Genomic DNA, 53,576 nt, shown 5'->3' with positions numbered 1-53,576 from the left:
GCGCTGGACGATGCCGGCGTGAGAGGCGAGATTCGCTGCCGGCATTTGTACCACGATCGTGAGGAAGTGACCGTCCACGTCAGGCTGCTGGATTGAGTCGTCGGCGTTTCGCAGGCGGCGGCGCCGTCAGTATGAGGGCTCGTAGGCGCGGATGACCTCGTCCTCGGTCAGCAGTGGCCAAATGCGCTGCATGACACGGTTACGCTCCTCGCTGCGGTACCATTCCTTCCAGGCGCGCATGTCGCGCCACTTGGTGATCATCAGGCGGCGGTCGCTGTGCCCCAGTTCGACGAGGGTTTCGCCGCCGACGAAGCCTCTGGCGCCCAACGACCAGCGCATTGCTTCACGTGCGGCTTGCTCGTATTCCTCTTCCAGGCCGGGCATGATACGACGTTCGATAATGATCTTGATCATCAGAGCTGCTCCCTACACCGAGGTTTTCGATGGTTGATACCGCCGACACCCCACCCGACTTCCAGGTCGAACTGGATACGACCGGACTCTACTGTCCGGAGCCGATCATGCTGATGCATAACAAGGTCAGGGACATGGCATCCGGCGATGTGCTCAAGGTGGTGGCAACCGATCCGGCCACTACCCGCGATGTCCCCAAATTCTGCCACTTCCTTGGCCACGAACTGGTGCAACAGCAGGAGTCGGGCGGTCTTTTCCTATACTTTATCCGCTTGGCTTGAGGCCTCCCAGTTCTCGCCCGGATGGCGAGCGGCGTGGCGTCATCGCTGCTCCATCGGTTCGTGGGGGATCACCATGAGCGCCAGGGCCTCCAGGGTGGTGGGATCCTGCTCACGAATGCGATTGGCGATGCGCCGCTGGAAGAAGTAGACCAGTCGATGGCGGCTGCGGCCGGGATAAAGGCAGTCGTCGCCCGGCAGAATGGGCGTGGATTCGACCCGCGATTCGTCGGCGAGCAGAGCCTCGATGTTGCCGTCGCTGTAGAGCCGCCAGCCGAACACCTGCTTCAGTTGCCAGGGCCCTTGGGTGTCGTCGATGCACAGGGCATGAGTGCCCAGCGTATCGGGCAACTGCTGAATCAGCGTGACCTCGCGGGTTTCTTCGTAGTCGAAGTAGGCGGCGGCGTGTTCGAGCTCCAATGCCTTGTGGGGTGGCGCCGACTCCAGCAGCTCCTCGGTCTCCGGGTCACGGTAGCCGACGAATCGGCCCTGCTCCGGATCGTCCAGTCGATGGCACGGCGTCAATGCCTCCATCCAGGGTACCAGCCCGACGACGTCCCCATCCTCGCGTAGCCCCCAGGCCATGATCGGCATGCCATAGTAGGCGTCGGGATCGGAGGCCAGCTGGTAGACCATTTCCAGGCCGTCGAGCTCGGGAGCGAGCCGAATCAGGCGCTGCTTGGCCTTGTGCCGCTGGCGCATCGTTTCCAGGTCGATGACCTGGGCAGGGCGGGATGACAGTGAAATGCCCATGATCTCCCTCCAGGTTCTGCGTGGTCACGGCGTGTGACGCGGCTCGCGGCGGATCCCGGCCTGTCGCTTCCACCAATAGCACAGAGGCGAGGCACAAGTTAAGTCTCCAAGTGCGATTTTCACGAGCAGCGCTCGGCCAACCGCTGCCAGTGTCGGCCGTGGGCAGCGAGCGCCGAACGATAGGCGGGCAGCGGCGCCACGGGATTGTCGAGCGAGAGCCAGCGATGACGGTATTCGGCAACGGCGTCGGGAGGGGAGACGTGGCTTGCCATAAGAGCATCGACCGCAGTCAACCAGCGCTCGGCCAGCATCTCCAGGCGTGACAGCCACTGCCGTGCAGGGCGGTCCTGAAAGCGGCTTTTCAAGCTCGGACCCGGCTCGTCGAGAGAGGCGCATGCATCGCTGTCGTCGAGCCGGTGGACGAGCAGCGCGTTGGCTTCGCTCAGGCGCTGCTCGGCAAGGAGCAGCGCCCTCAGCAGCTCGGCGGTGAGAGGCCGTGCGCGAAGCGCCTTGAGGTGGCCCTCCAGCGTCGAGGACTCCGGCGTCCAGTCGGGCTCGAACTGATTGAGAGTGGCGCGACGCAGCCAGCGTAGCGCTTCCAACTGAGCGTCCAGGGGATCGGTATCGCTCGGTTCCAGGGCGGAACTCGCTCGGGAGAAGTTGCCGGTCCACTCTTCGGAATCGAACAGGCTGTTCCAGCTCACCAGCGGCAGCTGTCGGGTCTTGCGGCGGGTGATGCGCTCCAGTCGTGCCCGGTCGTCTTCGGCCAGCCGTTCGGCCACCTCGCTGTCCCGGCAGGCGTCGAGGCGGCGCCATAGCTTCAGCTCGTAGATCCAGCGCTGGCTGGGTGGCGCTACGCGGCCGAGCTGATTGTTGCGCGCGGCGACCAGATTGGTGATGTGGCATTCGCGCAGGGCATAGACGTCTAGCAGACCCTCGCGCGTTTCGGACACCTCGAACAGCCGCGCCTGGCGTTCGGGGAACGCGCCGATGTTGCCCGGCGGCTCGGGCTCAGGGGCCGGCAGATCGAGCGCTTCGGCCAACTGGCGTTGATAGTCGCGAAGCATGGCGTCGCCCTCGCCGCTCCCGCCACAGCCCGCCAACCCCAGGAGGATGACGAGCGCAACGGCGCCCAGGCGGCGCCACCTAACCGTAAGGGACAGCGTGGCTACCATTCGCCACTCCTTTAGCGACCCGCCGCAGGCGTTCGCCGAGCAGCAGGGCGGCGGCGGTCAGGCCGGCGATCAGGCCCACCCAGTAGCCATGCACGCCCATGGGCTCGACGAGGCCGAACAGGCCGTATTCGCCGAGCCCGTGGCCGCCCCCCAGGCCGACGAGCCAGTAGGCGATCAAGGTGATCACCATGACGACTCGCGTGTCCTTGTAGCCGCGCAGCGCGCCGGCCAGGTTGACCTGAAGCGAATCCGAGACCTGAAAGATCATGGCCAGTACGACCAGCGAGAGAGTCAGGCGTTGCACGGCCACGTCATGGGTGTAGAGGGCGATGATCGGCTCGGCGGTCAGCCACAGCAGGGTGCTGTTGAGCACCGCCACCAGCAGGCACAGCGCGATCCCGTTCCACGCCACCAGCCGGGCATGGTCAAGTCGCCGTTGGCCGAGCGTGTTGCCGACCCTGACGGTGAGCGCCATGCTCAGTGACAGCGGCAGCATGAAGAGAATCGAGGTGTAGTTCAGTGCCACTTGATGGGCGGCCACGGTGATTTCTCCGAGGCTGGCGATGAACAGGGCGATCAGCGTGAACAGCGTCACCTCGACGAAGATGGCCACCCCGATGGGCACCCCGACGTAGAGCAGTTCGCCGATCATCCGGCCTTGCGGGGGCGTGGGCGTGTGCCACAGGCCGACATCGCCATAGGCCGGCGAGCGATGGGTGTAGACCGCCATGGCCAGGCCCATGACCCAGAAGGAGAGCGCGGTGGCCAGGCCGCAGCCCAGCGCGCCGAGCGCCGGCAGCGCCTGGAGCCAGCCCGGCAGCCAATCGCCGAACAGGCCGGTGAGGCCTTCGCCGCCATAGATCAGCACGAAGTTGCTGGGAACGTTCACGGCCAGCCCCACCAGGCTGATCCACAGCGATGGCCGGGTGTGGTTCATGCCATCCGAGAAAGCGCGCAAGGCCTGGAACAGGGCGACGCCCGGCATCCCCAGCGCCACGGCGGCCAGGTAAGCCGCCGCGCGCTCGGCGACCGGGGCGGGAACGGCCATCAGGCGAAAGATCGGCATCACCGCCAACCACAGCAGCAAGGCCGCGATGACGCCCAGCGCCAGTGCCACCCATAGCGCCTGGTGCACGTTGGGCCGGATGCGCGGCGTGCGGCCGCCGCCGAGCAGTTGGGCGACGATGGGGGTGAGCCCCATCAAGGTGCCGGTCATGAACAGCATCAGCGGCATCCACAGGCTCGAGCCCACCGAGACGGCCGCCAGGTCGGTGGCGCTCAGGCGCCCCGTCATCATCACGTCGACGACGCTCATGCCCGCCTGCGCCAGCTGGGCGCCGCAGATGGGCAGGGCGAGGCGGATCAACGGCCGCGTTTCCGTGCGGCTGGCAGAGAGTAGATCGACGATGAATGTTGCCAAGAGAGTGGCTCCTTGCCGGCAATACGACCGGGACATGCGACGAATTCCCGAAGAAGTCACTAGCTTAGCAACTGCCGAAGCGCCTTGCTTGATGACCGCACGGTGCCGTCACGGTAGGCTGTTCGGCATCCCGCCCACTCTTGCCGTCGGAGGCCGACACCGTGGTCGAACCACTCCCCCAGGAGAATCGCTTTCTGGAAGCCCTGAGCAACGACGCCTGGCCGCAACCGCCGCACCAGTGGGCGCTCGAGTCGGTCGGTCTCGACCCCGAGGGGCTGATCGAGCTGTTCGACTCGCAGCTGGCGAGCCGACATCTGGATCTGCATGCACGACGCCTCCAGGCAAGGGGCGAAGCCTTCTACACCATCGGCAGTGCCGGGCACGAGGGCAACGCGGCCATCGCTGCCGCCTTGCGGCCTACCGATCCCGCCTTCCTGCACTACCGCGATGCCGCCTTCATGATCCAGCGCAGCCGCCAGGTGCCCGACCAGACCCCGCTTTGGGATCTACTGCTGAGCTTCGTCGCCTCGGCGGAAGATCCCATTTCGGGCGGACGCCACAAGGTGCTGGGATCGAAAGCACTGGCCATACCGCCGCAAACCAGCACTATTGCCTCGCATTTGCCCAAGGCGATGGGAGCGGCCTACGGCCTGGGCCTCGCCCGGCGTCTCGGCGTCGCGGGCGAGACGCCTGACGACAGCGTGGTGCTGTGCAGCTTCGGCGATGCCTCCTTCAACCACTCCACCGCCCAGGGGGCGCTCAACGCGGCCGGCTGGGCGGCATACCAGAACGTGCCCATGCCGCTGATACTGGTGTGCGAGGACAACGGCATCGGCATTTCCACACCCACGCCCGATGGGTGGATCGAAGCGAACATGCAAGGCCGCCCTGGCTTCCTCTATCTGGCCTGCGATGGCTGTGATCTGATCGATACCTGGCAGACCGCCCGCCAGGCGGTGCGACTGGCGCGCTCGCGCCGGCAGCCGGTGTTCCTCCACATGCGCTGCGTGCGGCTCTTCGGTCATGCCGGGTCCGATGCCCAGCAGGCCTATCTGAGCTCGACGCAGATCGAGGCTAGCGAAGCCCGCGATCCGCTGCTGATCAGCGCCGGTCTGTTGCGCCGCCACGGCGTGCTCGACCGTGAGCAGATCGCCACGCGCTATCATGCCATGAGCCAGCGCATCGCCGAGCTGGGCGAGCGGGCCATTCGTCGGCCTCGGCTGGAAACCGCCGAGCAGGTGATGGCGAGCATCGTGCCGCCGCGGCGGCCTAGCCGCGCTCGCGACTGGCAGGGCGAAATGGAGGCGGCCCCGGTGCCCATGGCCAAAGGCCTCAATCAGGCGCTGCAGCGCCTGATGCAATGCCACCCGGAACTGGTGATGGCGGGCCAGGACATCGGCCGCAAGGGTGGCGTCTACGGGGTGACCCAGAAGTTGCAGGCGCGCTTCGGCGCGCACCGGGTGATCGACTCGCTACTGGACGAACAGAGCATCCTGGGGCTCGGCATCGGCCTGGCCCACCACGGCCTGGTGCCGATCCTCGAGATCCAGTTCCTCGCCTACCTGCACAACGCCGAGGATCAACTGCGTGGCGAGGCGGCCACGCTCAGCTTCTTCTCCAATGGCCAGTATGCCAATCCCATGGTGGTGCGCATCGCCGGGCTCGGCTACCAGAAGGGGTTCGGCGGCCACTTCCACAACGACAACGCCATTGGCGTGCTGCGCGACATTCCAGGGCTGTTGGTGGCCTGCCCATCGAACGCCGCGGATGCCGTGGGCCTGCTACAGGAAGCCGTGCGCCTGGCCGACGAGGAGCAGCGGGTGGTGGTGATGCTCGAGCCGATCGCCCTCTACCATCAGCGCGATCTGCTCGCCGAGGGCGATCAGGGCTGGTGCTTCGCCGATCCGGGGCCGCAGCATCGTCTGCCGGTGGGGGCGCTCGGCCAGTGGGGCGAGGGGGACGAGCTGGCCATCGTCACCTACGGCAACGGCGTCTACCTGTCGCGCCAGGCGGCAGCCCAGCTGGCCGACGAAGGCATCGAATTGCGCATCATCGACCTGCGCTGGCTCACCGCCATCGATCACGATGCCGTGCATCGCGCCGTGGTCGGGTGCGAGCGCATCCTAGTGGTGGACGAATGTCGTCGCAGCGGGTCGTTGAGCGAGGAGGTGATCACGGCGCTGGTCGAGCGTGGGGTGGCCGGCGAACGGCTGGCCCGGCTCACCGCCGAGGACAGTTTCATTCCCTTGGGGCGGGCCGCCACGCTGACGTTGCCCTCGGTGGCGGGAATCGTCGCACGGGTACGCCAGTGGGTGAAGGGCGAGCGATCTCAGGGCTGATCCATGGCCAGCCGCTGGTGGAGGTGCAGCATCACTTCCACCTCGTGCTCGGGGCGCAGCGGTTCCAGGCCCAGCTCGCCGAACAGCTCGCCGCGGGCACGGGTCCATTCGCCGCTGGGCAAGTCCGGGTAGAGGCTGTCGGCCGGTGCCAGTTCGACGAAGGGGTCGATGCCATAGGTATCGAAGAGACGTGACAGGGCGGCTTCGTCGTCGTTCAAGCCGGCCGTGAACAGGGTGGCATTGAAGTGATCGCTTTCCAGCTCGCGGATCACGTCCAGCGGACTCACGCCGAGGCTGGCAAGCTCTTCCAGACTGTAGCCGTTCAGGGCGTTCATCTCCTCGTCCAGCCAGTCTTCGTCGGGCTGAATGAGGGTATGCTTGATGCGCCCATCGGGCAGCACCCAGGCGATGGCCAACGGAAGTTCTCCGTCGTCTCCGGTCTCGACGGCGATGAATCCGGGAATCTCGGCCATGTCACTCTTCCTCCTGGGCGGGGTGGCGGATCCTGTCGGGCACGACGTTGCCGGTCAATCGAAAGAAAGCCCGTGCCGTGGCAGTGGTCGCCTGGGCCAGTTCGGTCTCTTCGATCCCGTACCAGTGGGCGATCTCCTGCACGATCCACGGTAGCAGTGCCGGCTCGTGGCGTCTTCCCTTGAGTTTGGCAGGTAAATGGCGCGGCAGCAGGTAGGGGCAGTCGGTTTCGACCATCAGTCGGTTCAGCGGGATGTCGCTCACCAGGTCGCGCAGATGATGGCCGCGCCGTTCGTCGCAGATCCAGCCGGTCAGACCGATGTGCAGATCGAGATCCAGGTAGCCGTGCAGCGTGGCCCGGTCGGCGGTGAAACAGTGGACGACGGCATCGCTGATGTCGTCGCGCCAGGCGCGGAGCATCTCGTGCAGACGGCGACCGGCATCGCGCTCGTGCACGAACAGGGGTTTGCCGCACTCGACGGCGAGCCCCAGCTGGGCTTCGAAGGCGCGCTCCTGCTCGGCGGGGGTGGAAAAGTTGCGATTGAAGTCGAGCCCGCACTCGCCTACGGCAACCACCTCCGGCTGACGATGCAGTTCGCGCATCGCCGCTTCCAGGTCGGCATTCCAGCCGCTGGCGTCGTGGGGGTGGACCCCGGCGGTAGCATGCAGCTCGGGGTGGCGACGCGCCAGCTCGATGGCCTGTTCGGCGTGCTCGCGATCAGTGCCGGTGACGATCAGGGCGGTCACGTTCGCCGCACGGGCGCGATTCAGCACCGACTCCAAATCGTGGGCGAAACTGGCGTGGGTCAGGTTGGCGCCGATGTCCACCAGCGGGGCGGGCGAGCGTCGCTGCAGCGCCTTGGGTAGGACGTCGTCGAAGGGCTCGGTGTCGGCCAAAGTGGAAACTCCTGTTCGCATCTGTCGCGCATTGTAGCCAGCGACACCGCTCTTCGGCCACGCTGGCGCGTGCTTGCGTTACACTGTGCGCCTTCACGATCGAGAGAGGTACCCGAGTGACACTGCTACGTCTGGAACAGCTGCAACTCGCCTATGGCACCCATGTGCTGCTCGATGGCGCCGATCTGGTGCTCGAAAAGGGCGAGCGCCTGGCGCTGGTGGGTCGAAACGGCAGCGGCAAGTCGACTCTGTTGCGCCTGGTGTCCGGCGAGATCGAGCCCGATGGCGGCAGTATCTGGCGCGCACCGGGCCTGAAGATCGGCGTGCTGGCCCAGGATCTGCCCGAGGCCGATGGGCAGACCATCTTCGATGTAGTGGCCGGCGGCCTGCCGGAGGCCGGGGAACTGCTCTCCGAGTACCACCACCTGGTCGGCGAGGCCGAGCCCGACATGCGTCGCATGGCCGAACTGCAGACGCGACTGGAATCCATCGACGGCTGGTCGTTCCACCAGCGCATCGACGTCGTGCTGACCCGCCTGGGCCTGCCCGCCGACGCCGAGATGGCCGCACTGTCCGGCGGCTGGCGACGCCGCGTGGCGCTGGCCCGGGCGCTGGTGGCCGAGCCCGACCTGCTGATGCTGGACGAGCCGACCAACCATCTGGACCTGGATACCATCGCCTGGTTGGAGGAGCAGCTGCTCGCGTTCAACGGCGCCGTGCTCTTCATCACCCATGACCGGACCTTCCTGTCGAAGCTCGCCACGTCCATCCTCGAACTCGACCGTGGCCGCCTGGGTCGTTATCCCGGCGACTATGCGAAGTACCAGGAGCAGAAGGCCCACGAGCTGGAGGTGGAGGCGCGCGAGAACGCCGAGTTCGACAAGAAGCTGGCCCAGGAGGAAGCCTGGATTCGTCAGGGCATCAAGGCGCGGCGCACTCGCAACGAGGGGCGGGTGAGAGCGCTCGAGCAGATGCGCCGCGAGCGCAGTCAGCGCCGAGAGCGTCAGGGCCGGGCGAGCTTCGGCGTCGACAGCGGCGAGCGCACCGGCAAGCGCGTGGTGGAGCTCTTGCACGTCACCCAGCGCTTCGGCGACGAAACGGTGATCCGCGATCTGTCGCTGGAGATCCAGCGCGGCGATCGCATTGGCCTGATCGGCCGCAACGGCGCCGGCAAGACTACCCTGCTCAAGATCCTGCTCGGTGAGATCGAGCCTAGCGAGGGACGGGTGCACTTGGGCACCAATCTGCAGGTGGCCTACTTCGATCAACTGCGCGCTGGACTGGAGCCGGAGAAGACGGTCTACGACAACGTCGCCCAGGGCAGCGACCGGGTCACCGTCGGGGGGCGCGACCGGCACGTGATCAGTTACCTGCAGGACTTCCTGTTCACTCCGGCGCGCGCTCGTCAGCCGGTCAAGGCGCTCTCCGGCGGTGAGTCCAATCGCCTGCTGTTGGCCAAGCTCTTCACCCAGCCGGCCAATGTCCTGGTGCTCGACGAGCCCACCAACGACCTGGACGTCGAGACCCTGGAACTGCTCGAAGAGTTGCTGCTCGACTTCGACGGCACGCTGCTGCTGGTCTCCCACGACCGTACCTTCATGGACAATGTGGTGACCGGGGTGCTCGCGTTCGAAGGAGACGGTGTGGTGCGCGAGTACGTGGGCGGCTACACCGACTGGGTGCGCCAGGGTGGCAAGCTTCCCCCAGCACCCTGGGAAGGTGCGGCGCGGCAGCGGGCGGAACCGGCGAGAAGCGCCGAGGAGGCGCAGGCCGGCAACCATGGCGAGCCTTCCTCAGCAGCGAAAAAGGTGACGAAAAAGCCCGTCAAGCTCTCCTACAAGCTGCAGCGGGAACTCGACGGCCTGCCGGCGGAGATCGAACGGCTGGAAAATGCCGTGGCGGCGTATGAAGCCACCGTGGGCGATCCGGACTTCTACCAGCAGGACAGCGACACGGTGACCCAGACGCTGGAAGAACTCAACGCAACCCAGGCGGCGCTGGACGCCGCCATGGAACGGTGGATGGAGCTCGAGGCGCTCGCCGCCGGGGAGTGAGCGATGATTCGCTACCGCGCTTCTTCAAGAGAAGAAGCGTTGGCCGGTGCCAGGAATGAGGTTACTCATCGCTTTCCTCGCCTTTCTTGCCCACGCGTACCGCGAGAACGTCGCACTGGGCGCCGTGGAGCACGCCGGTGGAGGTGGAGCCGAGCAGCAGGGCGAAGCCGTGTCGGCCATGTGAGCCCACCACGATGAGATCGACGTCGTGCTCGGCGGCGAAGCGGTGGATCTCGGTATCCGGCATGCCCACGACGACGTGCTGATTCTCCTTGGGCACGTGATCGTCGGCGATCTCGGCCAGGCGATGCTTGGCGTGCTCGTCGAGCTGGTCCTGGATGCTGGTCAGGTCCATGGGAATGTCGCCGCCGTAAGCGAAGCCCAGCGGCTCCAGCGTATGCATGATGGAGAGCTTGGCCTCGTTGCGCTCGGCGATCTGCAGCGCACGTTCCAGCACCTTGTGGGAATCCTTGGTCAGGTCGACGGCGACCAGGACGTGGCGATATTCATTGCTCATGGCAAGCTCCTGCAGTGAGGGTAGGGACCGTAATCATGTTAGACACTCTAGGACGACCGATGAGCGAGGACAACGACTTGCGTCAAGATTCATTCAGGAGGTGGCGATGGTCTGGGTGGTGATCGCGCTGGCGCTGATGCTGATGGTCTCGCCGGTCATGTGGCTAAAGCCCAGCCCGCGCCAGCGGCGCATCGTGCCATTGCGCAACGCGGCGCGTGAGGCCGGGGTGACGGTGAAACTCGAGCGGCCGCCGCTGCATGGCGAGAAAAGCGCCATGCCGGGCTATCGCTGGGACTTTCCGGTGGAGCGGCCGGGGCCGCGCTTCGTGCTGGTGCGCGACAGCGAGGCAAGCGAGGCGCTCGAACCATACCTGGCTGGCTGGCGGTGGCGAATCGAACCCCTGAGGCCCCTGCCCGAAAGTGCTCGCGAGCCGCTGGAGGCGTTGGTGACGCGTTTGCCGCAGGATGCCCTGGTGCTGGAGTCCAGCGAGCACGGCATCACCCTGTGGTGGTGGGAATCCCAGGATGCGGCTCGCTTCCGTACCTATCTCGATGATTTCCGTCGCCTGCGCGAGGCCTTGGCGGGGAAGCCCGACCGGCCGGATCGGCTGCGGACTTTCGGGGCCGGCGGATCGTCGAACGACACGTGACGTGCCCGCTGCCGGCTGCCAAGGCATTCAGCTTTCGTTTTCGCCGGCCTGAATCGCCAGCCCATTCTCCTCGATGTGCGCCAGCAGGGCATCGAGGTGCTTCACGTCGTCGTCGCTGAGCCCGTCGAGCATTTCGCGTCGGGCCTGGGTCACCACCTCATCGATTCGCTCCAGCAAGGGCGTCGCCTCGCGGGTCAGGTAGACCCGCTTGGTGCGGCGATCCTGATCGCAGGGGCGGCGTTCGATCAGGCCTTGCTCGGAAAGCTGATCCAGCGTGCGCACCAGCGAGGGCGCTTCCACGCCGATGGCGCGCGCCAGGTCGCACTGGGCCTGGCCGTCGCCGAGGCGCCACAGATGGTAGAGCGTGACCCAGCGCGTCTGGGTCAGGCCCAGCGGCGCCAGTCGCTGGTCGATGATGGCGCGCCACAGTCTGGGTACGCGGGAAAGGCGGAAGCCGATGTTCTGATGCATGGAGAGTCGCTTTCCGTAGAGTTTGGCGAATTGTCCGGAGGCGCGGCGTCTAATGCAACTGGCCGGTGTCAAGAGAAGCTGTGGAAGCCGGCTTGAATGCACTGTTCGTCGCTCATGGTCATGGCTCGTCAACGGTGCCATTCGTCGGCGTGGCTGCGATGGTTCACCGGGACTTGACGAGTCGCCCCTTGTGCACCAAGCTTGCCGAAATCAAACGGCCGTATGAAATCGGGAGATGCTGGGATGATCTATCAAGGCAACGCCATCACGGTGGCGCGTGACGATGACGACATCGCTACGCTCACCTTCGACCTGCAGGGTGAGTCGGTCAACAAGCTGTCGAGTGCGGTGGTCGCCGAGCTCGATGAGGCCGTGCAGGCCATCCGGGTGCAGGGCGGCTTGCAGGGCCTGGTGATCGGTAGCGCCAAGGATGCTTTCATCGTGGGGGCTGACATCACCGAGTTCCAGGGCATGTTCGGCAAGGGCAGCGAGTTCCTGGTCGAGATGCTCGAGCGAGTGCACGGCATTTTCAACGCCATCGAAGACCTGCCCTTTCCCACCGTTTCCGCCATCAATGGCCTGGCTCTCGGCGGCGGCTGCGAGGTGACGCTGACCACCGACTTCCGGGTGATGAGCGAGCAAGCGCAGATCGGTCTGCCCGAGACTCAGCTGGGCATCCTGCCCGGCTGGGGCGGTTGCGTGCGCCTGCCGCGGCTGATCGGTGCCGACAACGCCATCGAATGGATCGCCGGGGGCAGCCAGAACAAGGCCGATGCCGCCCTTGCGGTTGGCGCGGTGGACGTCGTGGTGCCGGGCGAACAGCTCGCTGCGGCGGCCAAGGACATCCTTGCCCGTGCGGGTGCCGGTGAGCTGGACTACCAGGCTCGCCGCGACGAAAAGACGCAGCCGCTGAAGCTCAACGCCATCGAGCAGATGATGGCCTTCGAGACCGCCAAGGGCTACGTCGCCGGCAAGGCAGGGCCCCACTATCCGGCGCCCATCGAGGCGATCAAGGTGATCCAGAAGGGTGCCGGCGAACAGCGCGCCCGTGCCCAGGCCATCGAAGCCAAGGCCTTCGCCAAGCTGGCGCTCTCCGACGTGGCCTTCAACCTGGTGGGGCTGTTCCTCAACGACCAGGTGGTCAAGAAGAAGGCCGGCAAGTACGAGAAGCAGGCCAAGGCGGTCAAGCAGACGGCGGTGCTGGGGGCCGGCATCATGGGTGGCGGCATCGCCTATCAGAGTGCCTCCAAGGGCACGCCGATCCTGATGAAGGACATCAAGGAGGAGGCCATCGAGCTGGGACTCAAGGAGTCTCGCAAGCTGTTCGCCAAGCAGGTGGAACGCGGCAAGCTCTCCATCGAGCAGATGGCCGAGAAGCTGACCCACATTCGCCCGACCCTCTCCTACGGCGATTTCGGTCATGTCGACCTGGTGGTCGAGGCGGTGGTCGAGAATCCCAAGGTCAAGGACGCAGTGCTGACGGAGGTGGAAGGTCTGGTCGGCGAGGACACCATTCTCACCTCCAACACCTCGACCATCTCGATCACCCGCCTGGCACAGAACCTCAAGCGCCCCGAGAACTTCTGCGGCATGCACTTCTTCAATCCGGTGCACCGCATGCCGCTGGTCGAGGTCATCCGTGGTGAGAAGACCGGTGACGCTGCCGTGGCCGCCACCGTGGCCTACGCCCGGGCCATGGGCAAGACACCCATCGTGGTCAACGACTGCCCGGGCTTTCTGGTCAATCGCGTGCTCTTCCCCTATTTCGGTGGCTTCAGTCAATTGATGGCCCACGGTGCCGATTTCCAGCGCGTCGACAAGGTGATGGAGAAGTTTGGCTGGCCCATGGGCCCGGCCTATCTGCTCGACGTGGTGGGCATGGACACCGCCGTGCACGCCGGCGAGGTGATGGCCGAGGGCTTCCCCGAACGGATGGGCAGCCTGGGCGGCGATGCGGGCAAGAGCGCCATTCAGGCGATGTTCGAGAATGATCGCCTGGGCCAGAAGAATGCCAAGGGCTTCTACGCCTACGAGGAGGACAGGAAGGGCAAGCCGAAGAAGGTGAGCGACGAGACCGCCGTCGAGCTGGTCAAGGGCGTGGCCCAGGAGAGCCGCGAGTTCAACGACGACGATATCGTCGCGCGCATGATGGTGCCGCTGTGTCTGGAGACGGTGCGCTGCCTGGAGGACGGCATCGTCGGCAGTGCCGCCGAGGCCGACATGGCGCTGATCTACGGCATCGGCTTCCCGCCTTTCCGCGGCGGGGCACTGCGCTACATCGACGCCATGGGCGTGGCGGCCTTCGTCGAGCTGGCCGACGGCCTGGCCGAAGAACTGGGGCCTCTCTACGCCCCCACCGACAAGCTGCGCGAGATGGCCGAATCCGGCGAGCGTTTCTACGGCTAATACCCCGCCACGAACAGGAGTAGCGAGACATGAGTTTGAATCCGAGAGACATCGTGGTGGTCGACGGTGTGCGTACCGCCATGGCCAAGGCCAAGAACGGCGCCTTCCGCCACGTGCGGGCGGAGAACCTTTCCGCTGCCGTCATGCAGGCACTGTTCGATCGCAATGCCGGCCTCGATCCGGCCGAGGTCGACGACGTGATCTGGGGCTGCGTCAACCAGACCCTCGAGCAGGCGATGAACATCGCCCGTAACGCGGCGATTCTGACCGGCATCCCGCGCAGCGTGCCGGCGCAGACGGTCAACCGCCTGTGCGGCTCCTCGATGAGTGCACTGCACATCGCCGCCGCCAACATCAAGGCCGGCATGGGCGATGTCTACGTGATCGGCGGCGTGGAGCACATGGAACACGTGCCCATGACCCACGGCGTGGACGTCAATCCGGCGGCCAGCAAGCACGCCGCCAAGGCGGCGATGATGATGGGCCTCACTGCCGAGCTGCTGGGCAAGATGCACGGCATCTCCCGCGAGGAGCAGGACGCCTTCGGCGTGCGCTCCCACCAGCGCGCCCAGGCGGCCATGGAGAAGGGCTACTTCGACAACGAGACCGTTGCCATCGAGGGTCACGACGAACGCGGCTTCCGTGTCCGGGTCAAGCGCGACGAGGTGATCCGCGCCGATGCCAGCCTGGAGAGGATGGCCGAGCTCAAGCCGGTGTTCGATCCGCGCGGCGGGACCGTCACCGCCGGTACCTCCTCGGCGCTCTCCGTGGGGGCCTCGGCCATGGCGGTGATGAGCTACGAGCGTGCCCAGGCCCTGGGGCTCCAGCCCATCGCGCGGGTGCTCTCTACCGGCGTGGCGGGTTGCGATGCCTCGATCATGGGCTATGGCCCGGTGCCGGCCTCCAAGAAGGCCCTCAAGGCAGCTGGCTTGACCATCGACGACATCCAGACCGTGGAACTCAACGAAGCTTTCGCCGCGCAGAGCCTGCCGGTGCTCAAGGATCTGGGGCTGCGTGACGCCATGGACGACAAGGTCAACCTCAACGGCGGTGCCATCGCCCTGGGGCACCCGCTGGGTTGTTCGGGGGCGCGCATCTGCACCACCCTGCTCAACGTGATGCAACAGCAGGACACCAGCCTCGGGCTGGCCACCATGTGCATCGGCATGGGGCAGGGCGTAGCGACCGTATTCGAACGATTGAAGTAAGCGCCCGCTGTGGCAACGGCCCCCCGTCCTCGCGGATAGCGGGGGCCGCTGCGTTCGATTCATTGACGTGGCGGCTGAGGATCAATAAGATTCATTTTTTATGCATCTTTAAATCTTCACCGCGAGGTCACTCCCATGGGACGGCTCAAGAACCTTTTCAAGAAAGACAAGGCAGAAAAACCGGTGGTGCAGACGCAGGAGGCTGTTTCGGCGAAGCCGAACGCAGCCGTCAACGTCGACCCGAAAAAGGTCGATGCGCAGCAAAAGGGCAAGCACGGGGATTCCGGCAATTGCTGCGGGTCCTGCCAGTAATCCATGCCGAAACCGGTCGTCAATCGAGCTGCCCGGGCCACCGGTCAGAACGATAGCCGCCCGAGCGACGTCAGCAGCAGCGGGCTTGCCTTCCCGGCAGGCCCGTTCTTGTGTGGGCGAGACGCACAGCGGTCACGCGTAGCGACATGGCCGATGCGTTACAGCACGCCCGCCTCGAGTCCGGCAGCCAAGTAGAGGCCCAGTTCCTCCACTTGTTCCGCGAACTCCTCCTGCCACTCGCCGCGCAGAATCAGCGGTTCCTGCGCCCAGCGCCAGCGCAGGCCGGTGACGATGCCCTCCACGGCGCGACGGGTACCGGTGCCGTCGCGGCCTGCACGCACGTAGAGCGCGCAGGGCAGCCCCTGCTTCTCCTCGATCACGGCGTAGTAGCTGCGGTCGAAGAAGTCCTTCAGCGCTCCGCTCATGTAGCCGAGGTTTTCGGTGGTGCCGAGCAGGATGGCATCGCAGGCCAGGACGTCCTCGGGTCCGGCGTCCAGAGGCGCCTTGACCGTCACCTCGACGGCTTCGATGTCGGGATGGCATGCGCCGCGTTCGGCGGCGTCGCGCAGCCTGCGCGTATTGGCGGAGGGCGCGTGTGCCACGATCAGCAGTTGCTTGTTCATGTTGACAGCTCCTGGCCTTTTTCCGACGCTGAATCGGCATTTACCGTTCAGCGAATCTGGAGGACGATCGACATGGCCTTTGCGCTTTCGAACATGCAGCTGGAAAGCAGTGCCTTCGCTTCTCAGGGCGCCATACCCACCAAGCATACCGGTGAGGGCGACGACGTCTCCCCGGCGCTGAGCTGGCAAGGGGCTCCCGAGGGCGCCAAGGGGTTCGCGGTGATCTGCCATGACCCCGATGCCCCGCTGGTGCAGCACGGCACCTATGGCTTCGTGCACTGGGTGCTCTACAACCTGCCCGGTTCCACCACCTCCCTGGAGGAGAACACGAACCAAGGCACCAGTGGCAAGAACGATTTCGGCAAGCTCGGCTACGGTGGCCCGATGCCGCCCGAAGGCCATGGCCTGCATCAGTATTACTTCTGGGTACTGGCGCTGGACAAGCCGACCGACCTTCCCGAGGGCTTGTCGCTGCCCGAGGTGCTCAAGCAGCTCGAACCGAACCTGATCGGCATGAACCGCCTGGTCGGTACCTACCAGCGCGACTGAGGCTGAGCGAGGGTTGCCCGCGGGCAACCCTCCGGCGCGTTCCCTTCATCCTTGCAGGTATCGATGTGGCAGGCCCGAGGATGGGGTATGCAATGCCCATGGGCGCAGCCTCGAGGTGCCCAACCCGTTCATCTCCGACGGCAGCCAGTTCACCGCCTCGGCGGTCGAGAACCCCACGCAGACCATCGTCACGCTGGCGCTGCGCCAGGCCGAACGCATCGGCCGGGCGATGCAGCGCGGCGAGGTCTGACCTTCATCCACCATCCGACCAGGAGACTTCGATGAGCTTCCAGGGCGAACAACATCCCGGCGTCGCGGCGCCCACCGTAGATTCCGACGGCTTCCGCCTCAACCATACCATGCTCCGCATCAAGGACCCCGAGGCTGCGTTGGCCTTCTATACCCGAGTGTTCGGCATGCGGGTGATGCGCCGGCTCGATTTCGAGGAGATGGGCTTCTCGCTCTACTTCCTGGGCCGGCCCGAGCCCGGCGAGAGCGTTCCCGAAGATGCCGGGGAGCGAACCGTCTGGACCTTTTCCCAGCGTGGCTTGCTGGAGCTGACCCACAACTGGGGCACCGAGGATGAGGAGGGGCGCATCTACCATGACGGCAACGCCGAGCCTCAGGGCTTCGGTCACATCTGCTTCTCGGTGCCCGACCTCGAGGCCGCCGAGGCCTGGTTCGACGCCAACGACGTGGAGTTCGTGAAGCGCTCCGACCAGGGAAAGATGAAGGACGTGGTGTTCGTCAAGGACGTCGACGGCTACTGGATCGAAGTCGTTCAGGCCGATCGCCTCGCCGCGCTGGGCGACTGAGAGCATGCGTTCATGCCGTGGACTGCGGCTGAGGGGCGGCCACGCCATCGTGGCCGCACACCAGGCGTTGCAGCTCGCGGCAGAAGGCCTCCAGCGCCTCGCTGGGGGCGTCGCTGCGCCGGTGCAGTTCCACCTCCACCTGATCGAGGGGCGGTAGCCCCTCGGCCTCTCCCACGATGCGACACCCCTTGGGCACGCTGCGCGGCGTCTTGATCGTGGCGGCGAGTCCGGCCTGCACGGCCAGATTGATGCCCGTGGGGGAAGGGCTCACGTAGTGCAGTTCCCAGCGCTTGGCGGCGCGCCCCAGCGCCGACAATGCATGGGCGCGAAAGATGCAGCCCTCGGGGTTGAGGGCCAGCGGCAGCGTCTCCCAGGCCAGGACATCGCAATGCTCGGCCACTACCCACACCATCGGCTCCCAGCCCAGCAGGTGGCCCGATGGCGTCGGTGCATGGCGAATCGATAGCACCACGTCGAGCAGGCCTTCCTGGAAACGCTCCACCAGCGCAGCGCTGATATCGCAGGTGATGTCGAGACGCGTCTCCGGGAAGCGTTCGGCGTGGCGGGGTAGCAGGTCGGGAAGGTATGTGGCCGCCTGCTCCTCGGAGGTGCCGAAGCGGATCAGCTCGCCACGTCGCGATTCGCCGAGCGCTTCGCGAGCCTCCGATTCGAGCTTGAGCATGTGTCGGGCATAGGGCAGCAGGCGCTCGCCGGAGGCGGTCAGCAGCACGCTGCGGCTGGTGCGCTCGAACAGGGGATTGCCCATCTGCTCTTCGAGCCGCTTGATCTGCAGGCTGATGGCGGACTGAGTGCGATGCAGTACCTTGCCGGCGGCACTGAATCCCTCGCATTCGGCCACGGTCACGAAGGCGCGTAGCAAGTCGGTATCCATTATCGATGAGCCTTTGAAATTTATTGTATCTCAAGCATTCATTTTTATTATGGTTGTCGGCTCACTATCCTGTCCAGGGACAAGACGACACCGTCAAACCCCGACGAACAGGAGTCATGTTCATGCACGCGACGGCAACCGAGACATCCACGCACGCGCTCAGCGGATTGATCGACTTGGCCCGCTACCCTCTCGACGATCTGGACGTCGAGGCCGGCCAGGCGCTGGTGGCCCAGTGCCGCCGCCAGCTCGAGGACGACGGCTGCGTGGTCCTCGAGCGGTTCGTGCCCGATGAGGCGGTGGCACGCCTCGAGCGCGAGACCGAACGTCTCTCGCCGGAAGCGCACTACAACCAGACCGAGACCAATCCCTACAACAGCGCTGGCGACCCGAATCGCCCGGCCAGCCACCCGGTCAACCGCTTCGACGATCGCACCAACGGATTCGTGGCCGGTGACCGTATCGACGACGACACCCTGATCCGCCAGGTCTACGCCAACCCGGACTTCCAGCGCTTCATCGCTGCCGTCGTCGGCATGGAGGCGATCCACCCTTACGCTGACCCACTGGCCGATCTGGTGGTCAACGTGCTGCGCGACGGCTGCCAGCATCCCTGGCACTACGACACCAACGAATTCATCGTGACGCTGATGACGCGCCAGCCCGAAGGTGGCGGTCTGTTCGAATACGTGCCGGGCATTCGCAGTCCCGAAGGCGAGAATTTCGACGCGGTGAAAGAGGTGATCGATGGCGATCGTTCGCAACTCACCTCTCTGGCGTTGCGCCCGGGGGATCTGCAGATCTTCTTCGGCCGCTACTCCCTGCACCGCGTGACGCCGGTGGAAGGCCCCCGCGAGCGCCATACGGTGATCTTCGCCTACGCCAAGGAGCCGGGGTTCGTTGGCCGTCCGGAGCGCGCCCAGCGTATCTTCGGCCGCATGGCGCCGATCCACGAGAGGCTTCTCGAGGAAGGCATGGATCGCAGCGACAGCCTCGCCGATTGACCCCTGGTCTTGCGTTCCCCCAAGCGCCTCTGCCGATGGCCGCGCTGCGGGCGGCCGTCAACCTGACGACACAGCGAGAGTATCCATGAGCATCGTAGAGTCAGAGAAACTGACCGACAGCGAGCCGGACCGGATTCCGGTCGTGCCTTCTGCGCCGATGGCCAACGGCGATAGCATCCCCACCGCCTTCGACCCCGTGCAGTTGCGCGCCGGGCGTCTGGCGCGATTGCGGAACATGATGGCCGAGCAGGGCTACGCCGCCCTGGTACTGTTCGATCCCAACAACCAGCGCTATGCCACCGGCTCGCGCAACATGTTCGGCTATTTTCTGCGCAACTCCACGCGTTACATCTACGTGCCGCTGGAAGGCCCGATCATCCTCTTCGAATATCCGGGCAGCGCTCATGTCTCCACCTGGCTGGAGACCATCGACGAGTCTCGCACCTCCAAGGTGGTGTGGTCGGCGGTGAACCAGCGTGACGACCTTTCCTCCGACCCCTTCGGCATCGAGATCGCCGAATTGATCGAGGCGCACGGCCGGGGCAACAAGAAGGTCGGCCTGGACCGCTGCGCGCTCAATCTGGCGCGCTCGCTGGAGGCCCAGGGGCTGGACGTCCATGACTGCATGCAGGACACTCTGCACTGCCGACGCATCAAGACCCCCGAAGAGATCGCCTGCCTGGCTCAGTCCATGGCAGCGAGCGAAGCCTCGGTGGCCGAGGTGGAGGCCGCCATCAAGCCCGGCATCACCGAGAACGAGCTGTTCGCCATCATGTACGGCGAGGTGATCAAGGGCGGCGGCGAGTTCATCGAGACGCGTCTGCTCAACTCCGGTCCGCGCACCAACCCGTGGTTCCACGAGGCCAGCGACCGCAAGATTCGTCCCGGCGAGCTGGTCGCGCTCGACACCGACACCATCGGCTGTCACGGCTACTACTCCGATTTCTCGCGCACCTTCCCGGTGGGGCCGGGCAAGCCGACCGCCTATCAGCGCGAGCTCTACCGCATGGCCTACGATCAGGTGCACCACAACATGGCGATCCTGAAGCCCGGCATGAGCTATCGCGAGGTGGCCGAGAAAGCCTGGAAGATTCCCCAGCGCTTTCTGGATCGCCGCTACCCCTCGATCATCCACGGGGTGGGCATGCACGGCGAGACGCCGCTGGTGGCGCACCACATGGACTTCGATCGTTTCTCCAAGGACGGCATCCTCGAACCCGGCATGGTCGTCTCGGTGGAGAGCTACATCGGCGAGGTGGGCGCCGCCGACGGCGTCAAGCTCGAGGAGGAAGTGCTGATCACCGACAGTGGCATCGAGAAGCTCTCGCGCTATCCTTTCAACGAGGCATTGCTCGGCCGCGAGTACTGAGCAACCGGCCAACCGCAGATCTCGATCTGGATTCGCAACGCCCGCACTGTCTCGGCAGGCGGGCGTTGCGTTCGGAACGTTGCACTGCCGGCTTGCCGGTTACTTGCCCAGCGCTTCGAGCAGCAGTTTGGCGACCGGCTCGGAGGAGGGCGGGTTCTGGCCGGTGATCAGTTGGCCATCGCGGCGTGTGTAAGGTGTGAAGTCGTCGGCCTTGGAATAGCGGCCACCGCCGGCGATCAGTGCGTCTTCCACCAGCCTGGGCACCACGTCGGTGAGGCCCACGGCGGCTTCCTCGCCGTTGGTGAAGCCGGTGACCTCGCGACCCTCGATGATCGGACGGCCCTCGGCATCGCGGGCGTGGATCAGCGCGATCGGGGCGTGACAGACCGCGGCCACCGGTTTGTGCTGGGCCCAGAAGGCTTCGATCAACCGGATGGAGTCGGCATCCTCCACGAGGTCCCAGAGCGGGCCATGGCCGCCGGGGTAGAAGATGGCATCGAAGTCGTCGGCGCTGACATCGGCCAGGCGGTGCGTGTTGGCGAGTCGCTCCTGGGCGTCGGCGTCCTGCTTGAAGCGACGGGTCGCTTCGGTCTGGCTTTCCTCGGCGTCGCTCTTGGGATCCAGCGGCGGCTTGCCGCCCTTGGGCGAAGCCAGCACGACGTCTGCGCCGGCATCCAGGCAGGCGTAGTAAGGCGCCGCCAGTTCCTCAAGCCAGAAGCCGGTGGGCTGGCCGGTATCGCCCAACTGGTCGTGGGAGGTCAGGACCATCAGAATGCGCTGGTTCATCGAGCTCTCCTCCGTGTGGCATTGCCTTCGTTGAGTGTGCCCACCATTGTGGTGGCATGCCGGATAGTTGGGAATCGGTGTCTGTCTATGACAGGCATTCAGTCACTTTATCACGCAGACAGGCAGAGGTTTCATGTGTGTTCTCGCATCGCCTCATCGACGGTTCGCGACGCTGGAGGTGACGGCATGACAGCGCTGAAGGTCTACTACGACGGCGTGTGTCCCGTCTGTCGGCGAGACCGTGCTCGCTACGAGCGCTGGGCCGGCGAGGCCGGCCGGCAGGTGGTCTGGTGCGACCTGAACGCCCATCAAGAAGCGCTGCGCGAAAAGGGCGTCGACCCGCAGGCGGCGCTGCGCTCGCTGCACGTGGAAGAGGAGGATGGGCGCATCGCGGAGGGCATCGACGCCTACGTTCTGCTGATGCGACGGGTGCCGAGGCTCAAGCCCTTGGCCTGGTTCATCGGTCTGCCGGGGCTCAAGCCGCTGCTGCGCTGGTTCTACGATCGCTGGGTCAGGCGGCGCCTGGCGAGAGAGGGGCGCTTGTCCTGAGGTCCAATGGCAATCGCCGGGAGGGGTTGCCATAGTGGCTCGATCGTCGACGATGGCTCACGGCCGGTATCCCCGAAGGCTTTCCATGACCCGCAAGATACCTACGTTCCAGGCTCACGAGGGAGCCACCGCTTCGGCTTCGCCAAGCGCTCAGGATCTGCTGGGCATTCTCGATAGCCTGGATGCGGCAGTGTATGCCAGTGACATGCATTCCCACGAGCTGCTCTTCCTGAACGCTTATGGGCGTCGGCAGTGGGGAGAGCCAGCGGGGCGCAAGTGCTGGCAGGTGCTGCAGGAAGGGCAGAGCGGTCCCTGTGAATTCTGCAACAACCCTCAATTGCTGGATGAGCGAGGGAGGCCTGGGCCTGCCGCGGTTTGGGAGTTCCAGAACACTCAGGACGGCCGCTGGTACCAGTGCCGCGATCAGGCCATCGTCTGGAGCGACGGGCGTTTGGTGAGGGTCGAGATTGCGACCGACATCACCGAGCGCAAGGCGCTGGAGGATGCCCTCAAGGCCTCGCATCGGCGTTTCGAGACACTGGCTTATCGCGATGAATTGACCCAACTGCTCAACCGGCGCGCTTTCTTCTCCGTCTGCCGCGAGCAGTTGGCCAGCCGCCGATCCGCGGATCCCTTCGCCGTGGTGCTGATCGACGTGGATCACTTCAAAGCGATCAATGATTCCCTTGGCCATGCTGCCGGTGACCAAGTCCTGCGCGAGGTGGCCGGGCGCTTTCAAGCAGAGTTGCGCAGCGATGACATTCTGTGCCGCTTCGGCGGCGAGGAATTCGCTTTGGCGCTACCCGGTAATTCCCTCGATGCGGCCGCGGAGCTGGCCGAGCGCCTGCGGCTGGCACTGCGTTCACGCCCACTGGCCTACGCAGGGCAGCGTTTCGACGGCACGGCGAGTTTCGGGGTGGCGGCGGTGGCGGGTGACGAGGTCGATCTGGATGCGCTGATCAAGGCGGCCGATCAGGCGATGTACCGCGCCAAGCGTCAGGGGCGGGACCGGGTCTGCACGGCCTCGGGCGTGGAATAGCCGCCGCGTGAGAATGGCTCGCCGCGTGTCACTCTTCTCCGTTCAGGGTGGCGATCAGCCGTCGTGGGCCGCCGTGGTTGCGGTGCTCGCCCAGCCAGATGCCCTGCCAGGTGCCCAGCGCCAGGCGGCCGTCGTGCACGGCCAGGGTCAGCTGGGTGCCCAGTAGGCTGGCGATCACGTGAGCGGGCATGTCGTCGGGTCCTTCCAGCGTGTGCCGGAAGTACGGCAGATCGCCCGGCACCAGGCGGCGCAGGAAAGCGTCCATGTCGTGGCGCACGTCCGGGTCGGCGTTTTCGTTCAGCGTCAGCGATGCCGAGGTGTGCAGCAGTTGCAGGTGCAGCATGCCCACTCGGCAGCGGGCCAGGTCGGGCAGAGCCTCGACGACCCGGTCGGTGATCAGGTGAAAGCCGCGCTCCATGGCGGGCAGTTGGATCCGTTGCTGGCTCCACATCGCTAGCACCTCCTCTTCGGGGCTCTTCCGATCAACGATACCCCGCCATCAGCTCGCGGATCAGCGGCGTATCGGCGTCGCGATGAGTGGGTAGCTCGAAGCGCGCGCGGGCGATGGCGGTGCGCGAGAGCTCGGCGACGATCAGCGTCTCGCGGTCGTCGGCCTCGGCCAATATCTCGCCGCGGGGCCCGAGGATCCGCGAACCACCCCAAAAGTGGCTGCCGTTCTCGGGGCCGTAGCGGTTGGCCATGATTACCGGGGTGCCGTAGGTCATGGCGTAGAAACGCACGTTGAGTGCCCAGTTCTGCTCGTTGGAAAAGTCGTCGCTGACGATGCCGCTGGCCGAGTTGATCGGCGCGCACAGCACCGTGGGGCGGGGAAGCAGGGTGGCATGCACCAGCGCCGGGTTCCACAGGTCGGCGCAGATCAACTGGGTGGCCGACCAGCCCGGGCGAATTTCGGTGTGGGTCAGTTCGCTGCCGTGCGTGAACCACTTGCCCTCTTCCAGGCCGCCGTAGGTGGGCAGGTTGAGCTTGCGGTGCACGGCGACGATCTCGCCGGCCTGGAGGATGGCCAGGGCGTTGTAGTATTCGCCGGGGCTGGCTTCCTCGACGAAGCCGACTACCGTCTGCATGTCGCCGCACGCCTTGGCCAGGCGGGTCAGGCGCGGGTCCTCCAGCGGCATGGCGACCTGCATCACGCGGCTGCCCAGGTCGTAGCCGGTCAGCGAGAGTTCGGGAAAGACCAGCAGTTCCACGCCCTGGCCCCGGGCCTCCTGGAGGAGGTCGAGGTGGCGTTCGAGGTTGGCGTCGACCTCGCCGAGGTCGGCGTTGAGCTGGGCGGCGGCGACATGGAGGGCGTTCTGGTAGTGCATATCACGCTCTCAGTGAGACAGGGGAAGGGGCCGGACGAGTCATCCGTCGGACCGGGCGTCACGCTCCGAGCGGGCCATCGCGCGCTTGACCAGTCGGAACAGCAGCCAGTGTAGAGCCGCCAGCACGACCAGGGCGCCGCCCATCATCAACAGGAAGGAAGTCGTCATCGGCGCGTTCTCCAGCGGTTTTGCGACATGCTAGCGGGACGGCGGCTGGGCGTCGATGCCCGAGCGCCCTTGGATCAGCCCGTTTCGGGCGCCCCGATCAGCGCCAGCAAGTCGCCGACCGGACGGTCGTCCAGGGTGGTGATCGCCTCCCGTAGGGAATCGGCGCGCTCGCCGAGAACCGGGTCGGCCAGCGCCTGGTACTTGGCCCTGAGTTCGTCGTCCGACAGCGGATTGTGCGGATTGCCGCGGGCTTCGCAGGGCGCGCTCTCCAGCACCCGGCCGTCGGCCAGGTGCAGCCGGGCCGAGGCCCAGCGCTCGGCGGGAAAGCGGGCGTTGAAGGTCGCGCTCTCGCGGATCTCGACCCGGGAGGCCAGGGCACGCAGATCCAGCGCCTCGAGAGTGATGACGGCCTCGGCGCTCAGGGTGCCGTGGGCCAGCGCGCAGGCCACCGACCAGGGCAGGCTGTACTGGGCCTGCTCGGTGCTCGATGGATGGACCACGTGCAGCCGCTTGCCTTCGTGGAAGGTGAGGATCTCGATGCGGCGGACCTGCTCCGGGGCGTCGATCTTCTCGCGTAGCGACAACACCGCCTCCACCGCCGGCTGGGCCCAGCGGCAGACCGGATAGGCCTTGAAGTACTGCTCGTGCAGGTACCAGCGGCTGCCGAGGTCGGACCAGATCTCGTCGACCACGGGGTCGGTCACGGTCAGCGCCGGCGCCCCGGTGAAGCCGTCGCGGGCCAGCAGGGCGGCGGAGATGCCGGTCATGGCGCCCCAGCCGGAGCCGTCCTTGAGCATGGTGGGGTGGTCGATGCAGCGCATCATCTGGCTGCGCGGTCCGTAGAACTCGGCGATGCCCAGCGCATGGTGGAGGCGCTCGGCGTCGAGGCCCATCAGCCGGCCCGCCACGGCGGCCACGCCGAGGGCGTTCCAGGCGCCGGAAGTGTGGTAGTCCGGGCTTGTGGCATGCAGGGCGATGCCGGCACGGGTGGCGATCTCGTAACCCAGCGTCAGCAGGCCGAGGAAGTCGCGGCCGGACAGCGTGTCCACCTCGGGCAGGGCGAGCAGCCCGGGCAGCAGTGCCACTCCGGCATGGCCCTTGGTCAGCACCTGGCCGTCGTGGGCGTCCAGAGCATCGATCAACCAGGCGCCGTGCAGGGCCACCCCGGTGGGCGAGGCCCGGCCGTCGGCGAACAACAGCGGCCGGTCGCCGCCGTGCTGGGTGGTGACGAAGCGGCGGGCATGCCCGGCCAGGTCGGTGCGGGTGGCCCCGGCGGCCACGCCGACGAGGTCGAGCAGGCAACGCTTGGCCCGGGGGAGCAGGTCGGGGTGGGAGAGCGGGTCAGCGTCGAGGATCCAGTCCAGGAGAGCAGTTGGCGCGGTCATGTCGAGTCCGGGGGCGGCTCTTGAGACGACGAAGGCCGCTCGGGGGCGGCCTTCGGCAGGGTACAGGCGGGAGGTCAAAGCAGCTCGTTCGCTTCGAGAAAGTCTTTTGCGACGTCCTCGATGGTCTCGCGCTCCACGTCGACACGAGCGTTGAGCTCGGCCATCACTTCGTCGTCGAGCAGTGCTGAGAGGGCGTTCATCTGCTCGGCCAGTTCGGGATTGGCGTCCAGAGTCTCTTCCCTCACGACCGGGGTCAGGGAGTAGGCCGGGAAGAAGTTCTGATCATCTTCGAGCACGTGGAAGTCGAAGGCGGGAATCCGGCCATCGGTGGCGAAGACCAGGCCGACGTCCACCTCGCCGTCGCGCAGCGCCTGGTAGACCAGCCCCGAATCCATGCGCTTGACGTTGCCACGATCCACACGGAAGTCGTAGGCCTGCTGCAGCGGTCGCCAGCCGTCCTCGCGCGCATAGAACTCGGCGTTCATCGCGAAGGTGAGATCTTGACCATCATCGATCGCTTCGGCCAGCTTCGAAAGGTCGTCGATGCCGGTTTCTTCGACGCTCTCCTCGCGCATCGCCAGGGCATAGGTGTTGTTGGCCTGGGATGGCTCGAGCCACACCAGGCCCTTCTCGCCGTCGAGCTCCTTGACGCGCTGGTAGGTCTCCTCGGGCGAGAGGCTCTCGGTGACGTCGTTGTAGTTGATCAGCGAGGTGCCGGTGTATTCCCAGTAGAGGTCGATCTGGCCGTTTTCCTGGGCCTGGCGCAGCACGGCGGAGCCCATTCCGGCCCGGCTGTCCACCTCGTAGCCGAGGCTCTGTAGATACTGGGTGGTCATGCTGGCCAGCAGCTGCTGTTCGGTGAAGTTCTTGCCGCCGACCACGATCTCCTCGGCCTGTGCGGTGGCGAACGTGCCGGCGAGCGCCAGGCCGGCCAGGGTTGTCATCAGATGCTTCATGGGATGCGACTCCTCTTGTGTCGTCAGTGTCACGGGGTGGGACCTTGGAGTGGATGCGCTTCCTTCAGGCTCGATTGGGGTTCACCCCGCGGGGAACCATCAGGAAGGCGACGGTGGCGATCAGCGCGTCGACGACGATCGCCAGCAGCGCCGTGGGGATGGCACCGGAGAGCATCATCACCGGGTCGTAGAGGTCGATGCCGGTGAAGATCAGCTCGCCGAGGCCGCCGGCGCCGATCAGGAAGGCCAGCGGCACGGTGCCGACGTTGATGGTCAGTGCCGTGCGTATGCCGGCGAAGATCACGTAGAGCGCGTTGGGCAGCTCGACCCGGAGCAACTGCTGCAACGGCGACATGCCGATGCCGGCGGCGGCTTCCATCAACGCCAGGTTGACCCCCTTGAGGCCGGCATAGGTGTTGCGCGTGATGGGCAGCAGGGTGGCGACGAAGAGCCCGAACACGGCCGGCACCGTGCCGATGCCCAGGAAGCTCATGGAGAGTGCCAGCACCGCCAGAGTGGGGATGGTGGTGCCGACGTTGAGTATCTGCATCAGCGATTCGGCCCAGCGCGCCATGCTCGGGCGCGAGAGCAGGATGCCCAGCGGGATCGCCACGGCGATGGCCAGCCCGCCGGATATGGCGGTCAGCCACAGGTGCTGCACCGCCAGGAACTGCACGTCGGGCAGGTACCAGAGGAAGTCGTCGATCACCCCGCTCGACTGGCTCCATACCCCGGCGAAGAAGATCGCCACCAGCAGGAGCGCGCGCAGGGCCCCTTTCAGGCTCTGGATGGGCATGGGTTCACTCCTTGGTCGCTGCGTCCGGGGTCAGGTCATTCGTCTCCTGGGCACGAAAGCGGGCCCCCAGGTGGTGCGTCATGGCACGCTGGGTGATCTGTCCGCATACGCGGCCATCGTCGTCCACGCAGGGCAGCCAGGTGGTGTCCTGGGCGAACATCAGCGAAGCGACCTTGCGTAGGTCGTCGTCGAGATTGACGGTGGCCGGTACGTTCTGGAAGTGATCGCGACAATAACCGCGGGTGGTCCGGGCGACTGCGCGGGTAATCAGGCCCACCGGTTGGCGCTGGTCGTTCACCATCAGGATTGAGTTCTGGTAGCCGAAATCGTCGATCTTGGCCAGTGCCGTTTCCAGCGTGTCGCCGGGCACGACCGTGCCGATCTCGTCGCTCACCACCTCGCGCACCTTGACCAGGTTGAGGCGCTTGAGGGCTCGATCCTCGCCGAGGAACGATTCGACGAAAGCATTCTTCGGCGCTGCCAGCAGGTCATCCGGCGTCGAGTACTGCACCAGCTTGCCTTCGCGGAACACGGCGATGCGGTCGCCCATCTTGATCGCTTCGTCGATGTCGTGACTGACGAACATGATGGTCTTGTTGAGTTCCTGCTGCATCTTGAGGAACTCGTCCTGAATCACCGTGCGGTTGATCGGGTCGATGGCCCCGAAGGGCTCGTCCATCAGCATCACCGGCGGATCGGCGGCCAGCGCTCGGGCCACGCCGATGCGCTGCTGCTGGCCGCCGGAGAGTTCGCTGGGGTAGCGCTTGAGAAAGGCGTCGGGCTCCATGGCGATCATCGCCATCATCTCGCGGGCACGTTCACGGTAGCGGGCCTTGTCCCAGCCCAGCAGCTTGGGCACCACCGTGATGTTTTCCTCGATGGTCATGTTGGGGAACAGGCCGATCTGCTGGATGACGTAGCCGAGGTTGCGGCGCAGCTGCTGGGTGTCCATCCCGGTGGTGTCCTCACCGTCGATGAACACCTTGCCGGAGGTCGGTTTCACGATGCGATTGATCATCTTCAGCGTGGTCGTCTTGCCGCAGCCGGAGGGGCCGAGCAGGATGCAGATCTCGCCGGCGGGCACTTCCATGCTGATATGGTCGGCAGCGACCACGGCGCCCTTGGGCGTGTCGAAGACCTTGGTCAGGTTGTCGAGCTGGATCATGGGGGTTCCTTGCTTCGCAATCTGTCGTCAGGGGCGTCAAGCCGGATCGGCGGTGCGTTCCATCCCGCTGGGCGTCAGGCGCTTCTGCACGTAGAGGAGGACGTAGTCGACCACGACGGCCAACAGGCTCACCGCGACGGCACCGACGATGAGCTGGCGAGGGTCTGACTGCGAGATGCCGCGGCTGATGAAGGTGCCGAGTCCGCCGGCGCCGATGTAGGCAGCGATGGCCATGACGCCGATGTTGAGCACGACGGCGGTGCGCACGCCTGCCATGATGACCGGCACGGCCAGCGGTATCTCCACCATGCGCAGGCGCTGGTTGGGGCTCATGCCGATCCCGCGAGCGGCCTCGCGCAGCGCCGGATTGACGTTGTTGATGGCCGTGTAGGTGTTGCGGATGATCGGCAGCTGCGAATAGAGCAGAACGGCGATCACTGCCGGCACGTAGCCGATGCCGTGGCCGATCAGCGAGAGCACCGGGATCATGATGCCGAACAGGGCGATGGAGGGAATGGTGACGATGATCGAGGCCAGATAGAGCACCGAGCGTGCAACCCGCTCGCTCTTGGTGATGGCGATGCCGATGGGTACGCCGGTCAAGGTGGCGATGCCCACGGCAACGCCCACCAGGGAGATGTGCTCGATGGTGCGCCGGATCAGCAGATCGAGATTGTCGAGGGCATACAGAATCAGTTCCAAATGCGCTCTCCTCTGTGGGCTCCGAACCGTTGGCCGGAGCCGTCATTCTTGAACAAGCTTAGCCGCTGCCTGCGGCTCGGAGCGCCACGACCCAGGGGAGGGCGGACGAGCAGGGTGCGACAAATTGCCCCGCTGGAATGACCCCAGCTTAGCAGAGCTGCATAAGCATTTGTTTTCCTGAAGGATGACGATGCGCAATGCGTGGCATTGCATCGCCTGATGCGTATTGGGATGGCGGGTCGTCCTCGTTCACTCGGAGGACCAGTGCCTCTGCATCTCGAGAAAGGTGAGCGATGCCGACCAGGTGATCAGCATGAAGCCGGTCAGGGCTTCGGTGCCCATCAGGAAGCGTATCGGACCCTGAGGCACGAGGTCGCCGTAGCCCAGGGTGGTGTAGGTAATGGCCGACATATAGACATGGTCGAGAAAGTTCGCCACCGAGATGCCGCTGAAGCCGCCGGCCAAGGGGTGTTCGAGCAGCAGGGCGCTGGCCAGGGCAAAGAGCCAGATCTCGACGACATGGGCTGCGAAGAGGCCGAAGATCAATACCAGGAAGCGGCGGCGTAGCGAATGGTGACCGAAGCCCTTTTGCCGCCATAGGCGGGTCGTTATCTCGTAGTGCAGAAGAACGCAGGCGACGACAGTGATGAAGGTGGCCCCTACGGCCAGAAGGTGGCCCGCATCCAGTGGTATATCGATCAAGGCAGCGTTCCTGTTGGAAATCCAAGAGCAAGCCTAGCGCGGCTTCCCGGGTCAAGTCAGTCTCCTTCGGTGGCATGACGAGCCAGAGGGCTGCTGCTAGGATGGAGCTATCCGTCACACGCGTGTCACGTTGCCGGTGTATTCGGCACGTGCTGCAGGGAACGCTGCCATGATCACCGATCGACCCAACGGCGGAGCGGTGGACGATACGCTCACGCCGCTGGCACTGAAGCGTGTGGGTATCGACACCTACCGCGAGAACGTCGCCTACCTGCATCGCGACTGCGACCTCTATCGTGCCGAGGGCTTCCAGGCATTGGCCAAGGTGGAGGTGTGCGCCAACGGCCAGTGCATTCTGGCGAGTCTCAACGTGGTCGACGACCCTGCCATCGTCGATTGCGAGCAGCTGGGGCTCTCGGAGGATGCCTTTCACGCTCTGGGGGTCGAGGAGGGGCATCCGGTCAGCGTTTCGCAGGCAGAGCCGCCCGTTTCGATTCCCGCCCTGCACCGCAAGATCGCCGGCGAACGGCTCACGCGCGAGGACTTCCATGCCATCGTTCGCGACATCGCCGAGCTGCGCTACTCCAAGATCGAACTCACCGCCTTCGTGGTCGCCTGCGACCGCGGTGAGCTCGACCGTGAGGAGGTTTTCTACCTGAGCGACGCCATGAGCGGGGTGGGGCGCCGCCTCGATTGGCACGAGCACCCGGTGGTCGACAAGCACTGTATCGGCGGCATTCCCGGCAATCGCACCTCGCTGCTGGTGGTGCCCATCGTCGCCGCCCACGGCCTGCTGTGTCCCAAGACGTCGTCCCGGGCCATCACTTCGCCGGCCGGCACCGCCGACACCATGGAGGTGCTGGCCAACGTCGACCTGCCGTTCGATACGCTCGGCGAGATCGTGCGCACTCACCGTGGCTGCCTGGCGTGGGGCGGTACCAGCCAGCTGTCGCCGGCCGATGACGTGCTGATCGCCGTGGAGCGGCCGCTGTTCATCGATTCGCCCGGCCAGATGGTCGCCTCCATCGTTTCCAAGAAGGTGGCCGCCGGCTCTACTCACCTACTGCTCGACATTCCCGTGGGGCCGCATGCCAAGGTGCGCTCGATGCCCGAGGCACGGCAGCTGCGCAAGCTCTTCGAGTACGTCGCCAAGTGCATGGGGCTCACCCTGGACGTGGTCATCACCGATGGACGCCAGCCCATCGGCTGCGGCATCGGTCCTGTGCTCGAGGCGCGCGACGCCATGCGCGTGCTCGCCAACCACCCCGAAGCGCCCATGGACCTGCGTCACAAGGCGCTTCGCCTGGCCGGTCGCATGCTCGAGTTCGATCCCGACGTGCGCGGCGGCGACGGCTTCGCCATCGCTCGTGACATCCTCGACTCCGGGCGGGCGCTGGAGAAGATGCGTGCCATCATCGCCGCCCAGGGCGAGAAGCCCTTCGACCCCGAGGCTCCACCGCTGGCGCCTCAGCACTTCGAGGTGGTCGCCCCGCGGGCCGGTGTGGTGATCGCGCTGGACAACCTCAAGCTGGCCCGAATCGCGCGTCTTGCCGGAGCGCCCAAGGCCGCTGGGGCCGGTGTGGACATGCGCGTGCGCATCGGCGATTCGGTGGAAGCCGGCCAGCCGCTATACCGGGTCCACGCCGCCTATCGCAACGAGATGACTTTCGCCCACCAAGCCAGCGAACGCGACAGCGGCGTGACGCTCGGCAGCCGGGAGTCGATCCAGTGTCTCAACGTGGAGTTCTGATGAGCCCTGAACTTCTCCATTTTTCCGATGAAGCGGCGCCGGCGCGACGCTTGGCGGAGGCGGCGGGCCTGATCGCTCGTGTCGTGGAGCGCCACCGCTTTCCCGATGAAGAGCTCAAGCTGCGCATGCCCTTCACCGCAGCGAACGATACGCCGGAGACGCTGGTGGTCTTCCGCAGCCTCGACCGCCCCAACGAGAAACTGGTCGAGTTGCTGCTGGTTGCCCGCGATGCACGATCCAGAGGCGCGCGGCGGGTGGTGTTGGTCGCTCCCTACCTCGCCTACATGCGCCAGGACATCGCCTTTCAGCCCGGCGAGATCGTCAGCCAGACCATCGTGGGTGGCTTTCTGGCCGAACTCTTCGATGCCGTCATCACCGTCGACCCGCATCTGCACCGCATCGAGCGGCTCGACCAGGCGATACCCGGCGAGCACGCCATCGCGCTCTCCGGTGCGCCGCGGCTGGCCGAGTTGATCGCCGCGAAGCGCCCCGGCGCCTTGCTACTGGGGCCGGATGAAGAGGCGCTGCAATGGGTGCGGCAGGCTGCCGCCGCGACCGGACTCGATTACGGAGCCTGTCGCAAGGTGCGTCACGGTGACCGCGACGTCTCGATCGCGCTGCCGGCACTGGACGTGGAAGGGCGTCAGGTGGTGCTGATGGATGACGTGGCGAGTTCCGGACACACCCTGGCCGGTGCGGCTCGACGGTTGCTGGAAGCAGGGGCCGTGTCGGTAGACGTGGCCGTGACTCATGCGCTCTTTGCCGACGATGCCCTGGCGGTCATCGCAGCGTCCGGGGTCGGTGAGGTGTGGAGCACGGACTGCATTGCCCATGCCAGCAATGCCATCACCATGGCACCGGTGTTGGCCAGGGCCCTGCAGGACGTGCTGAAGTGCGTAGACTGACGTGACTCTCTCCCCCGACGCTGCAGAGACAACGATAACGACAATGACAACGATAACGACGCAACGGGCGCCACGCTGCGCTAGCTGGTATCGATACGCCTGCTCGGGTGATGCCGACAGTGGACGCCGCATGCAGGCCCGCGAAGGAGGTGGAACGAATGAATTCGACGAATGGCGCCATTCTATTGGCGGGGGTAGCGATCGCGCTGGGCTTGATCGCGCTGGGGATATTCCTTTACGTACGCCGCGCTCAGCCCGACGAGGAGCCACGAGCGAGTGCCCCGGAGCCTTCTCCGAGCGGGCCCGAGCCGCAGGCGCCCGAACCGGCAGCGGCGGCGAACGTCGAAGCGAGCGAGCCGGCGGCAGAGGAGGTCTCCCATCGATTTCAGGTCGTTCGTGGGGATGGCGTCCAGCAATGCCTGTTCGTGGTATTCGACTGGCCGGCATTGGATACCAACCGGCGACTCAACAAGGTGCTCGAGGAAGAGGGCGCCATCTTCGATACCAAGCAAGGCGTTTACACCATTCGCGACGGACGTGCCGGCTACCGGCTGACGGTGGCCGACAGCACGCCGCCCGGGCGGTTGCCGCCACTTCATGAGGAGGGAGAGCATCCCATCGTCGGGGGGATTTCCATTCTGGTGCATTTCCGCAACAAGAAGCGGGTGGCCCAGAGCCCGGAAACGCTAATTCGTCTGACCCAGTCGGTAGCGGCCATTGGCGGAAAGATTCTGGATGCCGAACGCAACGAGGTCAGCGCCGAAGACTTCGAACGGTTGCGTCAGGGGCATTGACGAGGGGGCGAGGGCGTCGTCAGCGCCGCAGGATCCAGTAGCGTGGGCCCAGCGGCGGCGGACGCTGGTGCAGCGTTGGCTGGCCGTCTGCGTTCAAACCATCGAGAGGCGACGTCGCGCGGTCCGGCGGCGTCAGCGCCAGCAACCGCCGGATGCGCTCTGCGGTGGGCGGGTGCGTGCGTAGCCAGTCGATCCAAGCCGGTGGCTGTTGGCCGAAGAGCGTTGCCAGCCACTGGCCCTGGTGCCGTTCCAGGACCTGCAGCGCCGAAGCCAGGCCGTGGGGATCGCGGGTGATGGCGACGGCTTCCAGATCGGCGGTGTATTCGCGATTGCGCGACAGCGCGAGCTGCAGCAGCGTGCTCAGTGTCGGGGCCAGGGCGACCAGCAGCAGCGTCAGCCACGGAAAGGCCAGTTCGCCGGTGACGATCATGGGTAGCATCAGCAACAAGCTTACCTGAACCACGGTGGTCGCCCAGACGGTCAGGCGGGTCATGGCCGCGGCGATGGACATCACCCTGGTGTCGCCATGACACAAGTGGCTGGTCTCGTGGGCGAGCACCCCGGCCAATTCGCGTAGCGACAGCGTGCGCAACAGTCCCTCGGTGACGGCGATGCCGCCGTCGCGCTGGTCGCCGACGGCGAAGGCGTTCAGCTCGGCACTGGGTGCGTAGTAGAGCCTAGGATGCATCTGCAGCCCGGCACGCTGGTAGAGGGTGTCGAGCAGCCGGTAGAGTGCCGGGGCCTGGTGACGGTGCAAGAGGCCCGCGCCGCTGTTGGCCAGTATCCAGCGTGCCGGTACCCAACTGCTGAAATAGGCGACCAGAAGCACCGTGGTGAAACACACAACGACCCCGAACGGCCCGGCGAACAGATAGCCGGGTATCGACAGCACCAGTACCAGGCCGGTCATGATCAGCAGCGTCTGCAGTCCGTTCTTGATACGGCTGCGCCACAGCCGTTGCGGAGTCGGTGGCATGGTGGTCCTTCGTTGCGGGTCGAGCGTCGTACTGGCGGCACTCCCGTGCGCCGCTGCCAGGCTCATTCGATCATCGCCATTCTGGCCGTACGACACAACCGCTTGTCGGGCGACTGGCCGACATCGCAGTGTCGCGTTCCCGGCGGTTCGGACGGTGTTACAGTGACATCGTTGAGGAGCCGCGAGGAAACGGCATGGATCAACGCGAACGACGCGCGCTGGAAGACGAACACAGGCCGGAGGCGATACGGCGTCGCCTCGGCGCGCCCCAGCGGGCCGAGACGGTGCCCGATGCCATCCTGGGGGGTATCGACGGCTGCGTGACCACCTTTGCGGTGGTGTCGGGAGCCTTCGGGGCCGGCTTCTCGGCCACGGTGGCGCTGGTGCTGGGCTTCGCCAACCTGTTGGCCGACGGCTTCAGCATGGCGGTGAGCAACTACGAGTCGATCCAGGCCCGACGCGAGCACATTCAGGGGGTCCGCGAGCGCGAGAACCACCATATCGACGCGGTACCGGAAGGAGAGCGCGAGGAGATACGCGAGATATTCCGCCGCAAGGGTCTGTCGGGCGAGACCCTGGAACAGGTGGTGGCGGCCATCACCGAGGATCGCGAGGTATGGATCGAGACCATGCTCACCGAGGAGCACGGCCTCCAGAGCGAGGGATTGAGCCCGCTGCGCTCCGCATTGACCACCTTCGTGGCCTTTCTCGTCGTCGGCGCCATGCCGCTGTTGCCCTACACTCTGGCCTCGCTCGGTACCAATCGGCAGTTTCTGGCCAGCCTGGCCATGGCCGGTGCGATGTTCCTGGGAATCGGCATGCTGAAGAGCGTGGTCTACCGTCAGCCGATGGTCCGGTCGGGCTTGCGCACGCTGCTGATGGGCGGAGCCGCGGCGGGTCTCGCCTTCCTCACCGGGCACCTGGCCCAGGCGTGGTTCGGGGTGGCGCCGTGACGGGGCCTACGAGTGCCCGGGGTAGGAATGCTCAGCCGCGGTCGAGGCAATCAGGCAGGCTGTCGCGCAGGGCGTGGGGCAGAATGCCTAGGGTCTGGAACCCGGCGATATCGGGATCGGCAAGATTGTCCCGGGCCATGAGGATGACCTGGTCTCGCGTCAGGGGCGGGCTGGGCAGTGCGGAAGCGATCAGCGCCAAGCCGTGCCATAGCGGAAGGGGAATGGGGATTAATGGCCTCTCACGCGCCAGGTGGGCCATCACCTGACCCAGCACGTCCCGGTAACGGAGCACGTCGGGGCCGCCCAGTTCGAAGAGGCGCTGGGGTGGCGGATGACTGCCCAGTATGCGATCCACGGCGCGGGCCACGTCGTTCACGTGCACCGGCTGCAGACGTGTTTCGCCGCGGCCGAATAGTGGGATCACGGGCAGTCGGGTGAGCCCGGCGAGCGCCGTGAGAAAGGCGTCTTCGGGGCCGAACAACACGCTGGGACGCAGCAGGGTCGCGCGGGGAAAGGCTTCTAGAACGGCGGCTTCGCCGGCAGCCCGGGCGCGCACGTAGGCAGATGGCGAGCGAGGGTCGACGCCGATGCCCGACAGGTGTACCAGCCGTTCGATGCCGGCAGCGCGGGCCAGCCGAGCCAGTTGCGCGGCGGCATCGACGTGAATGGCGTCGAAGCGCAGGTCGCGGCGCTGTACATAGAGACTGACGGCATTGACCGCTCCGTCGGCACCATTGAGTGCCTCGGCCACCTGGTGAGCATTGCGAATGTCGGCACGGAAGAGCGACAGTGAGTCCCCGGCGTCTGCCCAGGCGGGAAGCGTCGGCTGGCGCGCGGCGATGCGCACGTGATGCCCGGCGTTGAACAGCGTGCCTACGATGGCGCGGCCCAAAAAGCCGGTACCGCCGAATACCGTGATGGTCGTCATGTCCGCCTTTGCCACAAGAGCGAGAGACAGGCGCTATACGCAATTCACCCCGCGCCCTGGGGCAGCGGGGTGAGGCTGAGAGGGGTCGGATTGCCGATCAGGCGTAGGCGTTGATCTGCGTACCCAGATGACCCTCGTCTGCAAGCTCAGGTTCGGCACCGGCCGACTCCATCAGGGCGCTGACCTGATCCTTCTGAGAATCCAGTGCTTCCTTGAGCACCTGCATCTGTGCTTGCTGTGCGGTTTGAGCCTGCTCGAGACCCAGAGAGGTGCCTACGGCACTATTGACGGCGGAATCCATGTCTCGCCTCCTCGATTCAGCGAATGCCTTTTCAACCTATCAGGCATGGCGTCATGATGCAAAACCCTGGCTCGGGCTCGGCGGTTTTGGCCGGTGAATGGACGTTGATCGAGCGTTGTGCCGATGTGCGCATAGGCAGCTATGATGGTTCGTGCAGGCGTCCCACAAGCTGGGGTGGTTCGAGTCGTCAGGGATGGGGGCGGTATGGGGGCATATAGCCGACTCTGGGGGGAACGGTCGTATCGGCCCGCCTGGGAAGTTCGTGGGCCGAGTTTCACGCGGGAACTGGGACGGGTGGCGGTGCTGGTCGCGGTGTTGGCGATGGGCACGCTGATCGTCTACGTCACGGGCGGTACGCGCTTTTCCTATCCTTACCTGATGCTGATCCCGGTACTGCTCGCGGCCGCCTGGTACGGGCTCCCCGGGGCCCTCATGGCAGCCCTGCTCGCAGGGCTGGCCATGGCCGCCACACCGCTGAACGTCGCTACCGGGGAAGCGCAAGGCACGCTCAACTGGCTGATTCGGCTCGGTCTGTACCTGGTCATCGGCGGCTTTGCCGGCTGGCTGTTTTCCCGGCTGCGCAACACCCATGCCGAACGCGACGTGGCGGCGCGTACCGACCCGCGCGTCGGGCTGCCCAACCAGGTGGCCATGGAGGAGGACCTGGCCGGCCTGCTGGCCGACTCGCAGTGCCGCGACGGCAAGACCGTCGGTTTGATCCTGGTGCGCATCGCCGACATCACCGACATCCTCGAGGCCATGGGGGCGGACGCCTCCGACGAACTGGTCAGCGCCATGAGCCGGCGGATCGCCCGTCTGGATGGCGTGAGGGGCATTTATCGATACAGCGCTGCCGAGCTGATGTTGCTGCTCTGGCCGGTGGACCGCGATGGTCTGGAGCTGGCCGCCGAGCGGTTGGTGGAACTTGGCGAGGACAATCTGCCGGTGAAGGGCATACCCGCTCGGGTGCAGCTCGTCCTGGGCAGCAGCCTCCCCGAGGAGTCGCGCTCGCCGGAGGAGCTGGTCCGCGAGGCCCGCATGGCGCTGCTGGCGGCGGCGGAAATGCATCGTTCCCACTGTCACTACCGCCCCGAGTTCACTCAACGCACCGTGCAGACCATCAAGATGATCGCGAGTGTTCGCCATGGCCTCGAGCAGGGGGAGTTTCTGCTTCACTACCAGCCCAAGCTGCGTCTCGCCGACGCTAGCGTGTGCGGTTGCGAGGCGCTGATTCGCTGGCGGGGCGAGGACGGTCGTCTCATCCCGCCGGGGCTGTTCATGCCCAAGGTGGAGAACACCACGCTGATCGAGCCGGTCACGCGTTTCGTGGCCAGCGAGGCGTGCGGGTTCGCCAAGCGCTTTGCGGGAACGGTCAGCATCAACGTTTCGGCTCGCAACCTCCAGGATGCGTCCTTGCTCGGCGAGATCGAAGCGCTGATCGAGCGCACCGGGCTCATGCCTTCCCAGCTGGAGGTGGAGATCACCGAGACGGCATTGATGAACGATCTGACGGCAGCCCGCCAGGCGCTGGCACGGCTGCGCAGCTTCGGTATCGGGGTCAGCATCGATGACTTCGGCACCGGGTTCGCTTCCTTCGAATACCTGCGCCACCTGCCGATCACCGGTCTCAAGATCGACCGGGCCTTCGTCGACGGCCTGGGCGACGACGAACGATCGCGCAAACTCATGGCATGCCTGATCGACGTCGGGCATGCGCTGGGGCTGGAGGTCACGGCCGAGGGGGTCGAGACCCAAGAGCAGCACGGCATCCTGAGGGAGCTCGGCTGCGATCTGGCCCAGGGGTTTCTCTATACCAAGGCGCTGCCGGCCGAGCAGCTGCTTGCCTGGCAGCGCGATCATGCGGCGAAGATCGACGCCTCTCGGTCGTGATCGTCTACCCCCGCTTTGCCGTTTTTCGTTTCCCGCTCTTCCCCTTCCTCTTCCCCGACGTCGGTTGCCCTCGATGAGGGGCAGTGTTCTCAGCGATGAGAATGATTGGCGTTATTGTCGATAACGTCCTCGAACATGCCGCTATCAAGCTGATAAACGATGTAAAAGAGCGGTAGGGGTTCACACCGCATGCATAGAGGACTAAAATGGTCCCCAATGCAGAGCGGGCCAGTTCGACCGCCGATGCAGCCTGGAGGAATCGACATGCTCAAGCTTTCACGGCTGACCGACTACGCCGCCGTGGTGATGGCGCAGATCGCCCGCCACCCGGAGCAGTCGCATGCCGCGGCGGAGCTGGCCGAGGCCGTGCAGCTACCGCATCCCACCGTCAGCAAGACGCTCAAGATGCTGGTGCGTGCCGGCCTCCTGGAGTCGCGGCGCGGCGCACAGGGTGGCTATTCGCTGGCTCGGCCGGCGTCGAAGATCACCGCTCGCGACATCATCACCGCCATCGAAGGGCCGGTGGCGATGACCGAATGCAGCCAGGCGGACGGCGACTGCGAGCTGGCATCGGTGTGCGGCGTCGCCGACAACTGGCAGCGCGTGTCGCTGGCCATCCGCACGCTGCTCGACAGCGTGACCCTGGCGCACCTGGCCGACACGACACCGATCAAGCTGCCGGTGCAGCTGCCCATCCAGAGCGTCAGCCTGGCCGCGGAGACGGCATGAAGCGTGGCCAGGCTGCGTGAAGAACCATCAAGACCCTGGCGAGTTGCCCTCGCCGTCCCAACCGCCCGGGAGGGGGAACATCATGGCAAGTGAGGAAATGGAACAGCTCGTCCGTCGCGAATACAAGGAAGGGTTCGTGACCGACATCGAGAGCGATACGGTACCGCCCGGCCTCGATGAGAACACCATCGCCTTCATCTCCAAGAAGAAAGGCGAGCCGGAGTGGATGCTGGAGTGGCGCCTCAAGGCCTACCACCAGTGGCTGAAGATGACGCCGCCGTCCTGGGCGCATCTGGACTATCCGCCCATCGACTACCAGGCGATCTCCTACTACAGCGCTCCCAAGCGCGACGAGGACCGGCCGCAGAGCCTCGATGAGGTGGATCCCAAGCTGCTCGAAACCTACGAGAAGCTGGGCATTCCGCTGCACGAGCGCGCGGCGCTGGCCGGCGTGGCGGTGGATGCGGTGTTCGACTCCGTCTCGGTGACCACCACCTTCAGGGAGAAGCTGGGCGAGGCGGGCGTGATCTTCTGCTCCATGTCCGAGGCGATCCGCGATTACCCGGAGCTGGTAAAGCAGTATCTGGGCAGCGTGGTGCCGCAGGGCGACAACTACTTCGCGGCACTCAACTCGGCGGTGTTCACCGACGGCTCTTTCGTCTTCGTGCCGGAAGGGGTGACCTGCCCCATGGAGCTCTCCACCTACTTCCGCATCAACGAGCGCAACACCGGCCAGTTCGAGCGCACTCTGATCGTCTGCGAGAGCCGTGCCCAGGTGTCGTACCTCGAGGGCTGCACCGCGCCGCAGCGCGACGAGAACCAGCTGCATGCCGCCGTGGTCGAGCTGGTGGCGCTCGAGGATGCCTACATCAAGTACTCCACGGTGCAGAACTGGTACCCCGGCGACGAGGACGGCAAGGGTGGCATCTACAACTTCGTCACCAAGCGCGGAGACTGCCGCGGCGACCGCTCGCGCATCAGCTGGACCCAGGTCGAGACGGGCTCAGCCATCACCTGGAAGTATCCCTCTTGCGTGCTGCGCGGCAAGCACAGCATCGGCGAATTCTACTCCGTGGCGGTGACCAACGGACGCCAGCAGGCGGACACCGGTACCAAGATGATCCACATCGGCGAGGGGACTCGCTCGACCATCGTCTCCAAGGGGATCTCCGCCGGTCGCGCCGATCAGTCCTACCGCGGCCTGGTCAAGATCGGCCCGCGGGCCAAGAACGCGCGCAACTTCACCCAGTGCGACTCGCTGTTGATCGGCGACCAGTGCGGCGCCCATACCTTCCCCTACCAGGAGATCGGCAACAGCACCGCCACCGTGGAACACGAGGCGACCACCTCCAAGATCGGCGAGGACCAGCTGTTCTACTGCCAGAGCCGCGGCATCTCCGAGGAGGACGCGGTAAGCATGATCGTCAACGGCTTCTGCAAGGACGTCTTCCAGGAGTTGCCGATGGAGTTCGCCGTCGAAGCCGAAGCGCTGCTCAACGTCACTCTCGAGGGCGCCGTGGGCTGAAGCCGTGTCCAAGTGGCCGGCGGGATGAGCGCCGGGGACAAGTCGAAGCGAGGGTCTTTTGCCATGGGTGAGGCGGATTCCGCCGAACGGGTTGGCCATTGATGGCCAACACCGGCTCTGCAAGCGGAGCAGGATGCGAGAGCGCCGCAGGATGGGTTCACAGCACCCTCGCTGAGCCTTGGCGCCGGAAAAGCTCATCCAGGTCAAGGCGCATGGCATGCCCATGCGACTGAACAACGAATCCATTTTTGCAAGTCGCCGCGACGACGGCTCGCCAGAATCGAAAAGGTACCGAAGATGCTCGAAGTCAAGGATCTGCACGTCACGGTCGAGGGTCAGGAAATCCTCAAGGGCCTCGATCTGACCATCAATGCCGGCGAGGTCCACGCCATCATGGGCCCCAACGGGGCCGGCAAGTCGACGTTGTCGGCAGTGATCGCCGGCAAGGAAGGTTACGAGGTGACCCAGGGGACCATCACCTTCGAAGGCAAGGACGTGCTGGAGATGGAGGTCGAGGAGCGGGCCCAGGCGGGGCTGCTGCTCGGTTTCCAGTATCCGGTGGAGATTCCCGGGGTGAAGAACATCTATCTGCTCAAGGCGGCGCTCAACGCCCAGCGCGAGGCGCGCGGCGAAGGCGAGATGCCGGCGCCGGAGTTCATGAAGCTGGTCAAGGAGAAGATCGCCTTCATGAAGATGGATCCGAGCTTCCTGCAGCGCGCCGTCAACGAGGGCTTCTCGGGCGGCGAGAAGAAGCGCAACGAGATTCTGCAGATGCTGGTGCTCCAGCCCCGGCTCGCGATGCTCGACGAGATCGACTCGGGCCTGGACATCGACGCCATGCGCGTGGTGGCCGAGGGCATCAATTCGCTGCGCAGCGAAGAGCGCGGCGTCCTGCTGGTGACTCACTACCAGCGCCTGCTCGACTTCGTGGTACCCGACCGGGTCCACGTGCTGGTCGACGGTCGCATTGCCAAGAGCGGTGATGCCGATCTGGCTCGCGAGCTCGAGGCGCGCGGCTATGACTGGGTGGTGGAGGAGTCTGCGGCATGAGCGACGTGCAATCTCCCAGCGACGACGTCCAGCGTTTCCTGGCTCGGCTGGCGCAGCGCAACGCCGGCCGCGGGCCGGAACCGACCTGGATCACGGCGCGACGCCAGGCCGGGGCGGCACGCTTCGAGGCCATGGGCTTTCCCCACCGTCGGGTGGAGAACTGGAAGTACACCGACGTGCGTGCCATTTCCCGGGGCGATTTCGCGTTCAGCGACGATGCCAGCTTCTCGCCGGCCACGGCGGCGGCGCTGACGTTGCCCATCGAGGCGCACCGTATCACCTTCGTCGACGGCGTCTTTTCGGCGGCGCTCTCCCAGCTCGACGAGCTGCCTGCCGGCGTGTCGCTGTTGCCGCTCTCCCAGGCGCTCGACGAGAATCACGAGGCGGTGGGCGGCCCGCTGGGGCGGCTGACGGGAGTGGAATTCTCGCCCTTCGCCGCGCTCAACACCGCCTGCATGGAGGAGGGAGCGGTGCTGCGCCTGGCGCCGGGCACGCTGGTCGACAAGCCGATCATCGTGCAGTTCCTCTCCCGGGCCAACGACGCGCCGGTGATGAGCCATCCGCGCATCCTCGTCGAGGCCGGGGCGCGCAGCCAGGCCACCGTCATCGAGCATCACGTGGGCGAGCCCGAGGCGGCCAACTTCACCAACCTGGTGGAGGAGATCATCCTCGAGCGTGGCGCCATCCTGACTCACTACAAGCTGCAGGAGGCGCCGCTCGCCGACCTGCACGTGGCGAGCATCCACGTCGAGCAGGGGCGCGACAGCCGCTTCACCTCCTTCAATCTGAATCTGGGTGGCGGCCTGGTGCGCAACGACCTGATCACCGAGCTCAACGGTCAGGGCGCCGAGGCGACCTTCAACGGTCTCTTCTACGGCCAGGGTCGCCAGCACGTGGACAACCACACCCTGGCCAACCACAACGCGCCGCACACCACCTCCAACGAGAATTACAAGGGCATCCTCGACGACCGCGCCCATGGCGTGTTCAACGGCAAGGTGGTGGTCAAGCGCGACAGCCAGAAGATCGAGGGCTACCAGAGCAACGCCAACCTGCTGCTCTCCGACCGCGCCGAGATCGACGCCAAGCCGGAGCTCGAGATCTACGCCGACGACGTCAAGTGCTCCCACGGCACCACCACCGGCCAGCTCGACGAGGAGGCGGTCTTCGCCCTGCGCACCCGTGGCATCGACACCCAGACTGCCCGCGGCCTGCTGACCCTGGCCTTTGCCGGCGAAGTGCTCGAGCAGGTGGGCCTGGATGCCATTGCCGAGCGCGTCGAGCGCGCCGTGGCGGGCAAGCTGCCCGAGCGCTTCAACCTCACCGGACTGGTGGAGACCGCAGCGGCGCTCGATGAAATGGCGGGCGAGTGACAGGAGAACGACCATGACCGACCTGGCAACCAGTGACGCATTCGAGGTTCCGGCCCTGGACGTGGCGGCCGTGCGGGGGGATTTCCCGATCCTGGCGCGCCAGATCCATGGCCGACCGCTCGTTTATCTCGACAACGCGGCCACCAGTCAGACTCCGCGGCAGGTGATCGAGGCATTCGACGACTACTACGGCCGTTGCAATGCCAACATCCATCGCGGGTTGCACACCCTGGCCGACGAGGCCACTGCCGCTTTCGAGGGTACCCGCGAGACGGTGCGTACCTTCCTGGGTGCCGCCGAATCCCGTGAGATCGTCTTCACCCGCGGTACCACCGAGGCGATCAACCTGGTGGCGAATGCCTGGGGGCGGGCCAACCTCGAGCCAGGCGACGAGGTGCTCGTCTCGCGTCTCGAGCACCACTCCAACATCGTGCCCTGGCAACTGCTGGCCCGCGAGCTCGGTTTCACCATCAAGGTGATTCCGGTGGACGAGCGCGGCGTTCTCGATCTCGAGGCTTACCGCGCGCTCTTCACCGAACGCACCCGGCTGGTGGCCGCCAACCACGTTTCCAACGCCTTCGGCACGGTGAATCCGGTGCGCGAGATGGCAACCGTTGCTCACGATCATGGCGCACTGATCCTCGTCGACGGTGCTCAGGCCGTGCCACACCAGGCGGTGGACGTGCGCCGCATCGATGCCGACTTCTACGCGTTTTCCGGGCACAAGGTCTACGGGCCGACCGGGGTAGGGGTGCTCTACGGCAAGGCCGAGCTGCTCGAGGCGATGCCGCCCTGGCAGGGCGGCGGGGAGATGATCGCCACCGTCTCCTTCGAACACGACACCACTTTCGCCGCCATTCCCCACAAGTTCGAGGCGGGTACCCCGGCCATCGCCGAGGTGATCGCCCTGGGTGTGGCGCTCGACTGGGTGGGGCGCATCGGCATCGACGCCATCTCCGCCTGGGAAGCCCGCCTGCTGGAACACGCCTCCCGACGGGTGTCGCGCATCGAGGGGCTGCGCATCCTGGGCACCGCGCCGGACAAGGCGGGGGTACTGTCGTTCGTGGTCGACGGTGCCCATGCCCAGGACATCGGGCTGCTCATCGACCAGCTCGGCGTGGCGATTCGCACCGGCCACCACTGCGCCCAGCCGCTGCTTCACCACTTCGGCGTGGAGGCGACCTGCCGGGCATCCTTCGCGGCCTACAACACCCTGGAAGAGGTCGACATCTTCGCTGACGCACTGGAGCGGGTCATCGGTATGGTTCGCTGAGGGAGCCAGGGGCAAGGACACTGAGAGTGATATGAGCGATATCGAACGGGTAGCCAGTCTCCACAAGGGGCAGCAGCTGCCTCTGCAGCGTGACGTGGCGGCGATCTCCATTCCTTTCGGCAAGACAGAGACGCTGGCCGAGGACAGCATCGTCAGCGTGATGCAGGCCAAGGGCAGTTCGGTGAGCGTCGGCCACGAGGGGCGGCTCTACCTCATCGAGGGCAGCAATCTCGATGCGCTGGGCCTCGAACCGCTGCCGCGGCCGACCCTGCCGGAGGACGCCACCGACGAGCAGATCGAGCAGTTCGTCTGGGATCAGCTGCGGACCTGCTTCGATCCCGAAATCCCGGTCAACATCGTCGACCTGGGATTGGTCTACGGCTGTCGCATCGAGCGTTTGATCAGCGGCGAGCGCATCGTCACCATTCGCATGACCCTGACCGCCCCGGGCTGCGGCATGGGCGACGTCATTGCCGCCGATGCCCGCAACAAGATCCTCGGTGCCCCACAGATCAGCAAGGTGCATACGGAAATCGTCTTCGACCCGCCCTGGAGCCGTGAGATGATGAGCGACGAGGCCAAGTTGGAACTCGGCATGTTCTGAACCTGCGGGCGGGAAGGGAAATGCAAGCGGCGGCGTGGAAGGCTTTCAGGGTCGTATTGATGTCGTCAGGGGCGCTGGTTCTCCTGGCCGCGCTGTTGTTCCTGGCCGGAAACGCCTGGGTGTTGACCCAGACCCAGGGGCGGATCGAGCGGACGCTGTCGCAGTGTGGTCCCGAGCAGGTGGGGATCGTTTTCGGTACCTCGCACTGGACCCGGAGCGGCGTGCGCAATCCCCATTTCGACGCTCGCATGGGCGCGGCTTCGAAGCTGATTCGCCTGGGGCGTGTGCGGCACCTGCTGCTTTCCGGCGACAATCGCACGCGTTTCTACAACGAACCCGTCACCATGTGGCGTGAACTGCGCGAACGCTACGTGCGCGACGAGGACATGACCCTCGATTACGCCGGGTTCAGCACCTTCGATACGCTGGTTCGTGCCCGTGACGTCTTCGGGGTGGAGCGGGCGGTACTGGTCACCCAGGCGTGGCACCTGCCGCGGGCACTGTTCATTGCCGATGCCCTGGGCCTGGAAGCCGTCGGCTGCGCCGCACGGACGGCCAGGGTCGACGGCCAGTGGCGCCTGCAGGCACGCGAATGGGCGGCAAGGGTCGCTACGCTGGGCGACCTCTACCTGTGGGGACGCGAACCCTACTTCCTGGGTCCGTTCGAGCCCCTGGAGATCGCCCCGCCCGTCTGGGAACTACCGTACGGGCGAGAGCGGGAATAGGTCCGGTGCCTGCCCCGGCAGGCACCGGAACGACGCCGCTCAGCGGCGCTCCTTCTGCAACTCATACAGCTCGCGGATCAGCGCTCGGCAGCCCGTCCAGCAGCGCTCGACGGCGGTTTCCACCGGGTCGGGCAGCGGGTGAGTGTAGAGGGTGGCCAGTGCCTGCATGAGCACTCTTTCCTGCTCGAGCAGTTCGCCGATCACTACCTGGCTCTCGTTGCCGACGAAGCTCTTCAGCCGGCTCCACAGCCACAGGTAATCGTCGCGTTCTACATCGGCGTCGCGGGGCAATAGCTTGAGGTGACGCCTGGCCAGTTCCCGCAGATCCCGCATCGCCTTGCTGCGTGCCTCGTAATGAGGCTTGAGCGCTTCGCGCAGGGAAGGGCGCAGGCGCTCGAGATTGTCCTGAAAGTAATCGATGCTGTCGGCCAGCGCTTCCAGTACGCTGTCCATCGCCACCTGGCGATTGTCGAGAAACATGGGCGGTCACCTCCTCCGGTGACGCCGATTGTGGGGCCGTCGTGGCACTTTTGCCACCCCCGGCGTCGAGAAAATCGTGTGCCGTGGTCTCATCCTTTCGGCTTGGGTGGCGCCTTGCGAGGTGCGGCGGCGTTTTTCTCCAGGTGCTCGATGATCAGACCGGCGATGTCCTTGCCGGTGGCGCTCTCGATACCGCGCAGCCCCGGCGAGGAGTTGACCTCCATGATCACCGGCCCGTGGTTGGCGCGCAGCAGGTCGACGCCGGCCACGCGCAGGCCCATGGCCTTGGCAGCGCGAATCGCGGTGGAACGCTCCTCGGGAGTGATGCGGATCACGCTGGCGTTGCCGCCACGGTGCAGGTTGGAGCGAAATTCGCCTTCGGCGGCCTGGCGCTTCATGGCCGCGACCACCTTGTCGCCGATCACCAGGCAGCGGATGTCGGCGCCGCGAGCCTCCTTGATGTATTCCTGCACCATGATGTTGGCCTTCAGGCCCATGAAGGCCTGAATCACGCTCTCGGCGGCCTGATTGGTCTCGGCCAGCACCACGCCGATGCCCTGGGTGCCTTCCAGCAGCTTGATCACCAGCGGGGCGCCGCGCACCATGGTGATCAGGTCGGGGATGTCGTCGGGCGAGTGGGCGAAGCCGGTGATCGGCAGGCCGAGCCCCTTGCGCGAGAGCAGCTGCAGCGAGCGCAGCTTGTCGCGGGAACGGGTGATGGCCACCGAGTCGTTGAGCACGTAGGTGCCCATCATTTCGAACTGACGCAGCACCGCACAGCCATAGAAGGTGATCGAGGCGCCGATGCGCGGGATCACGGCGTCGAAGGGTTCGAGGTTCTCGCCCTTGTAGTGGATCGAAGGGTGGTGCGCGGCAATGCTCATGTAGCAGCGCAGGGTATCCACCACGCGGATCGTGTGGCCGCGGGTCTCGGCCGCCTCCACCAGGCGACGGGTCGAGTAGAGGTTGCGATTGCGGGATAGCAGCGCGATACGCATCGAGGGCTCCGCGTCGAAGTGTCGGGGGCGTCAGGGCTCGCCGTGCAGGAAAGCCGCGCCGGGCGCGACCAGCAGGCGACGCAGGGCGCGGCGCCCGAGCAGCATGGGGTGACGCATGTTGCGGCGGTCGGCCAGGGTCAGTTCCACCATCATCTCCATTTCGCCGAGCCGCATGGGCGTGCGGATGACGTAGCGCCACTCCCCGTGCCCGTTGGAGCTGGTGACGCGGCGACGGTCGTGCAGATGCAGGCGAAAGACGTGAGGCGGGGTGTCCGGCCCGCCGCTGCGGGTGGTGAAACTGACCCACAGGTGCCCTTGCTCTTCGAAGGTCTCGATGTCCTCGGCGTGCAGTGCAGAGGTGCGCGCGCCGGTGTCGGCCTTGGCGCACAGCGACAGACCGAGTTCCGGCAGGGTGACCATCTCGCGGCGTCCGATCACGGCTCTGGCGGTATAGGGCAGTTCCTTCATGATGTTCTTCCCCTGTTGTCACGCGTGTCGCTGTGGCGGTCTCGTCAGCTCGGCAAGACGGCGACCGATGGCGGAATCCGCCTGGGCCTCGCGCAGCGTCATCAGCACCGGCAGGCGCAGGCGCGGAATCAGCGCCAGGTCGCGAGCCATGCTGGCAAAGTCGGCATGCGGCGTTTCCGCCAGCCGAGCCAGGAATTGCGGCAGTCGTGAGGCATGCTCAAGATGCACCCAGCCGCGACCGGCAATGGCGGCCAGCATGTCCGGACCGCAGGCATCGGGGTCGGCCAGCAGGATATCGAACCAGTCGCCGGCAATGGCCGTGCTTGCGCCGCCCATGGCGCGCACGCAGGCGCAGAAGACTTCGATGTCGCCCTGGGTGGCGGCCAGCTCGCCGCGTCGGCGCAAGGCGTGCGCCAGTTCATCGGGAATGGCGACATGTTCCAGACAGTAGCATAGCGAAGTGAGCGCTTCTGCCGGCAGGGTGGCGAGGCGTTCGGCCAGTGCGCGAGCGGCTCCGGCGTCCAGGCGCACCGCATAGTCGGCCAGGCCCTGCAGGCCCAGGGCCTGCCAGTCGATGGCCTGCTGACCGCTCAGGTAGGCTTCCACCGGCTCCAGATGCTGGCTGGCCGGCTGACCCATGTCACGGGTGGCTCGGGCGTGCAGCACCGCCCGGAAGGGCAGCGAAGGGGTGAAGGCCAGCGGATTGTCGTGCATCAGGTTGTCCGCCTTGCCCGGCGGCGCCGCCTCGAGAGACTGGGCGTTGCGGCCCAGCGTCTCGAGCAGCCGCTGGACGAAGGCGTCGCGGGGCGCCGGGTCCAGTTTTCCCTGTTCGTCGAGGGGCAGGGCGAGGAACCAGATCACCGGATCCGGCATGTCGCCGAGGCGAAACACCAGGCCCAGGCGCGCCTCGCCCTGCCAGGGGGCCGGCCAGGCCAGTTCGCCGCTTTCGAAGGCGGCCAGGGTGTCGAGCGAAAAGGGCTCGACTCGGCGGCCAAGGTGATAGGCACGCACCTCGGCACCGCTGCGCTGGAAGAAATCGTTGAGCGTATGAATCGGCTGCATGGCGACTCCCGAATCGAAGCGTGCACTCTACCGCGGTGCACCCGATCTTGTCAGCCACCGGGCGGCGTGAACGATGGCGGAGTGATCAATGATTGACCATGTTCGCGCAGTGGCCGTCATTCCTGACCCGGAGATGACTTTCCATAGCTTATCCACAGCCTCGTTCAGCGAAGCTGTGAATGATCCGGTGCGAATGAACGTAGACCTTGGGGTGGCCAAGGCCCGAGGCGGGGCGAGATAATGCGGGTCAATTCACGCGAGGACTTCGACATGACGGTTCACGAAGAGCTCGATGTGGCTCTGCGTCGCCTGGAAGCGACCATGAAGGCCACCAACCTGTGGCAGATGGAATCCCCCGGCCCCGAGGCCTTTGCCAGTCAGCAGCCCTTTTGCATCGATACCATGGCGTTGCCTCAGTGGCTGCGCTTCGTGTTCATCGCCCGGCTGGATGCGCTGGTCGAAGCCGAAGCGCCCATGCCGGAGACTTGCGACGTCGCTCCGGCGGTGGAAGCCTATCTGGCCCAGGAGGGCGCGCGCGCCAACGACCGCTTGCTGTTGTGCAAGGCGGTGGAAGAGATCGACCGTCTGGTGACCGACAACTGACGCGCTGGCTGTCAGTGCCCGAATGCAGCGAGGCCCGCCAATGGCGGGCCTCGCTGGGTAACGAGCATGTCAACGGCTCAGAAGCGATAGCTGAAGCCGGCCATCAAGACCCAGGGATCGATGTTGACGGTGCCGATATCGTCACCGTTCAGGCTGGCATCGGTGTCGATGTCGACGTACCAGGCGGCGGCGTTGACGGCCCAGTTGTCGTTGATCAGCACGTCGGCGCCCAGTTGACCGGCGACACCCCAGGAGTCGTCGAGTTCGAGCTCGGCTCCGGCCACGTCGATATCTTCACTGAAGAAGGTGGTGTAGTTGAGCCCGATGCCGGCATAGGGCTGCACGCGGGCGTCGGTGCCGCCCAGCGGGTAGTACTGGAGGGTCACGGTGGGCGGCAGATGCTTGGTGGAACCGTTGACCGTGCCATCGGCAATGCTGATGTCGTGCTTGAAGGGCAGGGCGGCCAGCAGCTCGACGCCGAGCTTGTCGTGGAAACGGTAGCCCAGGGTAAAGCCGAGAGTCGTGTCGCTGTCTACGTCGACTTCAAGACCGGTAAGACTAAGTGCATCAACGTTTCCGTTGTCGCTCTTGGGGTTGACGTGGGCGGCGCCAACGCGGGTGAAGAAATCGCCTTCGCCATAGGCCAGGGCTTGGGGGCTGGCAGCGGCCGCGACGAGGCCGGCAGCGAGCAGGGTGGGCAGAATGGACTTGCGCATGGAACGACTCCTTTCGGTACGCGTTTCAGAAGAAGCGGCCACGGCCGCTGCGGTGCAATAGCACTAGTCTAATAACCGCGAGGCGAGCTTTTCTTGATCCAAGGCAATGGTTGCAGTCGACAACTAAAGAGGTATATAAAATATTCCTTATTGCATTCTGCCCACGAAAAACGCCGGGCCAGAGCCCGGCGTTGCTGGATGAAACGCCGCTTGGCGCGCCTGATCAGAAGCGCAGGGTGATGCCGCCGCCGATGGTCCAGGGGTCGACCTTGGCCGTCCCGATCTGGGCGCCGCCGCTGTCGATGTCGGCATCCACGTCGGCGTAGTTGGCAAAGCCGTTGAGCATGAGGTTGCGCGTCACCGCCAGGTCGATGCCCAGCTGGCCTACGGCGCCGTAGGAGTGGTCGACATCCAGGCCGTCGGGTTCGTCGGAGAAACGAGTGTAGTTCACCCCGGCACCCACATAGGGCTGCACCCGGGAGTCGAGGCCGCCCAGCGGGTAATAGTTGACCAGCAGGTTGACTGGCATGCGGTCCACGCTGCCGAGGCCGGCTCCGCCAAGCGTCAGGTCGTGCTCGAACGGCTCGCTGCCGTTCAGTTCGACGCCGACCTTGTCGTGGAAGAGGTAGCCGGCTCCGAAGGTGAAGCCGTTCTCGTCCTCGATGTCCAGCGACTGGCCGGCGGCCGTTCCGTTGTCCGACGAGACCTCGGTCTTGGCGAAGCCGCCGCGCACGAAGAGGTCTCCGGCGCTGTAGGCCAGAGCGCCCTGGCTCGCCAGCAGCAGGCTGGCGGTCACGGCAATGGCGGAAAGTGTCAGGGACTGGTTCATGGGAGGTCCTCCCGTGGTGTAGTGCCGGTGGCACTGTCTGGGGCAAGCGGTGTCAGCCCAAGCGACTGCGCTGGCCCATTGGGGCATTGCCAGTCAAGTATAGAGAACGGTGTTTCTAAAAGTCTTGTAGAATTTTTCTATTGCCGAGGTGAGGAACGTCAATCCCTGTCGATGCGTAATGATGGCCTGTGTCTCCTGGGGGAGAGGCTTCGGTCGGGTTTTTCCATTGGATAATAATTGTAAAGGAAATTCCGGCTCAGCTCGCACGCTGCGCGCAAATCGGCTTCACTGAAGGAAGGGTGACGAGGAGATTGCCATGCCATCACGCAACGTCGACCGGTCGCTACCCGCAGTGCCGCTGGGCGCCATGTTGCTGGCCGCCGGCCTGGCCTTGTGGCTGCTGCTGCGACCCGAGCTGCTCAGTGGCCTGGCCATGCCGCTGCGTCTGCCGCTGATCGGTCTGGGAGTATGGGCGCTGGGTTCGGCCTTCATGCAGCCGCTGGGCCTCGAGCTGCGTCGGCCATGGTTGCGCCGTGCCACCATGCCGCCGCTGAGCCTCGCCGCCCTGGCGCTGTTCACGCTGGTGGTGGTGCTCAGAGCCTGGTGGTCGTGAGGGGAGGGAAACGCAACGAGCCGCCCGAGGGCGGCTCGTTGGTCGATGTCCGAGGGCTGGGCCGTCGGACGATCCTCAGGTCTCGTCGAAGGTATCGAAGTCGGCGGTGACCTGGAGGTTGGGCTCTTCGGTGGCCAGGCTCGCCACCACGATGGCGATGTAGGCGAAGATCACCCCGGGCACGATCTCGTAGAGATCGAAGATGCCGCCGGAGGCTTCGGCCCACAGCACCACGGTGACGCCGCCCACCACGATGCCGGCCAGCGCGCCCCAGCGGTTCATGCGCCGCCAGTACAGCGACATGATCAGCGCCGGACCGAAGGCCGCACCGAAGCCGGCCCAGGCGTAGGCGACCAGGTCGAGCACCGTGGCGTCGGGATTGAGCGCCAGCAGGTAGGCGATGACGGCGATGCCGATGACGGCGAAGCGGCCCACCCAGACGAGCTCGGTCTGGCTGGCGTCCTTGCGGAAGATCGCCTTGTAGAAGTCGTCGGTCAGCGCCGAGGAGGAGACCAGCAACTGGGAGTCGGCGGTGGACATGATGGCGGCCAGGATCGCGGCCAGCAGGATGCCGGCGATCACCGGATGGAAGATCAGGTTGACCATCACCATGAACACCGTCTCGCCATCGGCCAGGTCGCGTTGCACGAAGCCCACGCCGAGCAGGCCCACGGCCACGGAGCAGATGAGTGCGATGGCCGTCCAGCTCACCGCGATGCGGCGGGCGGCGGGGATGTCGCGGTCGCTGCGGATGGCGGCGAAGCGTGCCAGGATGTGCGGCTGACCGAAGTAGCCCAGGCCCCAGGCCAGCGAGCTGACGATGCCGATGACCGACAGCGCCTCGCCGGTGGAGGCGTCGCGGAACCAGGCCAGCATGTGCTCGCTCTCGGCGGCGAGTGCTGCGCCGGCACCGCTGGTGCCGCCCAGGTCGCTGAAGGCGATGATGGGCACGATCACCAGCGCTGCCACCATCATCAGGCCCTGGATCAGGTCGGTCCAGGAGACCGCCAGAAAGCCGCCGAAGAAGGTGTAGGAGATCACTGCGATGGTGCCGATGGTCACCGCCACGGTGTAGTCGTAGCCGAACACCGTCTCGAACAGTCGGCCGCCGGCCACCAGACCGGAGCTGGTGTAGAAGAGGAAGAACAGCAGGATGAAGATCGCCGAGATCACCCGCAGCAGGTGGGTCTTGTCCTGGAAGCGGTTGGCGAAGTATTCCGGCAGCGTCAGGGCATCGCTCACCTTGAAGCTGTAGAGACGCAGTCGGCGCGCCACGATCAGCCAGTTGAGCCAGGTGCCGATGAGCAGCCCCACGGCGATCCAGCTCGCCGAGATGCCGCTGACGTAGGCCGCACCGGGCAGGCCCAGCAGCAGCCAGCCGGACATGTCCGACGCCCCGGCGGAGATCGCCGAGGTCCAGGGGCCGAGCGTACGACCGCCGAGGATGTAGTCGGAGAGGTTGGTGGTTCGCATGTAGGCGACCAGGCCGATGCCGAGCATTGATCTTGCCCAGCAGCAGTGGACACCTCGTTAAGACAGTACACTGAGACGAGGTGACCCATGGCAAGGCAAGCAGCTTCGATGAAGAAGACCCGTACCCGCTACTCCCAGGACTACAAGGCCGAGGCACTGGCCCTCGCCGACCGTGTCGGCATCAGTGCCGCCGCCCGAGAGCTTGGCCTGCAGCCCAGCCAGCTCTACCAGTGGCGAGCCAAGGCCCAGCAGCAGCAAAGCGCCTCAGAGCGCGAGCAAGCCCTGGCCGACGAGAATGCCCGGCTCAAGCGTCAACTGGCCGAGAAGTCGGAAGAGCTTGAAATCGCAAAAAAAGCCGCGGTGTACTTT

60 protein-coding genes (1 of these 60 running past the window's edge) are annotated in these 53,576 nt (G+C 65.7%); 30 read left to right on the top strand and 30 right to left on the bottom strand.

The features are described 5' to 3' along the window. A protein-coding gene (rlmM, locus tag BLP96_RS18205) for a 23S rRNA (cytidine(2498)-2'-O)-methyltransferase RlmM (RefSeq protein WP_089688967.1) crosses the window boundary here: on the top strand, window positions 1-96 show its 3' portion. The gene continues 993 nt to the left of window position 1, outside the view; 96 of the gene's 1,089 nt are visible here — the last part of the coding sequence; its start codon lies off the left edge, out of view; it ends in the stop codon at window positions 94-96. A 30-nt stretch (window positions 97-126) separates the two neighbouring features. Here the strand turns inward: rlmM and BLP96_RS18200 are convergent, their stop codons facing one another. Then, window positions 127-414 (bottom strand): antibiotic biosynthesis monooxygenase family protein, encoded by a 288-nt coding sequence (locus BLP96_RS18200; RefSeq protein WP_089688966.1) that lies wholly within the window; start codon window positions 412-414, stop codon window positions 127-129. 29 nt (window positions 415-443) lie between these two features. Here BLP96_RS18200 and tusA point away from each other — a divergent pair, with 29 nt between their 5' ends. Next, window positions 444-695 carry a sulfurtransferase TusA gene (tusA, locus tag BLP96_RS18195; protein ID WP_089688965.1) on the top strand — a complete coding sequence of 84 codons (252 nt, stop codon included), beginning with the start codon at window positions 444-446 and terminating at the stop codon, window positions 693-695. A 39-nt stretch (window positions 696-734) separates the two neighbouring features. On the opposite strand, the gene BLP96_RS18190 is transcribed toward tusA, so the two are convergent. The 3 genes from BLP96_RS18190 to BLP96_RS18180 all read right to left on the bottom strand — a co-directional run bounded on the left by BLP96_RS18190 (window position 735) and on the right by BLP96_RS18180 (window position 4,040). Continuing rightward, window positions 735-1,445, bottom strand: coding sequence for a hypothetical protein (locus BLP96_RS18190; RefSeq protein WP_089688964.1), 711 nt, complete (start codon window positions 1,443-1,445; stop codon window positions 735-737). Window positions 1,446-1,564: 119 nt separating this feature from the next. Next, a complete protein-coding gene (locus BLP96_RS18185; protein WP_089688963.1) occupies window positions 1,565-2,620 on the bottom strand; it encodes a DUF3080 family protein in 1,056 nt (351 codons plus the stop codon). Beyond that, on the bottom strand, window positions 2,592-4,040 hold the full coding sequence (locus BLP96_RS18180) for an MATE family efflux transporter (protein ID WP_245682311.1): 1,449 nt from the start codon (window positions 4,038-4,040) through the stop codon (window positions 2,592-2,594). Before BLP96_RS18180 ends, BLP96_RS18185 begins: the two co-directional genes overlap by 29 nt. A 161-nt stretch (window positions 4,041-4,201) precedes the next feature. On the opposite strand from BLP96_RS18180, the gene BLP96_RS18175 reads away from it, so the two are divergent. After that, window positions 4,202-6,379 (top strand): thiamine pyrophosphate-dependent enzyme, encoded by a 2,178-nt coding sequence (locus BLP96_RS18175; RefSeq protein ID WP_089688961.1) that lies wholly within the window; start codon window positions 4,202-4,204, stop codon window positions 6,377-6,379. Here BLP96_RS18175 and BLP96_RS18170 read toward each other — a convergent pair. Together BLP96_RS18170 and BLP96_RS18165 are read right to left on the bottom strand one after the other, a co-directional pair. Beyond that, window positions 6,370-6,852 carry a hypothetical protein gene (locus tag BLP96_RS18170; protein WP_089688960.1) on the bottom strand — a complete coding sequence of 161 codons (483 nt, stop codon included), beginning with the start codon at window positions 6,850-6,852 and terminating at the stop codon, window positions 6,370-6,372. The genes BLP96_RS18175 and BLP96_RS18170 overlap by 10 nt on opposite strands. Before the next feature lies 1 nt (window position 6,853). After that, a complete protein-coding gene (locus tag BLP96_RS18165) occupies window positions 6,854-7,747 on the bottom strand; it encodes a TatD family hydrolase (protein WP_245682310.1) in 894 nt (297 codons plus the stop codon). 116 nt (window positions 7,748-7,863) lie between these two features. Here BLP96_RS18165 and BLP96_RS18160 point away from each other — a divergent pair, with 116 nt between their 5' ends. Beyond that, window positions 7,864-9,801, top strand: a complete 1,938-nt coding sequence (locus BLP96_RS18160; protein WP_089688958.1) for an ATP-binding cassette domain-containing protein — start codon at window positions 7,864-7,866, stop codon at window positions 9,799-9,801. Between the two features lie 61 nt (window positions 9,802-9,862). Here the strand turns inward: BLP96_RS18160 and BLP96_RS18155 are convergent, their stop codons facing one another. Then, a complete protein-coding gene (locus BLP96_RS18155) occupies window positions 9,863-10,318 on the bottom strand; it encodes a universal stress protein (protein WP_089688957.1) in 456 nt (151 codons plus the stop codon). A 106-nt stretch (window positions 10,319-10,424) separates the two neighbouring features. Here BLP96_RS18155 and BLP96_RS18150 point away from each other — a divergent pair, with 106 nt between their 5' ends. After that, on the top strand, window positions 10,425-10,967 hold the full coding sequence (locus BLP96_RS18150) for a preprotein translocase subunit YajC (protein ID WP_089688956.1): 543 nt from the start codon (window positions 10,425-10,427) through the stop codon (window positions 10,965-10,967). Between the two features lie 27 nt (window positions 10,968-10,994). On the opposite strand, the gene slyA is transcribed toward BLP96_RS18150, so the two are convergent. Beyond that, window positions 10,995-11,438, bottom strand: a complete 444-nt coding sequence (slyA, locus tag BLP96_RS18145) for a transcriptional regulator SlyA (protein ID WP_089688955.1) — start codon at window positions 11,436-11,438, stop codon at window positions 10,995-10,997. Between the two features lie 243 nt (window positions 11,439-11,681). Between slyA and fadB the strand changes: the two genes are divergently transcribed. The 3 genes from fadB (at window position 11,682) to BLP96_RS18130 (ending at window position 15,364) form a co-directional block, all read left to right on the top strand. Continuing rightward, window positions 11,682-13,844: a fatty acid oxidation complex subunit alpha FadB gene (fadB, locus tag BLP96_RS18140; protein WP_089688954.1), complete on the top strand. Its 2,163-nt coding sequence runs from the start codon at window positions 11,682-11,684 to the stop codon at window positions 13,842-13,844. A 29-nt stretch (window positions 13,845-13,873) separates the two neighbouring features. After that, a complete protein-coding gene (fadA, locus tag BLP96_RS18135) occupies window positions 13,874-15,052 on the top strand; it encodes an acetyl-CoA C-acyltransferase FadA (RefSeq protein ID WP_089688953.1) in 1,179 nt (392 codons plus the stop codon). Window positions 15,053-15,187: 135 nt separating this feature from the next. Beyond that, window positions 15,188-15,364, top strand: coding sequence for a CCGSCS motif protein (locus tag BLP96_RS18130; protein ID WP_089688952.1), 177 nt, complete (start codon window positions 15,188-15,190; stop codon window positions 15,362-15,364). Between the two features lie 158 nt (window positions 15,365-15,522). Here the strand turns inward: BLP96_RS18130 and BLP96_RS18125 are convergent, their stop codons facing one another. Continuing rightward, complete coding sequence (locus tag BLP96_RS18125; protein ID WP_089688951.1) at window positions 15,523-15,987, bottom strand: flavodoxin family protein; 465 nt, start codon at window positions 15,985-15,987, stop codon at window positions 15,523-15,525. Window positions 15,988-16,059: 72 nt separating this feature from the next. On the opposite strand from BLP96_RS18125, the gene BLP96_RS18120 reads away from it, so the two are divergent. The 3 genes from BLP96_RS18120 to gloA are packed head-to-tail and all read left to right on the top strand — an operon-like array spanning window position 16,060 to window position 17,351. Further along, the gene (locus tag BLP96_RS18120; RefSeq protein ID WP_089688950.1) at window positions 16,060-16,536 is read left to right on the top strand and encodes a YbhB/YbcL family Raf kinase inhibitor-like protein; all 477 of its coding nucleotides are present in this window, start codon (window positions 16,060-16,062) and stop codon (window positions 16,534-16,536) included. 13 nt (window positions 16,537-16,549) lie between these two features. Then, window positions 16,550-16,786 carry a GMC oxidoreductase gene (locus tag BLP96_RS20515; RefSeq protein WP_089688949.1) on the top strand — a complete coding sequence of 79 codons (237 nt, stop codon included), beginning with the start codon at window positions 16,550-16,552 and terminating at the stop codon, window positions 16,784-16,786. A 31-nt stretch (window positions 16,787-16,817) separates the two neighbouring features. After that, window positions 16,818-17,351 (top strand): lactoylglutathione lyase, encoded by a 534-nt coding sequence (gene gloA / locus BLP96_RS18110; protein ID WP_089688948.1) that lies wholly within the window; start codon window positions 16,818-16,820, stop codon window positions 17,349-17,351. 10 nt (window positions 17,352-17,361) lie between these two features. Here the strand turns inward: gloA and BLP96_RS18105 are convergent, their stop codons facing one another. Continuing rightward, a complete protein-coding gene (locus BLP96_RS18105) occupies window positions 17,362-18,243 on the bottom strand; it encodes a LysR family transcriptional regulator (RefSeq protein WP_089688947.1) in 882 nt (293 codons plus the stop codon). A gap of 122 nt (window positions 18,244-18,365) precedes the next feature. Between BLP96_RS18105 and BLP96_RS18100 the strand changes: the two genes are divergently transcribed. Further along, complete coding sequence (locus BLP96_RS18100) at window positions 18,366-19,247, top strand: HalD/BesD family halogenase (RefSeq protein ID WP_089688946.1); 882 nt, start codon at window positions 18,366-18,368, stop codon at window positions 19,245-19,247. Window positions 19,248-19,332: 85 nt separating this feature from the next. Beyond that, complete coding sequence (locus tag BLP96_RS18095) at window positions 19,333-20,616, top strand: M24 family metallopeptidase (protein WP_089688945.1); 1,284 nt, start codon at window positions 19,333-19,335, stop codon at window positions 20,614-20,616. Between the two features lie 99 nt (window positions 20,617-20,715). Here BLP96_RS18095 and BLP96_RS18090 read toward each other — a convergent pair whose 3' ends face one another. Continuing rightward, complete coding sequence (locus BLP96_RS18090; RefSeq protein ID WP_089688944.1) at window positions 20,716-21,402, bottom strand: type 1 glutamine amidotransferase domain-containing protein; 687 nt, start codon at window positions 21,400-21,402, stop codon at window positions 20,716-20,718. 186 nt (window positions 21,403-21,588) lie between these two features. Between BLP96_RS18090 and BLP96_RS18085 the strand changes: the two genes are divergently transcribed. Both BLP96_RS18085 and BLP96_RS18080 read left to right on the top strand, forming a co-directional pair. Further along, complete coding sequence (locus BLP96_RS18085) at window positions 21,589-21,951, top strand: thiol-disulfide oxidoreductase DCC family protein (RefSeq protein ID WP_089688943.1); 363 nt, start codon at window positions 21,589-21,591, stop codon at window positions 21,949-21,951. A gap of 85 nt (window positions 21,952-22,036) precedes the next feature. Next, on the top strand, window positions 22,037-22,990 hold the full coding sequence (locus BLP96_RS18080) for a GGDEF domain-containing protein (protein ID WP_089688942.1): 954 nt from the start codon (window positions 22,037-22,039) through the stop codon (window positions 22,988-22,990). Window positions 22,991-23,018: 28 nt separating this feature from the next. On the opposite strand, the gene BLP96_RS18075 is transcribed toward BLP96_RS18080, so the two are convergent. From BLP96_RS18075 to BLP96_RS18040, 9 genes are all read right to left on the bottom strand, one after another. Beyond that, window positions 23,019-23,441, bottom strand: coding sequence for a secondary thiamine-phosphate synthase enzyme YjbQ (locus tag BLP96_RS18075; protein WP_089688941.1), 423 nt, complete (start codon window positions 23,439-23,441; stop codon window positions 23,019-23,021). A 31-nt stretch (window positions 23,442-23,472) separates the two neighbouring features. Beyond that, complete coding sequence (locus BLP96_RS18070) at window positions 23,473-24,315, bottom strand: nitrilase-related carbon-nitrogen hydrolase (RefSeq protein ID WP_089688940.1); 843 nt, start codon at window positions 24,313-24,315, stop codon at window positions 23,473-23,475. A gap of 39 nt (window positions 24,316-24,354) precedes the next feature. Next, complete coding sequence (locus BLP96_RS20510; RefSeq protein WP_281182924.1) at window positions 24,355-24,483, bottom strand: hypothetical protein; 129 nt, start codon at window positions 24,481-24,483, stop codon at window positions 24,355-24,357. Between the two features lie 74 nt (window positions 24,484-24,557). Then, window positions 24,558-25,868, bottom strand: coding sequence for an MmgE/PrpD family protein (locus BLP96_RS18065; RefSeq protein ID WP_089688939.1), 1,311 nt, complete (start codon window positions 25,866-25,868; stop codon window positions 24,558-24,560). Window positions 25,869-25,942: 74 nt separating this feature from the next. Next, a complete protein-coding gene (locus BLP96_RS18060) occupies window positions 25,943-26,824 on the bottom strand; it encodes a glycine betaine ABC transporter substrate-binding protein (protein WP_089688938.1) in 882 nt (293 codons plus the stop codon). A 64-nt stretch (window positions 26,825-26,888) separates the two neighbouring features. Then, window positions 26,889-27,620, bottom strand: coding sequence for an ABC transporter permease (locus tag BLP96_RS18055; protein WP_089688937.1), 732 nt, complete (start codon window positions 27,618-27,620; stop codon window positions 26,889-26,891). A gap of 4 nt (window positions 27,621-27,624) precedes the next feature. Further along, window positions 27,625-28,785 carry an ABC transporter ATP-binding protein gene (locus tag BLP96_RS18050; RefSeq protein WP_089688936.1) on the bottom strand — a complete coding sequence of 387 codons (1,161 nt, stop codon included), beginning with the start codon at window positions 28,783-28,785 and terminating at the stop codon, window positions 27,625-27,627. 36 nt (window positions 28,786-28,821) lie between these two features. Next, complete coding sequence (locus BLP96_RS18045) at window positions 28,822-29,487, bottom strand: ABC transporter permease (protein WP_089688935.1); 666 nt, start codon at window positions 29,485-29,487, stop codon at window positions 28,822-28,824. Window positions 29,488-29,736: 249 nt separating this feature from the next. Continuing rightward, on the bottom strand, window positions 29,737-30,189 hold the full coding sequence (locus BLP96_RS18040) for a potassium channel family protein (RefSeq protein WP_089688934.1): 453 nt from the start codon (window positions 30,187-30,189) through the stop codon (window positions 29,737-29,739). Window positions 30,190-30,358: 169 nt separating this feature from the next. On the opposite strand from BLP96_RS18040, the gene BLP96_RS18035 reads away from it, so the two are divergent. The 3 genes from BLP96_RS18035 (at window position 30,359) to BLP96_RS18025 (ending at window position 33,638) form a co-directional block, all read left to right on the top strand. After that, on the top strand, window positions 30,359-31,939 hold the full coding sequence (locus BLP96_RS18035; RefSeq protein WP_089688933.1) for a thymidine phosphorylase family protein: 1,581 nt from the start codon (window positions 30,359-30,361) through the stop codon (window positions 31,937-31,939). Further along, a complete protein-coding gene (locus tag BLP96_RS18030) occupies window positions 31,939-32,844 on the top strand; it encodes a ribose-phosphate diphosphokinase (protein ID WP_089688932.1) in 906 nt (301 codons plus the stop codon). Before BLP96_RS18035 ends, BLP96_RS18030 begins: the two co-directional genes overlap by 1 nt. Window positions 32,845-33,002: 158 nt before the next feature. Next, window positions 33,003-33,638 carry a hypothetical protein gene (locus BLP96_RS18025; RefSeq protein ID WP_089688931.1) on the top strand — a complete coding sequence of 212 codons (636 nt, stop codon included), beginning with the start codon at window positions 33,003-33,005 and terminating at the stop codon, window positions 33,636-33,638. A 19-nt stretch (window positions 33,639-33,657) separates the two neighbouring features. Here the strand turns inward: BLP96_RS18025 and BLP96_RS18020 are convergent, their stop codons facing one another. Beyond that, window positions 33,658-34,614, bottom strand: a complete 957-nt coding sequence (locus BLP96_RS18020; protein WP_089688930.1) for a zinc metalloprotease HtpX — start codon at window positions 34,612-34,614, stop codon at window positions 33,658-33,660. Window positions 34,615-34,808: 194 nt separating this feature from the next. On the opposite strand from BLP96_RS18020, the gene BLP96_RS18015 reads away from it, so the two are divergent. Further along, window positions 34,809-35,567 carry a VIT1/CCC1 transporter family protein gene (locus BLP96_RS18015; RefSeq protein WP_089688929.1) on the top strand — a complete coding sequence of 253 codons (759 nt, stop codon included), beginning with the start codon at window positions 34,809-34,811 and terminating at the stop codon, window positions 35,565-35,567. Window positions 35,568-35,598: 31 nt separating this feature from the next. Here BLP96_RS18015 and BLP96_RS18010 read toward each other — a convergent pair whose 3' ends face one another. Both BLP96_RS18010 and BLP96_RS18005 read right to left on the bottom strand, forming a co-directional pair. Then, window positions 35,599-36,495, bottom strand: coding sequence for a complex I NDUFA9 subunit family protein (locus BLP96_RS18010; RefSeq protein ID WP_089688928.1), 897 nt, complete (start codon window positions 36,493-36,495; stop codon window positions 35,599-35,601). A gap of 97 nt (window positions 36,496-36,592) precedes the next feature. Beyond that, window positions 36,593-36,796 (bottom strand): putative motility protein, encoded by a 204-nt coding sequence (locus BLP96_RS18005; protein WP_089688927.1) that lies wholly within the window; start codon window positions 36,794-36,796, stop codon window positions 36,593-36,595. A gap of 204 nt (window positions 36,797-37,000) precedes the next feature. On the opposite strand from BLP96_RS18005, the gene BLP96_RS18000 reads away from it, so the two are divergent. The 8 genes from BLP96_RS18000 to BLP96_RS17965 all read left to right on the top strand — a co-directional run bounded on the left by BLP96_RS18000 (window position 37,001) and on the right by BLP96_RS17965 (window position 45,965). Beyond that, window positions 37,001-38,686, top strand: a complete 1,686-nt coding sequence (locus BLP96_RS18000; RefSeq protein WP_176761563.1) for a putative bifunctional diguanylate cyclase/phosphodiesterase — start codon at window positions 37,001-37,003, stop codon at window positions 38,684-38,686. Between the two features lie 264 nt (window positions 38,687-38,950). Beyond that, the gene (locus BLP96_RS17995) at window positions 38,951-39,415 is read left to right on the top strand and encodes an SUF system Fe-S cluster assembly regulator (protein ID WP_089688925.1); all 465 of its coding nucleotides are present in this window, start codon (window positions 38,951-38,953) and stop codon (window positions 39,413-39,415) included. A gap of 82 nt (window positions 39,416-39,497) precedes the next feature. Continuing rightward, window positions 39,498-40,940 (top strand): Fe-S cluster assembly protein SufB, encoded by a 1,443-nt coding sequence (sufB, locus tag BLP96_RS17990; RefSeq protein WP_089688924.1) that lies wholly within the window; start codon window positions 39,498-39,500, stop codon window positions 40,938-40,940. Between the two features lie 297 nt (window positions 40,941-41,237). Next, window positions 41,238-41,990: a Fe-S cluster assembly ATPase SufC gene (sufC, locus tag BLP96_RS17985; RefSeq protein WP_089688923.1), complete on the top strand. Its 753-nt coding sequence runs from the start codon at window positions 41,238-41,240 to the stop codon at window positions 41,988-41,990. Beyond that, entirely contained in the window at window positions 41,987-43,363 is a 1,377-nt protein-coding gene (gene sufD, locus BLP96_RS17980; RefSeq protein ID WP_089688922.1) for a Fe-S cluster assembly protein SufD, read from the top strand. The genes sufC and sufD overlap by 4 nt, the downstream gene beginning before the upstream one ends. A 13-nt stretch (window positions 43,364-43,376) precedes the next feature. Next, window positions 43,377-44,636, top strand: a complete 1,260-nt coding sequence (locus tag BLP96_RS17975; RefSeq protein ID WP_089688921.1) for a cysteine desulfurase — start codon at window positions 43,377-43,379, stop codon at window positions 44,634-44,636. A gap of 31 nt (window positions 44,637-44,667) precedes the next feature. Beyond that, complete coding sequence (gene sufT, locus BLP96_RS17970) at window positions 44,668-45,240, top strand: putative Fe-S cluster assembly protein SufT (RefSeq protein WP_089688920.1); 573 nt, start codon at window positions 44,668-44,670, stop codon at window positions 45,238-45,240. Between the two features lie 59 nt (window positions 45,241-45,299). After that, window positions 45,300-45,965, top strand: coding sequence for a SanA/YdcF family protein (locus BLP96_RS17965; RefSeq protein WP_245682308.1), 666 nt, complete (start codon window positions 45,300-45,302; stop codon window positions 45,963-45,965). A 39-nt stretch (window positions 45,966-46,004) separates the two neighbouring features. Here BLP96_RS17965 and BLP96_RS17960 read toward each other — a convergent pair whose 3' ends face one another. The 4 genes from BLP96_RS17960 to BLP96_RS17945 form a co-directional block, all read right to left on the bottom strand. Next, window positions 46,005-46,445: a hypothetical protein gene (locus tag BLP96_RS17960; RefSeq protein ID WP_089688918.1), complete on the bottom strand. Its 441-nt coding sequence runs from the start codon at window positions 46,443-46,445 to the stop codon at window positions 46,005-46,007. A gap of 89 nt (window positions 46,446-46,534) precedes the next feature. Continuing rightward, window positions 46,535-47,443 (bottom strand): 30S ribosomal protein S6--L-glutamate ligase, encoded by a 909-nt coding sequence (gene rimK, locus BLP96_RS17955; RefSeq protein WP_089688917.1) that lies wholly within the window; start codon window positions 47,441-47,443, stop codon window positions 46,535-46,537. Between the two features lie 30 nt (window positions 47,444-47,473). Then, window positions 47,474-47,911, bottom strand: coding sequence for an ATP-dependent zinc protease family protein (locus BLP96_RS17950; RefSeq protein ID WP_089688916.1), 438 nt, complete (start codon window positions 47,909-47,911; stop codon window positions 47,474-47,476). Between the two features lie 18 nt (window positions 47,912-47,929). After that, window positions 47,930-48,973, bottom strand: a complete 1,044-nt coding sequence (locus BLP96_RS17945; RefSeq protein WP_089688915.1) for a DUF3549 family protein — start codon at window positions 48,971-48,973, stop codon at window positions 47,930-47,932. 270 nt (window positions 48,974-49,243) lie between these two features. On the opposite strand from BLP96_RS17945, the gene BLP96_RS17940 reads away from it, so the two are divergent. Beyond that, a complete protein-coding gene (locus tag BLP96_RS17940; protein WP_089688970.1) occupies window positions 49,244-49,576 on the top strand; it encodes a YqcC family protein in 333 nt (110 codons plus the stop codon). A gap of 77 nt (window positions 49,577-49,653) precedes the next feature. Here BLP96_RS17940 and BLP96_RS17935 read toward each other — a convergent pair whose 3' ends face one another. Further along, window positions 49,654-50,292 (bottom strand): OmpW/AlkL family protein, encoded by a 639-nt coding sequence (locus BLP96_RS17935; RefSeq protein WP_089688914.1) that lies wholly within the window; start codon window positions 50,290-50,292, stop codon window positions 49,654-49,656. A gap of 223 nt (window positions 50,293-50,515) precedes the next feature. Beyond that, a complete protein-coding gene (locus tag BLP96_RS17930) occupies window positions 50,516-51,121 on the bottom strand; it encodes an OmpW/AlkL family protein (RefSeq protein ID WP_089688913.1) in 606 nt (201 codons plus the stop codon). A 316-nt stretch (window positions 51,122-51,437) separates the two neighbouring features. Here BLP96_RS17930 and BLP96_RS17925 point away from each other — a divergent pair, with 316 nt between their 5' ends. Then, complete coding sequence (locus BLP96_RS17925; protein ID WP_089688912.1) at window positions 51,438-51,734, top strand: hypothetical protein; 297 nt, start codon at window positions 51,438-51,440, stop codon at window positions 51,732-51,734. Window positions 51,735-51,809: 75 nt separating this feature from the next. On the opposite strand, the gene putP is transcribed toward BLP96_RS17925, so the two are convergent. Further along, entirely contained in the window at window positions 51,810-53,234 is a 1,425-nt protein-coding gene (putP, locus tag BLP96_RS17920) for a sodium/proline symporter PutP (RefSeq protein ID WP_089688911.1), read from the bottom strand. Window positions 53,235-53,294: 60 nt separating this feature from the next. Here putP and BLP96_RS17915 point away from each other — a divergent pair. Next, window positions 53,295-53,576 (top strand): transposase (locus tag BLP96_RS17915; protein WP_143005137.1); only part of this gene is annotated, 282 nt, incomplete at its 3' end.

The sequence above is a fragment of the Billgrantia gudaonensis genome (assembly GCF_900100195.1).
Lineage (GTDB): Bacteria > Pseudomonadota > Gammaproteobacteria > Pseudomonadales > Halomonadaceae > Halomonas > Halomonas gudaonensis.
This window is presented reverse-complemented; position numbering and strand designations above follow the sequence as displayed.

Excerpts from the sequence above, each read along its gene's own strand:
- BLP96_RS17960 (WP_089688918.1), bottom strand. The coding sequence starts at position 46,445 with ATGTTTCTCGACAATCGCCAGGTGGCGATGGACAGCGTACTGGAAGCG.
- BLP96_RS18200 (WP_089688966.1), bottom strand. The coding sequence starts at position 414 with ATGATCAAGATCATTATCGAACGTCGTATCATGCCCGGCCTGGAAGAG.
- BLP96_RS18155 (WP_089688957.1), bottom strand. The coding sequence starts at position 10,318 with ATGAGCAATGAATATCGCCACGTCCTGGTCGCCGTCGACCTGACCAAG.
- BLP96_RS18130 (WP_089688952.1), top strand. The coding sequence starts at position 15,188 with ATGGGACGGCTCAAGAACCTTTTCAAGAAAGACAAGGCAGAAAAACCG.
- BLP96_RS18095 (WP_089688945.1), top strand. The coding sequence starts at position 19,333 with ATGAGCATCGTAGAGTCAGAGAAACTGACCGACAGCGAGCCGGACCGG.
- putP (WP_089688911.1), bottom strand. The coding sequence starts at position 53,234 with ATGCTCGGCATCGGCCTGGTCGCCTACATGCGAACCACCAACCTCTCC.
- BLP96_RS17975 (WP_089688921.1), top strand. The coding sequence starts at position 43,377 with ATGACCGACCTGGCAACCAGTGACGCATTCGAGGTTCCGGCCCTGGAC.
- BLP96_RS18055 (WP_089688937.1), bottom strand. The coding sequence starts at position 27,620 with ATGCCCATCCAGAGCCTGAAAGGGGCCCTGCGCGCGCTCCTGCTGGTG.
- BLP96_RS18025 (WP_089688931.1), top strand. The coding sequence starts at position 33,003 with ATGAATTCGACGAATGGCGCCATTCTATTGGCGGGGGTAGCGATCGCG.
- BLP96_RS18105 (WP_089688947.1), bottom strand. The coding sequence starts at position 18,243 with ATGGATACCGACTTGCTACGCGCCTTCGTGACCGTGGCCGAATGCGAG.
- BLP96_RS18050 (WP_089688936.1), bottom strand. The coding sequence starts at position 28,785 with ATGATCCAGCTCGACAACCTGACCAAGGTCTTCGACACGCCCAAGGGC.
- BLP96_RS18085 (WP_089688943.1), top strand. The coding sequence starts at position 21,589 with ATGACAGCGCTGAAGGTCTACTACGACGGCGTGTGTCCCGTCTGTCGG.
- fadB (WP_089688954.1), top strand. The coding sequence starts at position 11,682 with ATGATCTATCAAGGCAACGCCATCACGGTGGCGCGTGACGATGACGAC.
- BLP96_RS18170 (WP_089688960.1), bottom strand. The coding sequence starts at position 6,852 with ATGGCCGAGATTCCCGGATTCATCGCCGTCGAGACCGGAGACGACGGA.
- BLP96_RS17965 (WP_245682308.1), top strand. The coding sequence starts at position 45,300 with ATGTCGTCAGGGGCGCTGGTTCTCCTGGCCGCGCTGTTGTTCCTGGCC.
- sufT (WP_089688920.1), top strand. The coding sequence starts at position 44,668 with ATGAGCGATATCGAACGGGTAGCCAGTCTCCACAAGGGGCAGCAGCTG.
- BLP96_RS18075 (WP_089688941.1), bottom strand. The coding sequence starts at position 23,441 with ATGTGGAGCCAGCAACGGATCCAACTGCCCGCCATGGAGCGCGGCTTT.
- slyA (WP_089688955.1), bottom strand. The coding sequence starts at position 11,438 with ATGCATCAGAACATCGGCTTCCGCCTTTCCCGCGTACCCAGACTGTGG.
- BLP96_RS18035 (WP_089688933.1), top strand. The coding sequence starts at position 30,359 with ATGATCACCGATCGACCCAACGGCGGAGCGGTGGACGATACGCTCACG.
- BLP96_RS18100 (WP_089688946.1), top strand. The coding sequence starts at position 18,366 with ATGCACGCGACGGCAACCGAGACATCCACGCACGCGCTCAGCGGATTG.
- gloA (WP_089688948.1), top strand. The coding sequence starts at position 16,818 with ATGAGCTTCCAGGGCGAACAACATCCCGGCGTCGCGGCGCCCACCGTA.
- fadA (WP_089688953.1), top strand. The coding sequence starts at position 13,874 with ATGAGTTTGAATCCGAGAGACATCGTGGTGGTCGACGGTGTGCGTACC.
- BLP96_RS18070 (WP_089688940.1), bottom strand. The coding sequence starts at position 24,315 with ATGCACTACCAGAACGCCCTCCATGTCGCCGCCGCCCAGCTCAACGCC.
- BLP96_RS18000 (WP_176761563.1), top strand. The coding sequence starts at position 37,001 with ATGGGGGCATATAGCCGACTCTGGGGGGAACGGTCGTATCGGCCCGCC.
- BLP96_RS18125 (WP_089688951.1), bottom strand. The coding sequence starts at position 15,987 with ATGAACAAGCAACTGCTGATCGTGGCACACGCGCCCTCCGCCAATACG.
- BLP96_RS18190 (WP_089688964.1), bottom strand. The coding sequence starts at position 1,445 with ATGGGCATTTCACTGTCATCCCGCCCTGCCCAGGTCATCGACCTGGAA.
- BLP96_RS18060 (WP_089688938.1), bottom strand. The coding sequence starts at position 26,824 with ATGAAGCATCTGATGACAACCCTGGCCGGCCTGGCGCTCGCCGGCACG.
- BLP96_RS18080 (WP_089688942.1), top strand. The coding sequence starts at position 22,037 with ATGACCCGCAAGATACCTACGTTCCAGGCTCACGAGGGAGCCACCGCT.
- BLP96_RS18015 (WP_089688929.1), top strand. The coding sequence starts at position 34,809 with ATGGATCAACGCGAACGACGCGCGCTGGAAGACGAACACAGGCCGGAG.
- BLP96_RS18090 (WP_089688944.1), bottom strand. The coding sequence starts at position 21,402 with ATGAACCAGCGCATTCTGATGGTCCTGACCTCCCACGACCAGTTGGGC.
- tusA (WP_089688965.1), top strand. The coding sequence starts at position 444 with ATGGTTGATACCGCCGACACCCCACCCGACTTCCAGGTCGAACTGGAT.
- BLP96_RS18185 (WP_089688963.1), bottom strand. The coding sequence starts at position 2,620 with ATGGTAGCCACGCTGTCCCTTACGGTTAGGTGGCGCCGCCTGGGCGCC.
- BLP96_RS18030 (WP_089688932.1), top strand. The coding sequence starts at position 31,939 with ATGAGCCCTGAACTTCTCCATTTTTCCGATGAAGCGGCGCCGGCGCGA.
- BLP96_RS18005 (WP_089688927.1), bottom strand. The coding sequence starts at position 36,796 with ATGGATTCCGCCGTCAATAGTGCCGTAGGCACCTCTCTGGGTCTCGAG.
- sufB (WP_089688924.1), top strand. The coding sequence starts at position 39,498 with ATGGCAAGTGAGGAAATGGAACAGCTCGTCCGTCGCGAATACAAGGAA.
- BLP96_RS18065 (WP_089688939.1), bottom strand. The coding sequence starts at position 25,868 with ATGACCGCGCCAACTGCTCTCCTGGACTGGATCCTCGACGCTGACCCG.
- BLP96_RS18120 (WP_089688950.1), top strand. The coding sequence starts at position 16,060 with ATGGCCTTTGCGCTTTCGAACATGCAGCTGGAAAGCAGTGCCTTCGCT.
- sufC (WP_089688923.1), top strand. The coding sequence starts at position 41,238 with ATGCTCGAAGTCAAGGATCTGCACGTCACGGTCGAGGGTCAGGAAATC.
- BLP96_RS17950 (WP_089688916.1), bottom strand. The coding sequence starts at position 47,911 with ATGAAGGAACTGCCCTATACCGCCAGAGCCGTGATCGGACGCCGCGAG.
- BLP96_RS18150 (WP_089688956.1), top strand. The coding sequence starts at position 10,425 with ATGGTCTGGGTGGTGATCGCGCTGGCGCTGATGCTGATGGTCTCGCCG.
- BLP96_RS18020 (WP_089688930.1), bottom strand. The coding sequence starts at position 34,614 with ATGCCACCGACTCCGCAACGGCTGTGGCGCAGCCGTATCAAGAACGGA.
- rimK (WP_089688917.1), bottom strand. The coding sequence starts at position 47,443 with ATGCGTATCGCGCTGCTATCCCGCAATCGCAACCTCTACTCGACCCGT.
- BLP96_RS17945 (WP_089688915.1), bottom strand. The coding sequence starts at position 48,973 with ATGCAGCCGATTCATACGCTCAACGATTTCTTCCAGCGCAGCGGTGCC.
- BLP96_RS17940 (WP_089688970.1), top strand. The coding sequence starts at position 49,244 with ATGACGGTTCACGAAGAGCTCGATGTGGCTCTGCGTCGCCTGGAAGCG.
- BLP96_RS17995 (WP_089688925.1), top strand. The coding sequence starts at position 38,951 with ATGCTCAAGCTTTCACGGCTGACCGACTACGCCGCCGTGGTGATGGCG.
- sufD (WP_089688922.1), top strand. The coding sequence starts at position 41,987 with ATGAGCGACGTGCAATCTCCCAGCGACGACGTCCAGCGTTTCCTGGCT.
- BLP96_RS17925 (WP_089688912.1), top strand. The coding sequence starts at position 51,438 with ATGCCATCACGCAACGTCGACCGGTCGCTACCCGCAGTGCCGCTGGGC.
- BLP96_RS17930 (WP_089688913.1), bottom strand. The coding sequence starts at position 51,121 with ATGAACCAGTCCCTGACACTTTCCGCCATTGCCGTGACCGCCAGCCTG.
- BLP96_RS20510 (WP_281182924.1), bottom strand. The coding sequence starts at position 24,483 with ATGACGACTTCCTTCCTGTTGATGATGGGCGGCGCCCTGGTCGTGCTG.
- BLP96_RS17935 (WP_089688914.1), bottom strand. The coding sequence starts at position 50,292 with ATGCGCAAGTCCATTCTGCCCACCCTGCTCGCTGCCGGCCTCGTCGCG.
- BLP96_RS18010 (WP_089688928.1), bottom strand. The coding sequence starts at position 36,495 with ATGACGACCATCACGGTATTCGGCGGTACCGGCTTTTTGGGCCGCGCC.